A 56,484-nucleotide genomic window follows, 5' to 3' on the forward strand; every position below is an offset into this window, starting at 1 on the left:
CGTCGGTGAACAGTCGGTCGTATAGCCAGTTGGGCAGGACGCGTAACAGTTTGGCGACGACGCCCATCTGCCAAGGGATCACGGCATAGCTCGTGCCGCGCGCGATGGTGGCGGCGAAACGTTCGGCCGCCCGCTCGACCGGCAGCAGGAACGGCATCCGGTAAGGGTTGATCGCGGTCATCGGCGTTTCGATGTAGCCCGGTGCAATGGTCACCACCTTGATGCCGCAGGGCCGCATCTCCAGACGCAGGCTTTCCAGATAGGTGATCGCTGCCGCCTTCGAGGCCGAATAAGCCTCCGCCCCCGGCAAACCGCGAATACCGGCGACCGAGGCGATACCCACCAAGCGCCGATCACCGCCAACTGCCTTCATGGCCGGAATGAAGGGCGCAAAGGTCGCCGCCATGCCGAAGACGTTGGTGTCCATGACGCGGCGGAAGATCGCCAGATCTTCCTCGTATTCGGTCAGCGTACCGGCTGAAACCCCGGCATTGGCGATGACGATATGCGGCGCACCGAAGCGCTGCATGAAATCCGTCGCTGCGTCGTGCAGGGCCGGCGCATCGGTCACATCGAGCGGGTAGCAAGCATGACCGCCACCGAGGCGGGCGTTCAGCCCATCGAGAAAGTCGGCTCGACGTGCCACCAGCCCCAGGGTAGCGCCCTGTGCGGCGTAGTAAACGGCAAGCGCCTCGCCGATACCCGACGAGGCGCCCGTGATGAAGACTCTAAGCGTCAATTATTTCTTGCCGGCACCCTTGCCCGACTTTTCGCTGCGCACCTTGGTAATCAAGCTGTCGGCGATAGCCAGGGTTTCATTGAAATCCTTGCCGCCGACCAGGAACTTGCCATTGACCGCCAGCGCAGGAACGCCGGTGATCTTGTAGGCCTGCGCCATCTGGTCGCCGCGCTTGACCTTGCTCATGACACCGAAGGAACTGAAGGTTTCGCCAAACTTCTTGGCATCGACACCCTTCTTGGCCACCCATTCGGTCAGGGCCTTTTCTTCGAACAGATTCTGACGCTCGACGTGGATGGCCTTGAAGACATCGCTTTCGAGGCGATGCAGGTCACCGGTGATTTCCAGCGTGTAGTACAGCTTGGCGATATTCGCCCAGGCGGCGCGGCCAAAGGTGATCGGCACCTTCTTAACCACCACGTCGCCCTGTTGCTTGGCCGCCCAGGCGGTCAGCAGTGGATTGAAATCGGCACAGTGCGGGCAGCCATAGCTAAAGAACTCCAACACTTCGATCTTGCCGGCATCCTCGCTCGGCTGGGCCGGGGAAATCACCGTATAGGGCGCATTCTGGGCCAGCGCCGGCATGGCGATGGTGGCTCCCAGAGCCAGGACGGCAGCGGCAAAACCACGACGGGAAAACTTCATTCGCTACTCCTATTTGGACAGTTGAGCTTCAATGCCGGATTTGGCAAGCTCGGCACGTACTTTGTTCAATTCATCGATCTTCGTGTAGGGGCCAACCCGAACGCGATAGAAGGTCTTGTCCTGAATCATCACCTGCTGGACAACGGCCTCAATACCCATAAACGCAAGCTTGGCCTTTTGGTTGTCAGCATCCTGCGCCGTGCTGAACGAACCGGCCTGCAGGAAGAGCGGGGTCTTCGATTCCTTGGCCTCTTCCTTCTTGTCCTCTTTTTTCGGCTCTTCTTTCTTTGCCTCGTCCTTCTTGGCATCCGGCTTGGGCGTCTTGTCCGGCACCGCATCCGCCTTGCCTGGCAGGATGTCGTAGAACTGGAAGCGCTTTTCCGGAATCGGATCGCCCGGCTTGCCCGGCAAGGCCAAAGGCTGGCCAGGCTGTCCGTTGGCACCTTCGGCCCTGGCCGGCGGCTGCGCTCTTTCGACAAAGGGCAAGGGTGACTTGTTCATATACCAGACCACCCCGGCCGCAACCCCGACACCGAGCACCAGGCCGATGAACATGCCGATCAGCGTACCGCCCCCGGACTTCTTTTTCGCCGGGGTGCTCTTGCGGGATTTCATATCGCGACTCATCAATTTTCCTTACATCGAATCCGGGCAGCTGACACCAAGGATCGTCATGCCATTGCGGATCGTCTGGCGCACTGCAGCAGCCAGCGCCACCCGGGCATCGCGCAGGGGGGCATCATCAACCAGCATGCGCTCGGCGTTGTACCAGCCGTGGAACTCGCCGGCCAGATCCTTCAGGTAGAAGGCGATCAGGTGGGGCGCCAATTCGCGGGCAGCACCATCGATGACGTCACGGAATTCAGCCAGCTTGCTGGCAATGGCCAGTTCGCGCGGATTGTCGAGCAGTGCCAGATTGGCCTCGGCCAAAGTAGCCAGATCGCCGCCCCACTGGTTGATCACCGAGCAGACGCGGGCATGGGCGTACTGGATGTAATAGACCGGATTCTCGTTGGTCTGGCTCTTGGCCAGATCGAGGTCGAAATCGAGGTGCTGGTCGGACTTGCGCAACGCATAGAAGAAACGGCAGGCATCGTTGCCGACTTCACCGCGCAGTTCGCGCAGGGTGACAAACTCGCCGGAGCGCGTCGACATCGAAGCCTTCTGGCCATTGCGGTAAAGCACGGCGAACTGGACCAGCGCCACTTGCAGCTTGCTCGCATCCAGCCCCAGGGCGGTAATCGCCCCATTGACGCGGGAAATATAGCCGTGGTGATCGGCGCCCCAGATGTTGATGACCTTGTCGAAACCGCGCTCGAACTTGTTCAGGTGGTAGGCAATGTCGGAGGCGAAATAGGTGTAGAGGCCGTTCTCGCGCTGGACGACACGGTCCTTCTCGTCGCCGAAAGTCGTCGACTTGAACCAGCGGGCGCCGTTCTGCACGTACAGGTGGCCGTTTTTTTCCAGCAGATCGACGCAACGGGCGACCAGGCCAGTATCGAACAATGCCTGCTCGGAGAACCAGACGTCGAAATGGACGCCAAACTCTTCCAGATCGTCGCGGCCGTCCGCCAGTTGCTCGGACAAGGCATGCTGATGCACATAAGTCCAGTCCGGGCCGAGCAATACCTTGGCATTGGCGATCAAGGCATCGAGGTGCAGGTCGCGCTGGCGTTTGGCTTCATCGTCGGCACGCTCCGCTTCAGGCAAGCCGGGCGTCCCGGCCAGCACATCGGCAGCCGGGCGAACGAATTTGGCGCCGTGCGCCGCCGTCATCTGCTTGGCCATGTCGCGCACATAGTCGCCCTGATAGGCATTGGGCAGGAAGGGCACAGCGATGCCGTGCTGCTCCAGGTAGCGCAACCAGGTCGACAGACCGAGGATGTCCATCTGACGACCAGCGTCATTGACGTAATACTCGCGAGTCACGTCCCAGCCGGCGAAAGTCAGCAGACTGGACAGCGAAGCGCCGTAAGCGGCGCCGCGACCGTGGCCGACATGCAGCGGACCGGTCGGATTGGCCGACACGAACTCGACTTGCACTTTTTGCCAGCCGCCCTGATTCGAGCGGCCAAAATTATCGCCTTCGGCCAGCACGGCCTTGACGACATCGGTCTTGAAGCCGGCATCGAGCGTGAAATTGATGAAGCCAGCCCCGGCCACTTCGGCCTTGGTCACCAGCCTGGAGGGCGGCAACTCAGCCAGCAGCTGATTGGCGATTTCGCGCGGGTTCTTCTTCAGCGCCTTGGCCAATTGCATGGCCAGGTTGGTCGCGAAGTCGCCATGGGTTGGATCGCGCGGACGCTCGAGGTGAATGGGGGTATCGGTTGCAGCAGGTGCAACGCTGGCCAGCGCCTGTTGCAACAGGGCTGTCAGCTGGGTTTTGACGTCTTGGGCCATTGATTTGCGGCAGAAAAATCCAAAACGGCGATTATACGCTGTCGATGCCCGCGGTCTGCTTCGTAATTGGCAAGACCGGAGCAAAGCACAGCCCCCTCGCCAATGGCGACGCAAGGCGGCAATCAGCGACCGGCCGGCGCAACAATGACCGACCAGGCGGCCAGCTTCTCCGCATAGCCGCGGGCCGCGTGTGCCGGACTGGTCGAGGGCAGGCGAAGCAAACGCAAAGCCTTGTCACCCAAGACAGGAAGCACATGACGACGAAAGCTCGTCTCGGCCGTTCCGCCGTTGAAAAAGACACTTTCTATGCAGGGATGAGCCGCAAAAAATGTCGGAAAATCATTGGCGCAAATCGAACTATTGACGATGTCGGAATCCAGGCTGCCATAGCGCTCGCACGCGGAGATCACATCCCACAGGGCAATTCCGGCAGCCTGCAGCTTTTCCAGACGCTGGGCATAAGGCAAGGCCGGCCCGGCCCCGATCAGATCACCGATGATTCGCCAGAAGGCATTCCGCTCATTGGCGTAATACTGCCCGGCCCGCAACGAGGCTTCGCCCGGCATGCTGCCAAGTATCAAAATTTTGGCGTCGCCATCGGCGACCGGCGGAAAGCCCTGAATCAACGACATTTGTGACTTGAGGCGCGATCAGCCGCCCATCACTCGGTTCTTGCCGGCCCGCTTGGCCAGATACATGGCCTGATCGGCCCGCCGGATCGCATCGGCACCGGTTTCTTCGGGCGCCAGCTGGGCCACCCCGGCGCTGAAAGTGATCAGTATCTTTTCCTTGCCCGAGAGGTAAAAGGAACGGGTGAGTTCGCGCTGCAAACGGGTCATCGCCTCAATACCCTGTTCAAGGGTCGTATCCGGCATCAGGACGACGAATTCCTCGCCGCCGTAACGCGCCAGCGTATCGCTCGGCCGCATGTTGCTCCGGGTCACATCTGCCAGATGGACCAGGGCGCCATCGCCGGCATCGTGACCGAGTCGGTCGTTAAGTTTCTTGAAATTGTCGATATCGAGCAGGCTGATCGACAGGGGCAAATCCTTGCGCCGCACACTGGAAACTTCCCGGAGCAGGGCTTCTTCCAGCCCCTTGCGGTTCAAGGCGCTGGTCAAGGGGTCATGGCGAGCCAGGGCGCTGGCGCTATCCAACTCCTGATGCAACTGCATCAGTTCCGCCTCGGTGATCAGCACCTTGTCCTGCAGGGCTTTCAACTGTTCGCGGGAGAGGGCCGTTTCCTCGGCCATCGCATGCGTCGCATTGATCACATCATTGAGCAAGGGCCTCAGATCCTCAAGGCTTGAAACCAGCTCAATCTGTCGGGCACTTTCCTCGATGCGCCCCTCGAACTCGCTGCTCGACCGGTTCATGCTCGCCAGTCGCTCAATGAACTCGGCCAGCATCTGGCGCATTTCAGCCTGCGCCTCGACGGAACGCGACTTGGCTCGCCCTTGTCGGTCCATGACATCGCGCAGACGGCGCTCCATCTCATCCAGATGACGCAAGGTCAGCGGTGGAGCAATCGCCGACAGAAGGCCATCGACCTGCCCTTTGAGCCAGCTGTCATCGACGCTGAGCTCGCCGATATTGGCGATGATCAAATTCAGGAGCTTGAGCAAGGCCGCCTTGATCTCGACCTGCTCTTCGGCCGCCGCACACACCTGGTAAGCCAGATTGGCCAGAAGCGCCTGAACGGAAGGCACTTCGACCGTCGGCTGCTTGAGCAACAAGACCAATTCACCAGCCATTTCGACAACACGCGAATTGTCCTCCCCCAGCGCCGGCAACACGCCTTCGACAAGACGGGCGAGTTTGCCGGCAAACTCGCCGGGCAAGCTTGCCGCTGGCGAGGCAGCCGGCCCGTCGGATGGCGAGGCAAGACCGGCCTGAGCAAAAGTGTTCAAGGCGTCGGTGACACACTGCCAGCTACGCCGGCCAATTGCCGAATCGAGCAGATCCAGCGACTGCTGTTGCCGCTCATTGCGGGGCACCAACTGAGTCGCCAGATGGCGCAAGGGCACTTCCGGAAAAGGCAGGATATTCGGGATGCCGACAATCTCGTTGTAGCACGCCTGATAGTTGGCAGGCGTCGGCTGCAAGTGACGAACAGCAAGTCGCTTCAGCGCTTCCCGCGCAATATCTGAGGGCTGTTTTGGGTCTTTCATGGACGCAATCAATGACTTCGGGTAACGAGACATGGCACCGGCTGAGTCGGTCATTCAGTTTATCGCATTGCAACACCCGACTTGCAAGATAGTTTGCTGCGAATTTCGCCCCCGGCCCGCCGACGACCCACAGCCCCAAATCGCCGGGCCGCAACCCGCGTTGGCGTGTTAACATGCTCGTTTAGCTTTGCTGCCCGGCCCGGCCGGCGTTTACCGTCCAATGCGCATCCTCCGCCTGCTCAAGATCGCCTCTGTCGCCAGCCGTTTCGGCCTGGACGAGATGGTGCTCGAACACGAGCCAAGTGGCCGCCTCGTGCGCATCGCCAACGCCCTGCAATTCTGGCGCGACCTGTCTACACCACGTGCCGTCCGCCTGCGCCTCGCCCTCGAATCGCTGGGCCCGATCTTCGTCAAGTTCGGCCAGGTGCTGTCTACCCGACGCGACCTGATGCCGCCCGACATTGCCGACGAATTGGCCCGCCTGCAGGATCGCGTTCCGCCCTTCGACTCGGCACTGGCCCTGGCCGAGATCGAAAAGGCCTATGGCCGCCCGGCCAGCGAAGTCTTTGCCGAATTCGACGCGACCCCGATCGCCTCCGCTTCGATCGCCCAGGTCCATTTCGCCAAGCTGCGCGAAGAGGATGGCGGCCATGAAGTCGCCGTCAAGATCCTGCGCCCCAACATGCTGTCGGTCATCGAGCACGATCTGGCGCTGATGGACAACTTGGCCATGCTGCTCGAAAAGCTGTGGTCCGATGGCAAGCGCCTGAAACCGCGCGAAGTGGTGGCCGAATTTGCCAAATACCTGCGCGACGAGCTCGACCTGATGCGCGAAGCGGCCAACGCCTCGCAACTGCGCCGCAATTTCACCGACTCGACATTGCTGATCGTTCCCGAAGTGCATTGGGATTTCTGCACCTCGACCGTGATGGTCATGGAACGGATGAAGGGTGTGCCGATTTCGCAGATCGACCGTCTGCGCAATGAAGGCATCGACCTCAAGAAGCTCTCAGAAGCCGGCGTCGAAATCTTCTTCACGCAGGTCTTCCGCGACGGTTTCTTCCACGCCGACATGCACCCGGGCAACATCTTCGTCGCCGCCGATGGCCGCTATATCGCGCTCGATTTCGGCATCGTCGGCACGCTGACCGACTCCGACAAGAACTACCTGGCCCAGAATTTCCTGGCCTTCTTCCGCCGCGACTACAAGCGCGTTGCCGAGGCCCACATCGAATCCGGCTGGGCGCCGAAGGATACGCGGGTCGACGAGTTCGAAGCCGCCATCCGCTCCGTCTGCGAACCGATCTTCGACCGGCCGCTGAAAGACATCTCCTTCGGCAAGATCCTGCTCCGCCTGTTCCAGACCTCGCGTCGCTTCAACGTCGAGATTCAGCCGCAACTGGTCATGCTGCAGAAAACCCTGCTCAACATCGAGGGCCTCGGCCGCCAGCTCGACCCCGAACTCGATCTGTGGAAGACCGCCAAACCCTTCCTCGAACGCTGGATGAGCGAGCAGATCGGCTGGCGCGGACTGATCAAGACCTTCAAACAGGAAGCGCCCTATCTGGCGCGCACCATTCCACAACTGCCGCGCCTCGTCCATCAGGCGCTGTCCAACCCGACCAAGGCTGACCTGCAACCTCAACTCGCCCAACTGATCGCCGCCCAGCATCAGCAGAATCGCTGGCTGGCCATTATCGCCCTGCTGCTCGCCCTGCTCGTCGGCGCGCTGTTCGCCTGACCCGATGGCCGTCGTCACCCTAGAAACCTTCACCGCCGAGCACGTCGCCGACTGGTTCGCCACCCGCGACATCAACAAGGCCAAGCCCTACGTTGACCTGGTCCGCGATCTTGAAATCAACGGCAGCCAACTCAGCGCCATCGTCCCCGGCTCGGCCAAGACGCCTTATACGGTGCAGGCCTACCTGAGCCAGGCACAAAGCGGCGAGATGATGGTCGTCAGCCGCTGCACCTGCCCGGTTGGCCGCCACTGCAAGCACGTCGCCGCCATGCTGCTCAAGGCCATCGAGGAGCGCAACCCGAAGGAAAGAGTCAGCAACAGCGTCCTTTCCTGGGTCGAAGACCTGCGCCGCACCTCGATTGCCGTCGCCAAGAAAAAGGCCCGCCCGGCCAGTGCCCGGCAGCAGCTGTTCTACATCCTGAAATGGACGGCCGACAAGCGCCATTTCGGCATCGAGATTCGCAAGGGCAAATTCCCGGAAAGCGCTGAAGAGTGGTGGAAAGTCGACCGCGCCCTGGTCACCCCGCCGCAGTTCGTCTCCGAGGAAGACCTCAGCATCCTGCGCCTGATCTGGGCCGATCGCGGCCATGAAACCGGGCTGCGCGCCTTCGGCCTCGGGCCGGCACACGGCGCCGAAATCCTGCAGCGCATGGCGGCCAGCCACCGGCTTTACCCGGAAGACGATCTCGGCCTGCCGCTCAACGCCAGCGCCACTCGTCCGGCCAGCATCGGCTGGCAGGTCGATGGCATGGGCTTCCAGCGCCCCTACCTGAAGCCGGAACCCTCGGCCGAGATGATCATCGCCGTCGATCCGCCCTGGTACGTCGATCTGGCCGAAGGCGAGACCGGCCCGCTCGAAGTGACCGGCAACCCCGGCGTGGTCAATCGCCTGTTCTCGCTGCCGCCACTGTCCGCCAAGGAAGCTGCGCTAGTTGCCGAGGCCTTGTCCGAACTTGCCCCCGACCTGCCGCTGCCCGGCGACGATGCCGGCGCCCGCCTGCGCCTGGTCGATGCTCCGCTGCAACCGATCCTCCAGTTCGAAACACTGCACACCCACGGCCATCGCGCCTGGCGCAACTATCCGCAGAATTTCGGCGGCGACTCCTTCGATGTCGCCAAGGTCGTCTTCCGCTACGCCGACACCGATGTCCGGCCCGAAGAAAAAAGCGAATTCATCACCCTGCCCGAAGGCGAGACCATCCGCCTGAAACGCCGGCCGGAAGAGGAAGCCAGGGCGCTGCAGACGCTGGAAGGCTTTGGCCTGCAGAAGATCCCCAGCCACACGCTGCACACTTTCGGCAGCCCGCCGGAAGGCATCTATGGCCTGTCTGAAGAATCGCTGTGGGTGCCCTTCATGCAGGACGCCCAGCGCCTGAAGGAAGCCGGCTGGCAGATCGAATTCCCCGAGGATTTTCGCCACCACGTCATCGAAGTCGATGGCTGGGAGGCCGAGCTGTTCGAGGCCGACAATGGCTGGTTCAACCTCGACATGGGCATCATCGTCGAAGGCGAACGCCTGCCGCTGGCCCCGCTGCTCGCCAACCTTTTCCGCACCGACCCGCGCTGGCTGGAAGCGACCGAACTCGAACGCGTTCCCGACAACGAAGGCATCGATCTCTACACCGCCCGCGGCAAGCGCCTGCGCGTTCCGGCCGGCCGTATCAAGCCGCTCGCCGCCACGCTGATCGACCTGTTCGATGGCTTCAGCGGCGGCAACGTGCTCCGCCTGTCGCGCTTCGACGCGCCACGCCTGGCCGAACTGTCCGACGTCAGCCGCTGGCAGTTCCGCGGCCAGAGCGACATCATGGCCATGGCCGAGCGCCTGCTCGACGCCCAAGGCATTGGCGACGTCGCGCCGCCGGCCGGTTTCCACCTCGAGTTGCGCCCTTACCAGAAGGAAGGCCTGGCCTGGTTGCAGTTCCTTCGCCAGCACGAGCTCTCCGGCATCCTGGCCGACGACATGGGCCTCGGCAAGACTGCCCAGACGCTGGCCCACCTGCTGCTGGAAAAGGAAGCAGGTCGCCTGGAAAAACCGGCCCTGATCATCCTCCCAACCTCGCTGATCTTCAACTGGAAGAACGAGGCGGCGCGCTTCGCCCCCGACCTCAAGGTACTGTCGCTGCACGGCCCGGAACGCAAGAGCCAGTTTGGTGAAATCACCAAGCACGACGTCATCCTGACCACCTATCCGCTGCTTTGGCGCGATGCTGACGAACTGATGCAGCACAGCTACCACCTGCTCATTCTCGACGAGGCGCAGACCGTCAAGAACGCCCAGAGCCAGAGCGCTGAAGCTGTGCGCAAGATCGACGCCCGCCATCGCCTGTGCCTGACCGGTACGCCACTGGAAAACCACCTCGGCGAGCTGTGGAGCCAGTTCGACTTCCTGCTTCCCGGCTTCCTCGGCACCAGCAAGCAGTTCAACCGCCACTGGCGTGCTCCGATCGAAAAGCAGGGCGACATGGCCCGGCGCAGCCTGCTGGCCCGCCGCATCCGCCCCTTCATCCTGCGCCGCAAGAAGGAAGACGTGGCACAGGAACTGCCGCCGAAGACCATCATCATCCGCAGCGTTGAACTCGAAGGTTCACAGCGCGACCTCTACGAAACGGTGCGCGCCGCGATGGATGCCAAGGTGCGCGATGAAATCGCCAGCAAGGGTTTCGCCCGCAGCCAGATCGTCATCCTCGATGCCCTGCTCAAGCTGCGCCAGGTCTGCTGCGACCCCCGCCTGGTCAAGGCCAACGCCGCCCGCAAGGTGACGGAGCGCGCCAAGCTCGACCTGCTGATGGCCATGCTGCCGGAACTGGTCGACGAAGGCCGGCGCGTCCTCGTCTTCTCGCAATTCACCAGCATGCTGGCACTGATCGAGCATGAACTGGACAAGGCCGGCATCACCTATGTCACGCTGACCGGCGACACCGTCGACCGCGAAGTACCGATTCGCCGCTTCCAGGACTGCGAAGTCCCGATTTTCCTGATCAGCCTGAAAGCCGGCGGTGTCGGTCTCAACCTGACCGCGGCCGACACCGTGATCCACTACGATCCGTGGTGGAACCCGGCGGTCGAAAACCAGGCTACCGACCGCGCCCACCGCCTCGGCCAGGACAAACCGGTGTTCGTCTATAAGCTGATCGTCAGCGGCAGTATCGAGGAAAAGATCCTCGCCCTGCAGGAACGCAAGGCCGAGCTGGCCGCCGGCATCCTGTCCGACGACCACCGGGTGGACGTCAAGTTCGGCACCGACGACCTGGCGGCACTGTTCGAACCCTTGCCGGACTGAGCCCGCTACCTGCTAGCGGGCTCTCGTCCCGAAGAAAGTACCCTTGGCCTACAATAGGCAACCGTATTTTCCAATCGAGGATAGTCCATGCGCCGCATCATCGTTCTGCTTTGCCTCGGACTCTCCATCGCCTCAGCCCAGGCCGAGGAATGGATGGTCAGGAAAAAGCTGGCCGTCGGCTTCGACGATGCCAAGGAAGCGGTGGTCATGGCCATCGAAAACCGGGGCCTGGTGATCAATTACACCTCGCACATCGCCGAGATGCTGGCGCGGACGGGAAGCGACATCGGGGCCACGCGCCAGATTTTCGACAAGGCGGAAATCATCGAATTCTGCTCGGCAAAACTCTCGCGCAAGATGATGGAGCTGGACCCGCACAACATCGTGCTCTGCCCGTTTTCCATCTCGATCTACACACTGCCTGGCGAAAAAAACACGACGTGGGTGGCCTATCGCCTACCCAGGGGTGATGCGGCAAAAATGGTCGAACCCCTGCTCAGGGAAATCAGCGCCGAAGCCGGACAGTGACGGCTGCATGAACCCTTGCCGGCGCGAGTAATCGCCTTAGCGCCCGGCGGCAGTATCCAGCCAGCGGAGCAGGGCTGAGTACAAAACGTCGGGATTGACCGGCTTGCTGACAAAATCGTTCATGCCTGCAGCCATGCAGCGTTCCCGGTCCTCGGCGAAGGCATTGGCCGTCATGGCGAGAATAGGCAGGGCCTGCCCATTGTCGAGCTGGCGGATGCGCCGGGTCGCTTCCAGGCCGTCCATATTCGGCATCTGCATATCCATCAGGACCAGCGCATAGTTGTTACGGCTGACCTTGTCGAGCGCCTCACGACCATCTTCTGCCACATCGATGGCCAGTCCGACATCCTCAAGCAGCATCTGGGCGACTTCCCGGTTAATCGGATCATCCTCGGCAAGCAGCAGCAGGCGACCGGCATGACGCTTCCGTAGTGCGCCTTCCGCATCGACCGCCGCCATCTGCCCTCGGCTTTTTTCGAAAGACTGGACCGGCTGGCATTTCAGGCGCGCCGTAATCCAGAAAACACTCCCCTTGCCCGGCGTACTTTCCGCGCCCGCAGCGCCGCCCATCAACACCGCGAGATGGCGGGTAATCGCCAGCCCCAGGCCAGTTCCCCCGTACTTTCGGGTAGTCGACGGGTCGGCCTGTTGAAAAGGGGTAAACAAGCGGCCAAGGGCCTCCGGGGAAATCCCGATGCCCGTGTCTTCCACCTCAAGACGAATCAGAACGCTATTCCTGTCCTCTTCGATCACTTTGCTGCGCAAGGTGATCGATCCTTGCTCAGTAAACTTGATCGCATTGTTGGCATAGTTGATCAGCGCCTGGCGCAAGCGCGTCGCATCGCCCTGCACATGGAGCGGCCAACCGACCGACTCCACCCGAACCGCCAGATTTTTCTCCCGCGCCCGTCCTCTGAGCATCTCCGCGACTTCGTCCAGTAACTGCGGTAGCGCCAGCGGAACCTCTTCAAGTTCCAGCTTGCCGGCTTCGATCTTGGATAGATCAAGGATGTCGTCAATGATCGATAGCAGGTGCCGGCCAGAGCTTTCGATACGCTCCAGCGGCTCGTTCAGCGCAGGATCAATGAGCCCGCGGCGCATCAGGTAAGCCGAACCGAGAATGGCGTTCATTGGCGTCCTGATCTCATGGCTCATATTGGCCAGGAAAGCACTCTTGGCCTTCGTTGCCTGTTCGGCCTGCTCTTTCGCTTCGCGCAGCTCCTGTTCGGTGCGTTTGCGTCCGCTGATGTCACTGATGAAAGTAATGTAGCGCGCCGGCTCGCGCTCAGTTTCCGCCCGATAGAAAACATTGATACTGACCGGCACCAGATGGCCGTCACGATGCCGATTCTGGGCATCGAAACACATGCTTCCCGCCTGCCGGATACGCTCTGTCACCTTGGCAAAGTCATCAATCGTAAAAATCGGATCGATATCCGAGACGCACAAGCGCAACATTTCTTCGACGGAGTAACCGAGCATTTCGGCGGCGACCTGATTCACATAGACAAAACGCCCGGCGGTATCCACCCAGTGAATGCCGATACCCACCCGATCGAGCGCGAACAAGGTCTGTTCAAGCTGGGCATTGGACTGCGCCAAATCACGAGTGCGTGCCGCAACCAGTGTTTCCAGATGCTGGCGGTGCTTGTCCAGTTCAGCCTCGCTGGTCCTCAACGCATCTTCGACTCGCCGCCGCTCGGTGATTTCCCGGGCAATACCGAGGATACCGATCAAATGACCTTCTCTATCGCGCATCGGCGTCTTGATGGTCTCGAACAGGCCGCGATAACCGTTATCACCGAAAGTCAGCCACTCCTCGTTGATCGTCGGCTCACCGGCCGCTGCTGCGGCGCGATCTTTCCCGCGGAAGAATTCCGCCAGATCCTTGTCGACGAAGTCGTAGTCGGTTCGGCCAACAATGTCGTATTCGGTCGCGTTATAGAGCCGGGAAAACATCGGATTACAGGAGAGATAAACCCCATTCAGATCCTTGACCCAGACCAGATCGGGAATCGCGTCATAAAGACTATCCAGGAAAGCACGCTCGCGCTCGCTCTGGGTCAGCGCCACCGCCAGTTCGGCCCGCGCATCGTCGCGGTCAGCCGCCAGCGCCTTGTTCAGGCGGTCATTGTTGCGACAGAGAATCACCGCCTTGGCCAGATTGGCCAGCACCGGCTGGAAAATCTGGGTCAGTGGCAAATTATTGCTCACCTCCCCCGGCGCCAGAAGCAGAATGGTCCTCTGCTCATCGATCGGCAAGCGTAAGGCGTGGGTATAGACCTGATCCAGCGAAAAAACTTTCAGCATCAATGGATCGGACAAAAGCTCAACCTTGCCGGCCAGCACACCTTCGGGAAGATTGATGCCGGAGCCGCAACGGTCCACCAGCATGAAATCGCCAACCGCCTTTTCCAGCGTGGCCGTGACGCCGAATTCGGAGTGCTGCGGTGAAGCCAGGACCACCCCGGCCGGGAACGAGGTATGAAACAGCAGCCGCTGTAACACCTTCTTGAGCAGGCTGTCGAGATCGAGTTCACCGCCGATCGTCAGAGACAGATCGTAAAGAATGCTGAGAATCTGCTCGCGGTTCATGCGCGCTTCCACGGCGTGCAGACCAGGGTCGCGTTGTGGAACATCGGATAGCCCCAGCGGACCGTGCTACCAATTTCACCCAGCGACAAGGCCCCAGCCATCTCGCCGACCTCGGTCGCCGCCCGCAATTCGAGCAATTCCTTTTCTGCCTCCTGGCCGAGGTGCATGCGCCGTCCGGCACAATAGAAAGTCAGCAGTTGCGCCCCGCTCAGGTCGCCATGAATGGTCCGCAGATTCTCAGCCAGGTGCGCAATGCAGCCATGCGCCCCGGCCCCCGGTGCCTCAAGCAAAATGAGCATCGAGTTTTCCGGAATTTCCCCAACGCAGAACAGCGAGCCATCATCGGCCAGCGCAACGGGAATGCGCACCACCACATCACCGTTGGCGCGCAGGATGCCGACCGGAAAGTGCACGGCGTACTCGTAGAAATTTTCCCGGGTCAGATCGATGCCGTATTGCGCCTTGATGATTTCCTGATAGACATCGAAAGCGGGCCGCCAATCGATCATGGCAATCCGGTTGCCTTCGGTCGACGTGGCACTCATGGTGTGTTCAGGCTGCTGAAAGCCATGCTCCAGCACCGGCGCCATATGGCCCGGCAGCAGCAGGGCGAGTACGCCATCGCCGACCAGCCGTGACTCATCGAACAGGCAGGGCATGGGCTGGAAGGTTTCACTGCCGGCATTGACTCCGGCGTACTCGACGCGATTCGACAGTTCGAGATACAGGCCATCGAGGATGCTGGCGATATTCGGCAGCATGCCGTCAAAAATCATGAAAAGTGTCGGTTTTGGCGTATTGACCGGACAATGCTCTAAGCCGCCGCGAGCAGCAGAAACCAGGCGCGCCAGCGCTGAATCGCCAGCAGCGTTGATCGCTGGCAAGAGAAAATGCGGCGGCATCCGGTCGAAATACAGCAACCAGGCGCCGCTGCCAGAAAATTGATGGTGCTCGATCAAGGCCGGAAAGACCGCACCGACCAGGGCAATTCCCCGTCGCCGACACGCTGCCTGCAACAGCGGCAAGCGATCCTTTTCCGCTTCCGGCAACAAGGCCAGAATGCCTGCCCCCACCGAAGGAAGCGCCGAATCATCGAGCGCCTGCTCAATGGCATCTGTTGTCAATTCAATCCGGCGCACTGCTATCGCCCCCCAACCCTTTATGGGAATTTTTACAATTTTACCAATTATCTGCCAGTGCCTGGGCAAACTCAAGCCAGGAGCGGTAGCCCCCCGATACGCTCCAGCAAGCCGCTCAAGGCATAGTGAACAGATCGCTCCCTAACAGTGGCCCGATCCCCGGCAAAATGACAGGTGCAAGCCTCGCACCCACCATCACGCCAGGCCCAGGCAAAGCACACCGTGCCGACCGGTTTTTCCGGCGAGCCGCCGGATGGTCCGGCAATGCCGGTAATCGCCACCGACCAGTCTGCCCGGCTGTGAGCCAGAACGCCTTGGGCCATGGCCCGCGCCGTAGCCTCGGAAACGGCCCCGTGGCGATCAAGCGTCGCCTCCGGCACGCCAAGCATATCCACCTTAGCAGCATTGGAATAAGTGACGAAACCCCGGTCGAACCAGGCAGAACTGCCGGCAATGGCCGTCACCGATTGGGCCAGCCATCCGCCAGTGCACGACTCGGCCGCAGCGAGCCACTCACCGCGCTCGAGAAGCAGGGCGCCGAGACGTTCGGCAAGTTTTTCCAGTTCGGACATAATGGTTCATCCTAGCACGTTACCAATCGCCCGATGCCCACCGCCAAACCCCGCTTTTCCCGCCCATCCACGCCATCGATTACCGGTGTCGTTCTTGCCGGCGGGCTGGGCCGGCGCATGGGCGGCGTCGACAAGGGCTTACAGTTACTTGATGGCCGGCCGCTGGTCCGCCACGTCACCGAAAGGCTGGCCCCGCAGGTCGACCGGCTGATGATCAATGCCAACCGCAGCCAGGAACAGTACGCGGCACTGGCTTACCCGCTGATTGCCGACGTGATCAGCGGATTTGCGGGCCCCTTGGCCGGCTTGCACGCCGCGCTGACGGCGGCCGAGACGCCCCTGGTGGCAACCGTCCCCTGCGACTCTCCGTATTTGCCGCTCGATCTGATCGAGCGCCTGTACGCCGGGCTGCAATCCCAGGGTGCCGATATTGCCATCGCCTCGGCTGGCGGGCGTATCCATCCGGTCTTCTGTTTATGCCGGACAGCACTGCGTGACAAGCTCGAAGGCTATCTGCAATCCGGTGGTCGCAAGGTGGCTTTGTGGTGTGCCGAGATGAGGGGGATTGAGGTCGATTTTTCCGATCAGCCCGAGGCTTTCAGCAATTTCAACACGCTGGCAGATCTGCAAAAAAGCTAAGCCATCCGGCGACATTCGTCACCTGTGGAAAACCGATATTGCAGCGCAGCATTTATTGACTATACTTGGCGTGTAGAAATAACAATTACCCATAGAAGGGGAACAGCCATGAACGTCAAAATCCACTATCGCATTACCCAGGACCGCGCCGGTATCCCGCAGGACTTCAACGGCGCCCGCCATTTCGTGGTTCGTGAAGGTGAAGCCATCGAAGACACGGCAAGAAGCCAGTTGGCCACCGATTACCAGGTACCGAACAGCGCCGTTGAAATCTGCCGGATCGAAAGCTGATCGCTGGCCGATTGGCAAAATGCAGCAAGGCTCGATCGCACAATCGGGCCACTCCATGAGAAACCCAAATGGAATTGCTGCGACGCAACACAAAATTCACCTAGCCACTGGCAACATTCTGTTACAGAAGGCTACGAAAGGACGACAGACGAGAGAGGCGCCGGGACATACACTGCAATTGTGCATTGAACCCCTCCTCTCGAAATTCCCCCTTTCGAGAATTTTCTACCCCGCCACTGGCGGGGTATTTTTTTGGCTGACTTCCGGCGGGCCGTTATAATCGGGTTTTTATTATTCGCACTGGGGTCTTCGGCATGGCTGAACAAAACTCTTCCAAGAGCATCATGTGGAAAACGATCGGCGTCGCAGTAATTCTGATCGCCATCATCTATCCACTCACCAACAGAACTTACAACTCGGCCGCCGACGCAGCCAAGGGCACCGACGAATCCGACGTTCGCATCCAGCCGATTGCCAAGTTCGAACTGGCCAAGGCTGAAGCACCAGCTGCCAGCGGCCCGAAGGATGGCGCCACCATTTACAACACGGTCTGCGGCGCCTGCCACAACTCCGGCGCGGCCGGCGCTCCGAAGATTGACGACAAGGCAGCCTGGGCACCGCGTCTTGCCACCGGCAAGGATGCGCTGATCAAGAGCGTCACCAACGGCAAGGGCGCGATGCCGCCAAAGGGTGGTGCCACCATCTCCGACGACGAAATCAAGGGTGTCGTCGAATACGTGATGGGCAAGGTCAAGTAAGGCACTTTCGCCTGACTGCAAAGGAGGCTACGGCCTCCTTTTTTATTGAGCTCCGGCATTGCCTGATTGCGTTGCCCTGCACCGAGGACGCTGGCACTTGCCGCCCGGATCTCATTCAACGGGTAATCCGCTATAACGCGCATTGGCGCAGGGCGCATCTCCCGGACTACCCGCGCTCACCCCCTCAGGGTTAGCGTTTGTTGCCGGCCAGCATGGCTTTCATGGCATCAAGGCGGGCATTGCCGGTCGCCTTGTCAGGCGGCGCTGCATCCTTGCCGCCTGAGAAGCGGATGTCGTCCTTGCCCATCTCTTCGATGAAGCGCGATGGTTCGCAGGGAACGAATTCCCGCATCTGTTTGCGTCGCTCGCAGTACGAAATATTCAATGTGTGCTGGGCGCGGGTGATGCCGACGTACATCAGCCGGCGCTCTTCCTCGATCTTGGCCGGATCAATGGACTCCCGATGCGGCAGGATGCCCTCCTCGACCCCGACCAGGAAGACGTGCTTGTACTCCAGCCCCTTGGCGGCATGCAGCGTCGACAACTGGACGGCGTCGTAGTCTTCGTCGTTCTGCTTGTCGAGCATGTTGATCAGGGCAATGCTCTGGGTCAGCTCGATCAAGGTCTTGCCCTGCTCTTCGCCCTTCTTGTTCAGCCAGTTGGCGAACTCGCAAACATTGCCCCAACGCGTTTGGGCCGTCCGTTCCTCTTCATGGTCGTAGAGAAAGGTTTCATAGTCGATGGCCTTGAGCAGATCGGGCAGCACCTGTTGCGCCGGCTCAGTACCGGCCCGGTGCTGCAGGCGGTTGATGAAGTTGCAAAACTCGAGCAGCGGCTCCAACTGGCGCGACTGGACGCGGTGCGCAAAGCCCTCTTCAAAAGCCGCCTGGAACAGCGAAACATGACGCTCCCCGGCGTAGGTGCCGAGCACCTGCAAGGTTGCCGCGCCAATGCCGCGTTTGGGGGTCGTCGCTGCCCGGATGAAGGCCGGATCGTCGTCCTCGTTGGTCAGCAGGCGCAGATAGGCGGTGATGTCCTTGATTTCCGGCTTATCGAAAAACGATTTGCCACCGGAGAGCAGGTAGGGAATCCGATGGTCACGCAGATACTCCTCGAAACCGCGCGCTTGGTGGTTCGAGCGGTAAAGGATCGCGTAGTCCTTGAACTTGCTACGATGCTGGAAGCGGTGGGCCTGCAGTTTCATGACCACACTCTCTGCCTCGGCATCGTTGTCGCGACAGGCGGTCACCGCGATCTGCTCACCGTGACCGAGATCCGACCACAGCTTCTTGTCGAACAGCTTTTCGTTATTGGCAATAACGTTGTTGGCCGCCTTCAGGATACGGACCGTCGAACGGTAGTTCTGCTCCAGCTTGATGACCTTGAGTGACGGAAATTCAGCCGGCAGCTTTTTCAGGTTATCAATGTCGGCACCGCGCCAACCGTAAATCGCCTGATCGTCGTCACCCACCGCCGTAAACTGGGCACGCACACCGGTCAGCAGCTTGAGCAACTGGTACTGGCAGGCGTTGGTATCCTGATATTCATCGACCAGCAGGTAACGCAGGCGGTTTTGCCACTTGTCGGCAATCTCCGGGTGCTTCTGAAAGAGAACGACCGGCAGGCCGATCAGGTCATCGAAATCGACCGCCTGATAAGCTTTCAGCGTTGCTTCGTAGGTCAGGTAAGCATGGGCGGCGAGCGTCTGGTGATCGTCCTTGGCCAGCTTCAGGGCTGCCTCGGGCGTAATCAGGCCATTCTTCCAGTTGGAAATGATCGACTGCAGATGGCGCAGCGTGCCTTTGTCGACGGTTTTAGCCGCTTCGCCGATGATGCCGGCACAATCGGCCGAATCGAAAATGGAAAAGCGCGGCTTGTAACCCAGAGCCTTGGCCTCTTCACGCAGGATGCGCACCCCCAGCGAGTGGAAGGTGGAAATCTGCAGATCGCCAGCCTGAGGCTTCGACAAGAGCTTGCCGATCCGCTCCTGCATTTCCTTGGCCGCCTTGTTGGTAAAGGTAATAGCGGCAATGTTGCGCGGCTGGAAGCCACAATCTTGGACCAGATAGGCGATTTTCTGCGTAATCACCCGCGTCTTGCCCGAGCCCGCGCCCGCCAGCACCAGCAAGGGGCCGTCAAGATAATGGATCGCTTCGCGTTGCTGGGGATTGAGACCGGACATGGACCTTGGAAACACAGCGCCCCGGCCAAGCGGGGCGCATTGATTAGGTCAGTGATTCTACCCTAGCACCAGGGTAAGAGAAATTTGCCAGCGGGAGCACAAGCCGACTCAGGCCTTGTCATCGATGCCGTGCATCACTGCCCTCAAGGACGAAGGCTTGATCAGATCATCAACCGCCGCGCCAAGAATTGCCAGTTGCGCTGCGACTTCATGGGCGCCCTGCATGATCTGCTCACTGCCATTAAAGGCAGCAATCGCCTCAGGCTCTATTTCAGCAATCTCTTGTTGCAGACTGCGCTGCCGGTCGCTTTCAGCACCCTCAAGCGCCTCGACGCGACGGATGCGCTCATCCGGCAGATGACGCGCCCGCTCGATGGACTCCTGCGAGGGACGTTGCGTAGTTGAGCTAAGGCGATTCAGTTGCATTTGACGGGCTCCTGAACCCGTCTACGGCATCCGGAGCGCCCGGCTTTAGGTCACAGGGCGCCGAAAACCTTTTTCAGCAGATCACTGCCCGCACCAACCGGGTTGGCGCGCAGCTTCTTTTCCTCTTCGGCAATCATCAGGAACAGCCCATCCATGGCCTTTTGCGTCACGTAGCTGTCGATATCGGCATCCTTCTTGTCGACCAGCCCGGCGCTGGCCGCCTTGCCGGCAAACTTGTTGTACTGATCGGCCAGTTGCAGCTTGTTGGTTTCAGTCTTGACGATGGGCATGAACTTGGCGGTCAGCTGATCGGTGGAAGTCCGCTTGAAATATTGCGTCACGCTGTCGTCGCCACCGGTCAGAATGCCCTTGGCGTCCTGAACGCTCATCTTTTTGATTGAATCGACCAGAATGGGCTTGGCTTCGGCCACCGCATTTTCGGCGGCATGATTCATCGTCTCAACCAACTGATCGGCCTGTTTGCCCATGCCGAACATGCGCAGGGCCGATTCGGCCTTTTGCAGATAACCCGGCAATGGAATCTTCACCTTGTCGTTACCGAGAAAACCACTATTTTTGCCGAGGCTAGAAACCGCGTAGTCAGCCCCCTTGGCCAGCGCTTCCTTGACGCCGGCACTGGCATCCCCCGAAGAAATGGCGTCGAGCGCTCCGGCCTGGGCCAGCGCTGCGCTTAACGAGAAAATCAGTGCAAAAACCGGCTTGAGCAAGCGACGCATGGCGTTCCCCTGAAAGGCTTAAACAATATCCAGATGACCGATACCGGTGGTCAGGTCACGATCCTTGGATTCCTTGCCGTGCAGCTTGATCTGCAGGCGCAGGTCGTTCAGTGAATCGGCGTTGCGCAGGGCGTCCTCGTAGGTAATCTTGCCGGCCTCGTAAAGGTCGAACAGCGCCTGGTCGAAGGTCTGCATGCCGAGTTCACGGGATTTCTTCATGATTTCCTTGATCTCGTGTACCTCACCCTTGAAGATCAGGTCGGAGATCAGCGGCGAGTTGAGCATCACTTCAATGGCTGCCATGCGGCCCTTGCCATCCTTTTTCGGAATCAGGCGCTGCGAAACCATGGCACGCAGGTTCAGCGAAAGGTCCATCAGCAGTTGCTGGCGACGCTCCTCCGGGAAGAAGTTGATGATCCGGTCAATGGCCTGGTTGGCGCTGTTGGCGTGCAGGGTTGCCAACGCCAGGTGGCCGGTTTCGGCGAAGGCGATGGCGTAGTCCATAGTGTTGCGATCACGGATTTCGCCCATCAGGATGACGTCAGGCGCCTGACGTAGCGTGTTCTTCAGGGCCGGGCCCCAGTCGTCGGTGTCAACGCCGACCTCGCGCTGCGTGACGATGCAGTTCTTGTGATCGTGCACATATTCAATCGGGTCTTCGATCGTGATGATGTGGCCGTAGGAGTTTTCGTTACGGTAATCGACCAACGCCGCCAGCGAGGTCGTCTTGCCGGTGCCGGTACCGCCGACGAAGATGATCAGGCCGCGCTTGGTCATCGCCAGATCCTTCAAGACCGGCGGCAACTGCAATTCGTCCAATGTCGGGATGCTCATGTTGATCGTCCGGCAAACAACGCCGACCCGACCCTGCTGGACCAGCGCGTTGACCCGGAAGCGTCCGATGCCGGCCGGCGAAATCGCAAAGTTACATTCCTTGGTCGCTTCGAACTCGGAGGCCTGGCGATCGTTCATGATCGAGCGCGCCAGTTCGGCCGTATGCTGCGGCGTCAGAATCTGATTCGAGACGGGCGTGATCTTGCCGTCGATCTTGATGGCCGGCGGGAAACCTGCCGTGATGAAAAGGTCCGAGCCTTTCTTCTGCGACATCAGGCGCAAAAGATCGTGCATGAATTTCATTGCTTGATCGCGTTCCATACCGTCCCCTCTGTTGTTCTATTCCCGGCCTGATCAGGCCGGGAATGCGTCCTTGTTGGCCGCCTTGTAGCGAGCCTCGTTGCTCGACACCACATTGCGCCGCACCATGTCGATCAGATTCTGATCCAGCGTCTGCATGCCAAAATTCTGACCGGTCTGGATGGCCGAATACATCTGGGCGACCTTGTTTTCACGAATCAGGTTACGAATGGCCGGCGTGCCGATCATGATTTCGTGCGCCGCGACCCGCCCGCTACCGTCTTTGGTCTTGAGCAAAGTCTGCGAAATGACGGCGCGCAAAGACTCGGACAACATCGAGCGAACCATTTCTTTTTCTGCGGCCGGGAAAACGTCAACCACGCGGTCGACCGTCTTGGCTGCGGACGACGTATGCAGGGTACCGAAAACCAGGTGACCGGTTTCAGCCGCAGTCAGCGCCAGGCGAATGGTCTCCAGATCGCGCATTTCACCGACCAGGATCACGTCCGGATCCTCACGCAGCGCCGAACGCAGGGCGTTGGAGAAAGACAGGGTATGTGGCCCGACTTCGCGCTGGTTGATCAGACACTTCTTCGACTCATGGACGAATTCGATCGGATCTTCGACCGTCAGGATGTGGCCATACTCGTTTTCATTAACGTGATTGACCATCGCCGCCAACGTCGTCGATTTGCCGGAACCGGTCGGCCCGGTAACCAGCACGATACCGCGCGGATACTCCGAAATTTCCTTGAAAATTTTCGGGCAGTTCAACTCTTCAAGCGTCAGCACCTTGGACGGAATGGTCCGGAAAACCGCGGCGGCGCCGCGTTGCTGGTTGAAGGCGTTGACCCGGAAACGCGCCAGGTTGGGGATTTCGAACGAGAAGTCGCACTCCAGCGTTTCTTCGTAAATCTTGCGCTGACCGTCGTTCATGATGTCGTACACCATGCCGTGCACATCCTTGTGCTCCATGGCCGGCAAGTTGATTCGACGGACGTCGCCGTGCACGCGGATCATGGGCGGCAACCCGGACGACAAGTGAAGGTCTGAAGCCTTGTTCTTGACACTGAAGGCCAGCAGTTCGGTGATGTCCATGCGGATCGTCCTCGGAGCGCGTGTATACTTGGTTTGTGGTTAATTCCAAAAGGATTATGAGCGCAATCGCCGACAACCTGCAAGCTGTCCAGAGTCGTATCGCCCTTGCCGCAGCGGCAGCCGGACGTTCGCCGGATACGGTGCGCCTGCTGGCCGTCAGCAAGACATGGCCGCTTGCGTGCATTCTCGAGGCGGCCGAAGCGGGTCAGCGCGCCTTCGGCGAGAATTATGTGCAGGAGGGCATCGACAAGATTGCCGCCATCACTGGCCGCAATCTGGAATGGCACTTTATCGGGCCACTGCAGAGCAACAAATCGCGCCCGGTTGCCGAACACTTTGACTGGGTCCATTCAATCGAGCGCCTGAAAATCGCTGAACGCCTTTCTGCCCAGCGTCCTGCCTTCTTGCCGCCCTTACAGGTCTGCATCCAGGTCAATGTCTCCGGCGAAGCCAGCAAGAGCGGTTGCGCGCCGGATGAAGCCCCGGCCTTGTGCAAAGCGATCGCCGCGCTCCCCGGCCTCCGCCTGCGTGGCCTGATGGCCATCCCCGAGCCGACGGACGACCTCGCTGCCCAGCGCCAGCCGTTTCGCCAGCTCCGGGAAATTTACGAACATATCCGGGCCGCCGGTCTGCCACTCGATACACTCTCCATGGGCATGTCCCACGATCTTGAAGCTGCCATCGCCGAAGGCGCGACCATAGTCCGCATCGGCACGGCCATTTTTGGTGAAAGAAACTACGCATGAAAATCCTTTTCCTTGGCGGCGGCAACATGGCCAACGCGCTGATCGGCGGCATGGTGAAGCAGGGCTTTACTGCAGCGGATATCCACGTGATCGACCCGGGTGAAGAAGCGCGGACAAAACTGGCCAGTGCTTACGGGATCACCTGCCACGCCAGCGCAGATGCCGCACCAGCCTCACCTGATGTACTCGTTCTCGCCGTCAAGCCGCAGCAGATGAAGGAAGCGGTCGCACCGCTGGTTGGCAAACTGGGCAAGGCTGTAGTCATCAGCATCGCCGCCGGACTCGATATGACGGCGCTGTCGCGCTGGCTGGGCGGCCATCGCCAGATCGTCCGCTGCATGCCCAATACACCTGCCCTGATCGGTGCCGGCATCACCGGACTATGTGCTCTACCGGAAGTCAGTGCTGACCAACGCGCCGTCGCTGACCGCGTGCTGCGCGCCGTCGGCACCACCGTCTGGATTGAAGATGAAGCCAAGATCGATGGCGTTACCGCCATCTCCGGCAGCGGCCCGGCCTATGTCTTCCTGTTCATCGAAGCGCTGCAGCAGGCGGCCGCCGATCTCGGCTTCACGCCGGAACAGGGGCGACAACTGGCCATCGAAACCGTCCAGGGCGCCGCCGCGCTGGCCGCACAATCAACCGAGCCGGCTTCTACCCTGCGCGAGCGGGTGACCTCCAAGGGCGGCACAACCGCCGCCGCCCTGAACGTGATGGCCGAACGCGGCGTCAAAGAAGGCATCGTTGCCGGCTGTATGGCGGCCGCAGCGCGCGGGCAGGAACTCGGCAAGATACTTGGGGCTGACTGATGCAGGCCATCGCCTTTTTGCTCGACGCTGTTGTCAGCTTTTTCTGCAGCTTGTTTTTGCTGCGTTTCATGATGCAGGCAATGCGGGTTTCTTTCGCCGGACAGATCGGCGACTTCGTCGTCAAGCTGACCAACTGGGCAGTCAAACCGCTGCGCCGAGTCATCCCCGGGGCCGGCGGCTTCGACTGGGCCAGCCTGATTGCCGCCCTCGCCGCACAACTGCTGCTATCGGTCCTGCTGATCGGACTGGCGGGCCCATCTTTGAACGCCGACCCGGGCAGCATCACGCTGATGGCACTCTGGTTTGCCGCGCGCGCGGTACTCCGCCTGGCGGTCTATATCCTGATCGGTGCATTGATCCTGCAGGCCGTACTGTCGTGGATCAATCCCTATTCGCCATTGGCGGCCCCGGCCTATCAGCTGACCCGCCCCCTCCTCGACCCGATCCGCCGCATCCTGCCGACCATTTCCGGCATCGACCTGTCGCCGCTGGTCGCTATCCTGCTACTGCAGGTTGTGCTGATGCTCCTGTGAGCGATTGGTATCGCGTCGCCGGCGACGGCCGCATCACACTGACTCTCCACATCCAGCCCGGCGCCAAGAAAACGGAATTCGCCGGGCTGCATGGCGATGCGCTGAAAATCCGCCTCGCCGCACCGCCGGTCGACGGCAAGGCCAACGAGGCACTGATCAAGTTTGTTGCCGAAACACTGGGGCTGGCTAAATCTTCGGTCAGCCTGAAGAGCGGGCAGACTTCACGGCGCAAGGTGCTGGAAGTCCTTGGCGCCAATGCCACGACTATCGCCGGGCTGGCCGCCTGAAAAGACAAGCAGCCTAAGAAACGACTGCTTGCCCGCCATAAGCGCAATTTATTTCTTTACCGCAGCCTTGGCTGGGCTGTCACCCACCGTCAATTCGCTGCGCAGTTTGGCGACGCTTTTCTCGCCAAAACCTTTGACGCCTTTCAGGTCATCCACCGATTTGAAGGGGCCGTTCTTGGTCCGGTAATCGACAATGGCTTTCGCTTTGCTTGGGCCAACGCCCTTGATGCCATCAAGTTCGTCGACGCTGGCGGTGTTGAGATTTACCGCAGCATAAGCCAGACTGATGCTGGACAAAAGAACAAGAATCAGGGCTAGTAAGCGTTTCATCGGGTGCTCCTCCATATTGAAAAATTATCGCGCTGCACAAGACAACGGCCTCACCGGAACACCCGGTGAGGCCGTTTAATTATATTCAATATGAATAGTTTATTCCAAAAGCATCAACCTCACGCCTGATAGACAAGCCGTCCGCCGACCAGCGTCGCCTTGACCTGGCCGGTCATCATGTAGCCCAGCCACGGTGAATTCTTGCCGCGGCTCTTCAGGGCTTCCGGCGTCAGCTGCCAGTTTGCCTCCGGGTCGAAGATGCAGATGTCAGCCATCGCACCGAACGCCAGTTGACCACTGGCCAAACCAAGCACTGCGGCCGGCGCAGAGGTGATACGGGCCAGCGCAGTCGGCAGGTCGACCTTGGCGGCCTCGGCCCACTTCAGGGTCAGCGGCAGCAACACTTCGAGGCCGGTAGCGCCCGGCTTGGCTTCGCCAAAGGGCAATAATTTATCGTCAGCACCGACCGGGGTGTGGTCAGAGCAAATGGCGGCCCAACCCGTCACTACGGCATCGGACAGTGCCTGCCGGTCATTCTGGGTACGCAGCGGCGGGCAGAAACGGGCGTGCGGATTGAAGTAGCCAATGTCGTTTTCTGTCAGCAACAGGTGATGCACACCGACGTCACAGGTGATCGGCAGGTCATCGTGCTGGGCGCGGTGCACCAATGCCATACCGGCGGCGGATGAAATACGGGTGAGGTGCACACGGCAGCCGGTAATCCGCACCAGTTGGATGATGGTGCCAATGGCGATGGTCTCGGCGGCGACGGGAATGCCGGCCAGGCCGAGGCGGCTCGCCACTTCGCCCTCGTGGGCGATGCCATTGCGCGACAGCCAGTAATCCTGCGGTTGCAGCCAGACGGCAAAATCGAAGGTCGCAGCGTATTCCATGGCACGCAGCAAGGCCTCAGTGTCAACCACTGGCTTGTTGTCCTGTGAGAAAGCGACGCAGCCTGCCTTCTTCAGGCCGGCCAGTTCGGCCAGACGCTCGCCCTTGAGGCCCAGCGTCAGGGCGCCGAGCGGCAGCACACGTGCCTTGCCGATTTCCTCGCCGCGATGCACAAGGCGATCTGCCAACTCGGGTTCGTCCAGCGGCGGATCCGCATCCGGCGGCACGACCACCGAGGTTACGCCCCCGGCGACGGCCGCAGCCAGTTCGGCCTCGATGCTGTTCAGGCGGGCGCCAAGGTCGATCAGGCCGGGGCAGACCACGCAACTGGCTGCGTCGATGCTCTGCTCGGCGACAAAGCCGGCCGGCGCCTCGCCAATACCGGCCACCTTGCCATCCGCGATATACAGCGAGGTATTGCTGCGGTCGATGCCGTTTTTCGGATCAATGACACGGCCATTCTTGATTTCGATGTTCATATCAGTTCCCCGCAACAATGCTCATGACGGCCATGCGCACGGCAATGCCGAAGGTGACCTGAGGCAGGATGACGGCCTGCGGTCCGTCGGCCACCGCCGAGTGGATTTCGACGCCACGGTTCATCGGCCCCGGATGCATCACGATGGCATCCGGCTTGGCCAGCGCCAATTTCTGCGGCGTCAGGCCGTAGTGGCGGAAGTATTCGCCAGCCGAAGGCAGCAGTGCGCCGGTCATCCGTTCGTTCTGCAGGCGCAGCATGATGACCACATCAACGTCTTTCAAACCTTCGTTCATGTCGTGGAAGACATGCACGCCGAGCTTGTCGAGATGCTTGGGCAGCAGGGTTTCCGGGCCAATGGCACGAACTTCCGGCACGCCGAGCGTGGTCAGCGCATGGATATCGGAGCGGGCGACACGCGAATGCAGAATGTCGCCGACGATGGCCACACGCAGTTGCGTGAAATCCTTCTTGTAGTGGCGGATCGTGTACATATCGAGCAGACCCTGCGTCGGGTGGGCATGTCGTCCGTCACCGGCATTGACAACGTGGATGTCGTCGCGGCCGACACGATGCAGGTGCTCGGCAATCAGGTAGGGCGCACCACTCGAAGCATGGCGCACAACGAACAGGTTGGCGTGCATGGCGCACAGGTTGTCGATGGTGTCGAGCAGGGTCTCGCCCTTGCTGGCTGAAGATTTATTGATGTCGAGGTTGATGACGTCGGCCGACAGGCGCTTGGCGGCAATCTCGAAGGTGGTGCGCGTGCGCGTCGAGTTCTCGAAGAACAGGTTGAAGACGCTCTTGCCACGCAGCAAGGGCACCTTCTTGACCTCACGGGCCGAGACTTCCATGAAGGATTCGGCTGTGTCGAGAATCTGGTTCAGGATGGTCTTGGGCAGACCTTCAACGGACAACAGATGGCTGAGTTCGCCGTTCTTGTTCAACTGCGGGTTATGCATTTTCCAGCCTCCAGGCGAGTTGACCGGCATCGTTGCGGGCGAGGACCAGACTCTGCCCTTCGCTCAGATCCACGTCCCAGACGCAGTAAGTGGCGCCAATCGGCAGTTCGCGTCCGCCACGATCGGCGAGCAGTGCCAGTTCAACCGCCGCCGGACGACCGTAGTCGAACAGTTCATTGATCGCCGCCCGGGTTGTGCGGCCCGTATAGAGCACGTCATCCACCAGAATGATGTGGCGCCCCTCGACATCGAACGGAATGACTGTCGGTCGGCACTGGGGATGCAGGCCTTTTTCGGCAAAGTCGTCGCGGTAGAAGGAGACATCAATCATTCCAATGCCTTCCGACAGGCCGAGCAGCGCTTTAAGTCGCTCGGCGACCCAGGCGCCGCCGCTGAAAATACCGACCAGCGCGGGGTTCTTGTGCAAATGAGGACGAATCAGGTCAGCCAGTTGGCGACACTGAGCCTCGGCATCAGGCAGAGGGTTGGGCAGGGATGACATGGTGCGGGCTTTCGAACCAGGTTTGAAGGATAAGTTGAGCCGCTACGGCATCGAGCAGCGGCTTGGCGGTCTTGCTGTTACGGCCGGTCTCACGCAAGCGCGCTTCGGCATCGAGCGACGTCAGGCGTTCGTCGGCATAGGAAACCGGCAAATTGAAGCGTCTTGCCAGACGTTCTCCGAATTTTGTCGCCAAGCGCGTCATTTCATGCGGCGTTCCGTCGGCATGGGTTGGCAGCCCGACCACCAGTTGCTCCGGTTGCCATTCGGCCACCAGCTTGCCGATGGCGGCGAAACGGTCTTCATTGGACTCGGCGTGGATAGTAGTCAGCGGGTGGGCGGAACAGAGCATGGTTTCACCGGTGGCAACGCCGATGCGCTTTTCGCCAAAATCGAAAGCGAGAATGGTCCCCACGGGCTCAGGCGTGTCCGGCAACGTCGGAAAGCTGGGTAAAGCTGATGCCGAGTTTCTGCATGGCGGCAGGCAGGCGCTCTTCGGGCGGCAGATCGAACAGGATGCTGGCCTTGGCCGGCACGGTCAGCCAGGAGTTCTGGGCCAGTTCTTCTTCAAGCTGTCCGGCATCCCAGCCGGCATAACCCAGGGTGACCAGGATTTCCGCCGGCAAGCCGGCACTACCGACTGAATTCAGCACATCGCGCGAACTGGTCAGGCCGACATCGGTATTGACCGCCAGCGTGGACTGCCATTGGCCAATTGGACGATGGAGTACAAAGCCACGGTCCAGCTGAACAGGACCACCGAAATAAACCGGCAGGTTGGCGAGATTCGTCGCCTCCAGCTTGATATCAATTTTTTCAAGCAACCCGGCCAGATTCATGTCGATCGGCCGATTGACAATGATGCCCAGCGCACCGTTCTCATTGTGTTCGCAGATATAGACCAGCGCGTTGGAAAAGTACGGATCTTCCAGCGTTGGCATGGCAATGAGAAAGTTGTCGGTCAGATTGACGTTGTCCATGACTGGAATTTTAATCGCCGGGGAGGTACAAACCAACCATGAACAAAGAAAAAGCCCTTGTCTGGTTCCGTCGCGACCTGCGTGACCATGACCACGCCGCCCTGAGCGCGGCCCTCGCCGAGGCGCAGCAGGTTTATTGCGCCTTTGTTTTCGATAGCAACATCCTCGACGCGCTGCCCACACGCCACGACCGCCGGGTGCATTTCATCCGTGAATCACTGATTGAGCTGGATATGGCTTTGCGCGCCAAAGGCGGCGGGCTGATCGTTCGCCATGGCCGGGCAGTCGACGAAATCCCCGCACTGGCCAGCCAGCTTGGCGTATCGGCCATTTTCACCAACCGGGACTACGAACCCTCGGCCAAGCGCCGCGATGCCCTGGTGGCCGAACAACTCCAGGCTGACGGCATTGCCTTCCACGGCTTCAAGGATCAAGCCATTTTTGACGGCGATGAAGTACTAACGCAGGCGGGGAAAGCCTTTTCTGTCTTCACGCCCTACAAGAATGCCTGGCTGAAACGCCTGACCGCAGCCGACTGCGCCACCTGGCCCTGCACTGGGCAACTGGCCGGCCAGGAGCTGGCAGGCGTTCCAAGGCTAGATGAGATCGGCTTCACTCCCACTGATCTTGTCCAACTCGGCATCCAGCCGGGCATGTCCGGCGCCGAGGCACTTTGGGATGATTTTGCCGGCGGCCGTATCGTGCGCTATGGCAGCTTGCGTGACTTTCCTGCCGTGAAAGGCGTCTCCTATCTGTCCGTCCATCTGCGCTTCGGGACGATCTCGATTCGCCAACTGGTGCGCAAGGCGCTGGAACAAAAGGCCGACACCTGGCTCAGTGAACTGATCTGGCGCGACTTCTACTTCATGATTCTCGACCACTTCCCCCATGTCGTCGGACATGCCTTCAAGCCGGAATACGATGCGATTCAGTGGGCCAATCGCCCCGAGGCATTTGCGGCCTGGTGCGAGGGTCGCACCGGTTATCCGCTAGTCGATGCTGCCATGCGCCAGCTCAATCACAGCGGCTGGATGCACAACCGCCTGCGCATGGTGGTCGCCTCCTTCCTGACCAAGGATCTCGGCCTGGACTGGCGACTCGGTGAGCAATATTTCGCCGAGCAACTCAACGACTTCGATCTGTCGGCCAACAACGGTGGCTGGCAGTGGGCCTCATCAAGCGGCTGCGATGCCCAGCCCTATTTCCGGATTTTCAATCCGATCACGCAGTCTGAAAAATTCGATGCAGAAGGCAAGTTCATCCGCCGCTACGTACCGGAGCTGGCCAAAGTGCCGGACAAGTACATTCATGCACCATGGAAGATGGGACGCATCGAGCAGGAAGCCCTAGGGGTGGTGATCGGCCGTGACTACCCGGCGCCGATCATCGATCACGCAACGGCCAGGGATGAGACCCTGGCCCGTTACGCAGTCGTCAAGAAACAGGCCTAGTGGGCCCGTCTTTCCTTGGTATAGCCTTCGACGAGGCTGAGCAATTCCACTTCGTCGTAGGGCTTGCCGAGGTAGTGGTTAGCCCCGATTTCCAGCGCGTAGTTGCGATGCTTGTCGGCCGTCCGTGAGGTGATCATGATGATCGGCACAGAACGCAGACGCTCCTCAGCACGAATATTGCGCACCAGATCGAAGCCGTCCATGCGCGGCATTTCGATGTCGGACAGAATAACATCCGGCATCACGTCGATCAGTTGCTCCAGGGCATCGACGCCATCCTTGGCCAGGATGACCTGATAACCTTCGCGCATCAGCAGGCGGCTGGTAATCTTGCGCACCGTCAGCGAGTCGTCAACCACCATCACCGTCGGCTGGGTTTCCATCGCCGTGGCGACTGGCTCCGGCGCCGCCGGTACAGCCGCCACTGCAGCTGGCGCACCGAGCACCGGCACGCGGCTGGCCAATGCCACCGGATTCAGGATCAGCACGACTCGACCGTCGCCAAGCACCGTGGCACCAGCGATACCGACCACCCGCGCCAGTTGCACACCAATATTTTTGACGACAACTTCCTGATTACCCTTGAGCTCATCGACCAGAATCGCCACCCGTTGCGAACCCGAGCGCAGCAACAGCACCCAGTATTGGCGATGCAATTCCGGCACTGCCTCGGTGTCACCGAGCAGATGCGGCAGGTATTGGAAGGGGTAACGATTGCCCTGCCAGGTCACTTCGCCTTGCTCGCGGTACGCAGCCAGTGCCTTTTCCTTCATTTCCATGACCTGTTCGATCATCGTTGAAGGTACTGCGTAGAGGTGGCTGCCAGCCCGGATCAACAAGGTCTGTGTCACCGCCAGCGTCAGCGGCAGGTAGAGGCGGAAGGTCGTTCCACGCCCAGCCTCCGACAGGATTTCAATGCGCCCGCCGAGTTCTGCGACTTCCGTCTTCACGACGTCCATACCGACACCACGACCAGCCAACTGGGTCAGCTCAGTCGCCGTCGAGAAACCTGGCTGGAAGATGAAGTCGTACAGCGTTGCCTCATCGGCTGCCTGCCCTGGCTGGAGCAGGCCCATGGCCTCGGCACGGGCGCGGATGCGAGTAGTATCCAGCCCCTTGCCGTCGTCGGACATGGCAAGAATGATTTCATTGCCTTCCTGGGCGATCTTGACGACGATTTCGCCCGCCTCCTGCTTGCCGGCAGCAAGACGCTGATCGCGCTCTTCGATACCGTGCGTCACAGCATTGCGCAGCATGTGCTCAATCGGCGCCAGCATCTTGTCGAGCACCGAGCGGTCGATATCGACCTGGCCACCGATAATATCCAGATTGGCCCGCTTGCCGGTTTCCTTGGCGGTCTGCCGGACGATACGATACAGGCGCTCTGTCTGGCTGGCGAACGGCAACATGCGCACGCCCATGAGTTCTTGCTGCAGGCTGCGATTCAGGCGCGACTGCGCCAGAATCGCAGCATTGGCGTCATCGAGATTCTTCAGGAGGTTTTGCTGAACGGTTGCCACGTCATTGACCGATTCGGCCATGAAGCGCGTCAATTCCTGGAAGCGCGTGAAGCGATCAAGCTCCAGCGGATCGAAATCAGCATCGCCTTCCGGAGTATGTGCAACGTGCGCCTGAATCTGCGACTCAGCCTGAATTTCAATTTCGCGCAACTGACGACGCAGACGAATGACGTTTTCTGTCAATTCAAGCAGCGAGCCTTTCAGGCTGCGCATTTCACCTTCGATCCGGGTCCGGGCAATGGACAATTCGCCCGCTTCATTGACCAAGCGATCAATCAGGTCAGCTCGTACACGCAGCGTGGCGCGTTGGCCGGCGGCATCGGTTTCCGCTTCCGCTTCGACATGAAGAGGCTGCACGACCGCAGGTGCCGTCGTTTCGCCAGTGACCGCGGGAACTTCCTCAACGACGGCTTCCTGCGGCCCGGCACGCAAGCGTTCAACCGCTTGCACCAGGGCGTCGCACCCGGTTTCAATTTCGTCAATGAACACCGGCGTTGCCTGACCTGCCCGCATGGCCTCTTCGACCCGGGCTTCGAGCATGTGCGTTACTTCACCGAGGTTCATCGCCCCTGCCATCCGGGCACTACCCTTGAAGGTATGCATCAGACGGGCAATGGCCTTGGGCGCCGCGGCGCCAGCCGGATCACCGCGCCAGGCGCGAAGTTGCGCCGTCAGGTCACGCGTCAGATCAACGGCTTCTTCAAGGAAGATGGGCAGTAGCTGTTCGTCGAATTCATCAGTCAGTTGGGGCAAGACCGGTGCGGGTGCAATTGCAGCAGGCTCCGGCTCGATTTCTGCCACGGCACTCTGCGTACCCGGCAGTTGAATGATCTCGGCGCTTGTCGGCGGAACCGACTCCTCAACAGGCGCGGGATGATAGATGTCATCCAGTGCAGAAATCAGTTGTTGCTGCTCGTCCGGCGCCCGCTGCTGCGCCAGTGCGTCGAACATCCCCTCGAGGGTAATAATGCTCTGCCGCACGGTTTCCAGCCCTTCGATACTCTCCGGGTGAGCCGAACCATCGCGGCGCAACAAGGCGTGCTCAAGCGCAAGGGCCAGGCGATGCAGTGGCATCAGGCCAACGGTGGCAGCAATACCACCGAGGGTATGGGCAGCACGCGTCATTTCGAAAGTCGTGGGCCCGGACGGATTGGCATCGAGCACTGCGTAGCTGTCGACCAACGTCTGCAGATAGCCGCGTGCTTCATCGCGGAAGATATCGTACAAAGTTGGCGATGCCGTGACCATCGCCGGAATGCTCGGCAACACGACCTCTGGTTCAGGCTCTTCAGTCGGCGGGAGCGACTCATCTTCCGGAACAGCCACGAGCTCTATGACTTCAGGCAACGCCTCGGCAACGGGCAATTCTGCGGCAACGAACTGCTCCACTTCGGGCGCGCCACCATCCATCTCCGGCGCCAACTGGAGCAAATCGGGTTCCGGAACCGCTGCGAAGTCTATGACCTCAGGCAATTCCTCGGCAACAGTCGACTCAGGCACAACAATCTGCTCTACACCGAACACACCGATCGCAGCCTCAGCCTCAGCCTCAGCCTCAGCCTCAGCCTCAGCCTCAGCCTCAGCCTCCGGTTCCGGTTCCGGTTCCGGTTCCGGTTCCGGTTCCGGTTCCGGCAGTTGGATTTGCTCTGTAACAAGCGGTTCAACTTCTACCGGCGCCACAGCGACGGGAGCTGGTTCAAGGCCACGCAGGCGGCCGGCCAGGGCGACCAGCGCAGACGGATCTGGTGCCATGCCCTCGCCGGATTCAAGATACCGCACCCAGGTCGAGAACAACGCATGTTCGTCCTCGATCATCTGCATCAGTTCCGGCGTTGCCCACTGATCCTGGCGCAACCAGATATTCAAGGTCTGTTCGATTTCCCACGCGGCTTCGCCCAGGTCATTCAAACCGACCATGCGCCCACTGCCCTTGAGGGTGTGCGTGGAACGACGAATTGTCGTCAGCGCTTCAACATTATGCGGATCAGCGACGAGCAAGGTCTTCTGCTCACTCATCGTGGCCAGGACTTCGTTGGCTTCCTCAAGGAAAATCGACAGCAGTTCGGCGTCGATTGCCTCGTGGGTCGATTCGGCAAGCTGAAGCGTTTCGGCCGAAGGGGCAGTCACCTCTGGCTGCTGAGGCTTCAGGGCTGCCAGCGCGGCGTCAACACTTTCGCCGGCCAGATCACCGGTTTTCAACGCTTCCAGGGCCGCCTTGGCAGTTTCTCCCAACTCATGATTCGCCACGAGATCGGCATCCTGCTTGAGCGCCTGCAGATTCTGCTTGAGCTCCTGCTGCAGACGCTCGTCTTCCGGTGTCTCTTTCAGCGCTGCAACCAGGGCATGAGTATCGCGTGCCTGCTGGGCCAGTTGCGTTTCGACACTAGGCGCCAACTCGCTCTCTGCGGAGAGATCGTCAGCCTCTTCATCAATCGCCTTGGAACCCTGTATCCGATTGACGAAAGCCTCGAAATCGGTTTCTCCACTGGGCAAGGCATCGACAAAGAAGCCAAGGATGGACAACTGCTGGGCGATTTTCTCGAAATCTTCCGGCGAATGGGTGGAACCCGGCTCGGCAAAGCGATGGATTTGCTCTCCGCAATCCTTGACGCTGGCCGTTGCGCCCATGTGGCCGAGCATCGCCAGCGCACCGGCGATCTGTTTCAGTGGCCCATCAAGTGGTGCCAGATCGTGCTCGGCCGAGGGATCTCTGAAGAAGGCATCGAGCGATTGCTCGACTTGCGCCAGATTGTTCTGAATTTCCCGGGCGACCTGACTGATCAGTAGCTTTTCCTGAGCCCGACGGGTCATTTCGTCGAGCAAGGGCAGCGCTTCGTCGGTCGCAGGTCGGCCCGCAATGCACGCGTAAAGCCGGGCAACCATCAGATCGACCTGCTGGGCGAAATCGGTCCCCAGGCGCTTGAAACTTTCCTGAGCGTTCTGCAAGAGAAGGATGGCCGTTGCCACTTCCATCGCCACCGTATCGGAGTGGCGCGTCGGGTCTTCGGTCAGCCAGTTGGCTATAGCGCCCAATCCCTGCCCAAGCCGTTTCAGGTCGGTATGAGCAATTTCCTCGGTCAGGCTGGCAACGCTTCTCGCCTGCTCGGCAAAGGCGGCAAGGCTGGCCGGACTACCGGCGGCACAAACCTTGTTCCACGATTCTTCGACACTGCCCAGCACCTCGCGCAGGCGGCGCAGCACGGCATCCTGCGGCAAGGTTGCAGTCGCAGCGGCGGAGGGAAGCTGTGACGGCAAGCTGAAGGTCGACTGAACCTGCGTTACAACATTGCTCAAGCCGGCCGGCGCTTGAGCAACGTGATAGAGCGCTTCACGCATCAGGCGTTCGGCAAGACTGCTTGACCCTTCGAGCAAACGACGAATCTGCAGGTCGATGCGAGCACTGACCTGACGAACCGAACCATCAGCACTGACGGCCGGATCTTTCAAAGCCTCGATAAAAGCCTGGGCAGTCCACCAGAATGATCGCGCCGCCGGAGTTTCCTGAGTGGCCTCGATACCCGCCAGGGCAGCCAGCATCATCTGGCGCCCCGCCTCGGCTTCAGCCGGCTTGGTCAGCCAGCAGAGCAGGCCTTTCTGGTAACGTCCCCGCTCGGCCTTCAGCAACTGGCGCAGTTCATCCTGTGCCAAGTGTTTGCCGGCAGTGACCCGCTTGGGTGGGCGCAACGAGAGATCAGGGAAAAACAGATCACTGGCCCGCGCCATCGGCAACCCACGGACCTTGGCCAATGCGAGATAGACCGGTAGCAGGCGAAGCGGCTGGTTGGGCTCGCCGGCCATCAGCTCATCAAGATAGAGGCGTATTCCCGCCAAGGCCTGATGAACGGCCGCAACAGCCGCATCATCAGATGCCTGCCGACCATCCTCCATTGCCGAGAGCAAGGATTCCAGCGACTCGGTGACCTGCGTTATGCCATCCAGCCCAACAATCGCCAATGCGCCATGCACCTGGTGAACATGGGTGCGGCAAAACTTGAGCTGCGTGTCGTCGGCACCCGAGACATGCAGGCTAAAAGCCTCCTCTGCCCGTTCCAGTGCCAGATCAATCTCACCCTTGACCCAGGTCAGGGGGCCCAAATCAAATTCAGTTGCCGCGTTCATAGTCTCTCGCGATCGATGTCCGTCAATCCACCTTGAAGCCAGCGACGGAACCCTTCAGTTCGGAAGCCAGTGCGGTCAGTTCGTCAACAGCCTCGGCAGTACGCTGCGTACCGGCCGTCGTCTGTTCGGTGACATGAAGAATGTCCTGCATCAGACGAGCCACCTGACTGGCGGAATCGGCCTGATTCTGCGTCGAACTGGAAATATCCTGAATCAGGTCGGCCAGATCACGCGACACCTGACCAATTTCCGACAGCGCCTGACCGGCTGCATCAGACAGCTTGGCCCCTTCGACCACGCCTCGGGTCGACTGTTCCATAGCCGAAACGGCATCCTGGGTATCGGTCTGAATCGTCTTCACAATCGCCGCAATCTGCTTGGTTGCTTCGGCGGAACGTTCAGCCAGTCGCTGCACCTCCTCGGCAACCACCGTAAAGCCGCGGCCCGCATCACCGGCGGAAGCTGCCTGAATAGCGGCGTTCAGAGCCAGCACGTTGGTCTGTTCGGTAATGTCGGAAATCAGCTCCACGATTTCACCGATCTCCTGCGAACTTTCGCCGAGTCGTTTGATCCGCTTTGAGGTTTCCTGAATCTGGTTACGAATTTCATTCATGCCCTTGATGGAATCCTGCACCGCTTGCGTACCCTTTTCAGCAGCGGTCAGCGATTGCCGGGCAACCTGGGCGGACTGCGTTGCACTGCCCGAAACCTCAGTCATCGAACGCGCCATTTCCAGCGCGGACTGACCGGCCTCCTGAATTTCTGTCGATTGCCGTTCAGCAGCATCAAGCAGCTGTGCCGAGTTCAAGCGGGCGATTTCTGTCGCTGCCGTCACACGATTCGCCGCGTCATTGATCCGGCCGACCAGCACGCGAAGTTCTTCAATGGTGTAGTTAATCGAGTCGGCAATGGCGCCCGTGATGTTCTCGCTCACTGTCGCAGTTACAGTCAAGTCACCATCCGCGAGGTCACCCAGTTCGTTCATCAGACGCAGAATGGCGTCCTGATTGTCACGGTTGGTCTGGTCAGCCGCATGTCGTTGCTCTTCGGCCGCTTCGGCACGACGCTCGGTGTCGGCGAGGTAGGTCTTGGCGAGCAAAGCCAGCGTAGCAATGGCGCCAATCGTCAGCACGATCAACAGCACAATGTACAAGCCACGTTCAGACAATGCACTTTGGTAACCCAGCGCCAGTTCATCCGTCGCTTTCAGCAGATCCTCGCTTTCGCGGAAAATGCGCGACCCGGCCTGCTTGGAAAGAACGAGTGGCTGCATATTGCCGAGAATGCTGGCAATAGCCCCCTGATACTCCTTGAAAGCACCGTCCAGTTCGTCCAGCTTGGCACGGGTATCCGCATCGGCCCCGCCCTTGGTCAAGCCACTGAGAATGTCACGGAAGGCATTGGTGTCCTTGCCGAGCAGGAAGGCCACTTCAGGATTGATTTCATTACCGACCAGCAGTGCGGACGCATTCTTGGCAATCCGCTGCGTCAACATGACCAACTGGTTGGCCGCAGCAATTTCACGCGAAGCCGCACCTGACTGCAATTTCAGTGTCGCAATCTGCTCGGTCAGTTCAAGCATCGTTGAATTGTTGTTATCGATCAGCGCAACGCTCTTGCCCAGTGCAACCAGGTTTTTCTCCTGGCCAATCACGGTTTCCGAATCTTTGTCAGTCGAAACCCAGCGCTCGGCGAGTGTATCCAACTGCGGGCGAACATTACTCGGCGAAGCAGGAACGCTGACAGTACCGATTTCACCACCATTGCTCAGTTGCTCGAGCAGTTTGGCAAAGGTATCCCGCGACTCCTTCAATTGCCCGAAAGCAACGGCGTTACCCTGAAGCGCCAGCGACGAAGCCTTGGCCAGCCGCTGGGAAAGCATGCGCATTTCACCCGATGCCGCGATATAGGCGGTATTGTGAGTCGATTCCCGATTGTCATGAAAGACCAGAGCTGCAATCAGCAACAGCAGGGCGACGAAAATGGCGCCCAGCGTTTTCATCTGTTGAATGACCGGCTGCCCTGCCAGGAAGGCGGGCAACGGCAATCTCGCCGGGGTTGAAGCATCCGCTGAGACGGTCATCGGAGCCCCGCCCTTCCCGGCATCGCCAATTTTCGGAAACTTGAAGCTGAAAGCCATGGAAATCCTCCGCTAGGGTTAGGGGCTAATGCCCTCTTCAAACCCCGATGTTCATGAAATCCTGATCGGCGAGCAATTCGCGAACCGACAGTTTGTGCCAGATTTTTCCGTGCGTATCGGCAAAACGCTGCGCCCCCCAGGCTGGCATGGACGCATCTGCCGCCTCAGGAGTGAAATCTTCGGGATTCTTCAAACCAAGCATTCGCGACACCAGCAGCGCCGCATTGATACCGTAACGCGCGCCAATCAACAGCAAGCGGGCATTGGCATTCTGAACGATCGGCGGACCACCGCGGAACAACGAAAAATCACTGACCGCGTGCAGATTGCCACGGATATTGGATATCCCGACAAACCATGGACGGGTCAGCGGCACCGGCGCCATCTGGGATGCCTGAACGATCTCACCGCCATCTGAAAGATCGACCAGCCAAGCCTCACCACCCGCTTCCACCCCAAGCCAGGATGCCGAACCCTTACCCAGCGCCGCTTGGCTCAAACGGGATGCCAGGTACTCCTGAAAATCGCGAAGACTGGTTTTCCGGGCCATTTGGCTATGGCAGCGCGGCGATACGTTGCAACAGTTCTTCCGGATTCAGGGGCTTGACCAGATAGTCGATTGCCCCCTGACGCAAACCCCAGATCTTGTCGGTCTCTTGCCCCTTGGAGGTGCAGACGATGATGGGGATTCCCTTCGTTTCGTCATCACGGGTCAATGTGCGCGTCGCCTGATAACCATTCAGGCCGGGCATCACGACGTCCATCAGGATCAGATCCGGCTTGGTGGCCTTGGCCTTGGCAATACCTTCTTCGCCAGTTTCAGCGGTGGAAACCTGGTAACCGGCCTTGGTCAGCACATCAACCGTAAAAAAACGTTCGGTTGGGGAATCATCAACAACGAGAATATTCTTGACGGGCATCTTTTCTTCCTGGACTACGAATTGGATTCTGTTTCAGCCGGCAATGCGAAGGCGGCAACCGTCTGCAGCAGGCTATCTTTGGTAAATGGTTTGGTCAGGTACTGATCGGAACCGACCATACGCCCCCGCGCCCGGTCGAACAGGCCATCCTTGGAGGAGAGCATGATCACTGGCGTGGCCTTGAAACGTGGGTTTTTCTTGATCAGGGAACAGGTCTGATAGCCATCCAGACGAGGCATCATGATGTCGCAGAAGATCACGCTGGGCTGGTGATCGGCAATCTTGGCCAGCGCGTCAAACCCGTCTTCAGCCAGAACGACCTGACACCCGGCCTGGACGAGAAAAATCTCGGCGCTACGCCGTATGGTGTTGCTGTCGTCGATGACCATAACCCTGACGCCGCGCAATCTGGATAAATCAGCCAATTTCCCTGCCCCCTCGGCCTCTGTTGAGGCGCTATCGCTATCAGTACATCATACTACGGAACTATTACGGCAAATCAATAGCGGTAACAGTGTCTCGGCATTCCGATGATGGCTTCGGCAACTACAAGATTCGGATAAAATCGATCCCATCTTACCCAATTCCCTTCGCGACCGCCAAGGGCGCGAATATCGATGACTGCCAGCACCGCCACTCCCCCCAGCCCGCCGCTGGTTCTTGTTTTCGCAGCCAGCGACCCGTCCTCCGGCGCTGGCATCCAGGCCGATCTACTGACCCTGGCCAGTCTCGGCTGCCACCCACTGACCGCACTGACCGCCGTTACGGTCCAGGACACGGTCGGCGTGCAAAGCGTGCATCCGCTCAGCGCCGAACTGGTCGAGCAGCAGGCCAGAACCATCCTCGAAGACATGCCGGTCGTCGCCTTCAAGATTGGCGTGCTGGGCAGCGTCGAGAACGTGCTGGCTGTGGCCGAAATTGTTTCCGACTACCCGGAAATCCCGCTGATTCTTGACCCGGTGCTGGCATCCGGACGTGGCGACGATTTGTCGGGCGAAGAGATCATCTCGGCCATCCGCGAAATGCTGCTGCCCCAGACCACGCTACTTACACCGAATGCACCCGAAGCCCGACGCCTAGCCGAAAGCGACGAAGATGACAGCGAACCGTCGATCGACATCTGCGCCCAGCGCCTGATTGAAATGGGCGCGCAGTATGTGCTGATTACCGGAACCCATGAAAACACGGCGCAGGTCATCAATACACTGTATGGCCCGGATGGTGCCATCCGCCGCGATGAGTGGGAACGCCTGCCGGGCAGCTATCACGGGTCCGGATGCACACTGGCCTCGGCCATCGCCGGCTGTATTGCTGGCGGAGCGAGCGTCGAGGATGCCGTGCGCGATGCGCAGGACTACACGTGGCAGACACTGAAAAATGGCTTTCGTGCCGGCATGGGCCAGTTCATCCCGGACCGTTTTTTCTGGGCGCGCAGCACGGATGATGCCGTCGAAGAGAGCACTCCTGAAACACAGCCCGATGCCCATGAATAAACTCCGCGGCCTCTACGCTGTCACACCCGACTGCGCCGACGGTACCCGGCTGCTCGCCAATGTCGAAGCAGCGCTGGCCGGCGGCTGCCGCATCGTGCAATACCGTGACAAACTCAGCCTGATGTCGGAGCAGGTCGCCCGCGCCCAAGCGCTGCGCGACCTGACTCGCCGCTTTGGTGCAATATTGCTGATCAACGACGATCTGGCACTGGCCGCGCTGGCCCACGCCGATGGCGTGCACCTCGGCAAGGATGATGGCAATCTGGCGGCAGCCCGCGCCATTCTCGGCCCGGACAAAATCCTCGGCGCCTCTTGCTACGCCGACTTTGCAGCCGCCGAGACGGCCAGCCAGGCGGGTGCCGACTACATCGCCTTTGGTGCCGTTTATCCATCCCCAACCAAGCCACAGGCGGCAACGGCCACGACCGACCTGTTTATGCAGGCTAAAACCACCCTGATGGCAGCAAGCTGCGCCATCGGCGGCATCACGCTGGATAACGCCCCGCCCCTGATCGCCGCTGGCGCCGACCTGCTCGCCGTCATCACCGACCTGTTCAGCGCGCCCGACATCACGGCGCGCGCTGCCGCCTATCAACGTCTTTTCGAGGAAGCCCAGTCATGACCACTCGCAACCAGCAACTGTTCGAACGCGCCCAGCGCCACATTCCCGGCGGCGTCAATTCGCCGGTCCGCGCCTTCCGCTCGGTCGGCGGCACGCCCTGTTTCTTCCAGAAGGGCGTCGGCCCCAAAGTTCAGGATGCTGACGGCAAGTGGTACACCGACTACGTTGGCTCGTGGGGGCCGATGATCCTCGGCCACGCCCATCCGGACGTCATCGCCGCCGTTCAGGCGGCCGTGGTCGATGGTCTGTCCTTCGGCGCGCCGACCGAGAAGGAAGTCGACATCGCCGACCTGCTGTGCGAACTGGTGCCGTCGATGGACATGGTGCGTCTGGTTTCCTCGGGCACCGAAGCGACGATGAGCGCCATCCGTCTGGCCCGCGGCTACACCGGTCGTGACGTGCTGATCAAGTTTGAAGGCTGCTACCACGGCCATTCCGACGGTCTGCTCGTAAAAGCCGGTTCCGGCCTGCTGACCTTCGGCAATCCTTCGTCAAGCGGCGTCCCGGCCGGCGTGGCCGAAAACACCATGGTGCTGACCTACAACGACCCGCAGGAACTGGCCGACGCCTTCGCCAAACATGGCGACAAGATCGCTGCTGTCATCGTTGAACCGGTCGTTGGCAACATGAACCTGATCGCCCCGACGCCGGAATTCCTCAAAGCCATGCGCGATCTGTGCACGAAAAACGGCTCGGTGCTGATTTTCGACGAAGTCATGACCGGTTTCCGCGTCGCACTGAAAAGCGCGCAGGGCCTGTTCGGCATCACGCCGGACCTGTCCACCTTCGGCAAGGTGGTCGGCGGTGGCATGCCGCTCGGCGCCTTCGGTGGCAAGCGCGAAATCATGGAGCAGATCGCCCCGCTCGGTCCGGTCTATCAGGCCGGCACGCTGTCCGGCAACCCGATCGCCACGGCCGCTGGGCTGGCCACTTTGAAGCTCATTCAGGCGCCCGGCTTTTACGAAAACCTGACCGCCAAGACCAAGGCGCTGTGCGATGGTCTGGTTGCCGCGGCGAAAAAACATGGCGTCGCCTTCAGTGCCCAGAACATCGGCGGCATGTTCGGCCTTTACTTCGCCGAGAAATGCCCCGGCACCTACAACGAAGTCCTGGCCTGCGACAAGGAAGCTTTCAACCGCTTCTTCCACGCCATGCTCGATGCGGGTCACTACTTCGCACCGTCGGCCTTCGAAGCCGGTTTCGTCTCGGCCGCTCACTCCGATGCCGACATCGCGGCAACCATCGCCGCAGCTGACGCCTACTTCGCCACACTGAAGTGAGCTCGGGTTCCGCCTGGCTGATCCTGTTCGTCGCCGGCCTCTGCGAGATCGGCTGGGCGGTCGGGCTCAAATATACCGAGGGTTTCAGTCGCCTGTGGCCCTCGGCCGCGACACTGCTGGCAATGGCCGCCAGCGTCATCCTGCTCGGCTGGTCACTCAAAGTACTGCCACTGGGCACGGCCTATGCCGTATGGACCGGCATCGGTGCAGTCGGCACGGCGATCCTCGGCATGTTCCTGTTCGGCGAATCGAAAGAAGTGGCACGGCTAGTCAGCATCGGGCTCATCGTAGCGGGCATTGCCGGCTTGAAGCTCCTATCGCCTGACTCGCACTGAGTTCCACGGTCACGCGCCCAATGGCTACAGGGCCTTAGTCACTTTGGGTGGGGGAAAATGGAAAACTGAAAGGGGCGGCCGGTGATGGCCCTACATCAGGAACAGCGTCGCCAGTCCGAGGAAAATGAAAAAGCCGCCCGAATCGGTCAGTGCTGTGATCATCACCGAGCCACCAACGGCCGGGTCGGCGCCGAATTTCTGGCGGAGCAGCGGAATGCCGACACCCGCCGAGGCGGCCAGCAGCAGATTCAGGGTCATCGCCGAAGTCATCACGAAGCCGAGTTGAGGGCTGCCATAGAGCCACCAGGCGGCAATACCGAGCAAGCTGCCCCAGATCACACCGTTGATGGAAGCCACACCCAGCTCCTTGCGCAGCAAACGGCGCATGGCATCAGGCTGAACCTGCCCCATGGCGATGGCCCGGACGATCATGGTGATCGTCTGGTTGCCGGAGTTGCCGCCGATACCGGCAACAATCGGCATCAGCGCCGCCAACGCGACCAGCTTCTCGATGGAATCCTCGAAAGCACCGATCACCCGCGAGGCAACGAAGGCGGTGACCAGATTGACCGCCAGCCAGGCCCAACGGTTTTTCACCGAATCCCAGACCGAGGCGAAGATGTCTTCCTCTTCCTTCAGACCGGCCTGCGCCAGTTGCTCGCTGTCTGCTTCTTCACGAATGAAGTCCACCACCGCGTTGACGGTGACGCGACCAACCAGCTTGCCTTCCGGATCGAGCACCGGCGCCGAAACCAGATCGTAACGCTCGAAGGCCTTGGCGGCCTCTTCGGCCAGGTCATCCGGTTCAAATTCGACAAAATCGGTCTGCATCAAGCTGCCGACTTCAACCTCGACTTCGTTGACCAGCAGAATATTCAAGGGCAGCACACCCTTCAGGTGTTCGTCCCGATCAACGACGAACAACTGGTCCGTGTGGTCCGGCAACTCGTCGAAACGACGGAGGTAGCGCAGCACGACTTCCAGCGACACGTCTTCGCGCACGGTGACCATGTCGAAATCCATGATCGAGCCGACCGACTCTTCGGGATAGGACATCGCCGCGCGCAACTGCTCGCGCTCTTCGATCGGCAAACCCCGGAAAACGTCGTCGATAACGCCTTGCGGCAAGTCGGGCGCGAGGTCGGCCAGTTCATCGGCATCGAGCGTTTCGGCGGCAGCGACCAGCTCGGTGCGCTCCATCGAGTCGATCAGCGTTTCCCGAACCGCATCCGAGACTTCGAGCAGGATTTCGCCTTCGAGCTCCGGATTGACCAAGCCCCAGACGATCAAACGTTCGTCGGTAGGCAGCGCTTCGAGCACGTAGGCGATATCCGCCGGGTGCATCGGCTCAAGTTTGGCCTGCAGCTCGTTCAGATGCTGCTTGTGGACAATGTCCTCAACCAGATCGTGGCGCGGGCCTTCCTGCCGGTGCACCAAACCCTCGACCAGCTTGTGCCGGGCGAGCAGGGTCTGTACCTCGGCGAGGCGCTCCTGCAAGTCTTCGGTATCGGTCAGCTGGGCTTCTTCGCTCATGGTGCGGTGCCGCAAAATGGTGGGCCATTTTAGCACCGGGCGAATAACCGGACCCTTACAAAATCACTGCGGAAAACCCGTATTCCGGCGATATTTCACGGAACATCCGCCCCCGGCATTCGGCCAAGAATGATCGCCGTCTTGCGCCCGAGGCCAGGCGCATTGCGATTGCGTTCGTAATAGCGCGGATTCGGCACCATGCCGGCCAGACGTGCCGCCTGCTCCGGTCCGAGCTGGGCTGCACTGGCGTTGTAGTAATGGCGAGCCGCCGCTTCGGCGCCAAATACGCCATTACCCCATTCGATCACATTCAGGTAAACCTCGAAAATCCGCTTTTTGCTCCACAGATTTTCCAGCATCAAGGTAATGATGGCCTCTTCGACCTTGCGAAAATACGACTTGGTCGGTGTCAAAAACAGGTTTTTCGCCAGTTGCTGGCTGATGGTCGAACCGCCGGCGACGAAACGCCCCTTCTTCTGGTTCTTTTCCAGCGCTTTCTGCATACCGTCCCAGTCGAAGCCTTCATGATCGACGAACTTGGCATCTTCGGCCGCGATGATGGCGCGCTTCAGGTGGATGGAAATTCGCTCGTAAGGCACCCATTGCTGCTTCAGCTGTGCCCCTGGGTTCTTCTGGCGCAGCTCGGCCAGGCGGATTTCCATGAAACGGGTTTCGCCAGGATTGACCCAGCCCCACAGCAGTACCCAGCCGAGCAACCACAGCTGCCAGACCAGGAAGATGCCAACCAGTCCAAGCAACACCCACTTCAGCCAGCGGCCGAGGGTTTTCATGCGGTCAGTTTGGCTCGCAGATCGGCCAGCACCACGCCGGTGCTCGGGCGCACACCGCGCCAAACGAAGAAGGCTTCGGCCGCCTGTTCAACCAGCATGCCGAGGCCATCGGCACAGCGTGCCGCGCCCTGCTCGCGGGCCAGCAACAGAAACGGTGTTTCGCCTTTGCCGTACATCATGTCGTAAGCCAGACCACCCGGCGCAAAAATGCCCGGCAGCAAGGGCAGACTGTCGCCGGAAAGGCTGGCAGAAGTAGCGTTGATGACCAGATCAAAGCTTTTACCGGCAGTTTCCGCAAACCCTCCTGCGTCCAACGGAGCCATGTCGGCAAATGCCTGCGCCAGTGCGGTCGCCTTGTCGGCGCTGCGGTTGGCGATAAACAGCGAGGCCGGCTTTTCAGCCAGCAAGGGCGCGATGACCCCGCGTGAAGCGCCACCCGCACCGAGCAGTAGAATGCGCTTGCCGAGCAGCGGAAAACCAAGGTTATTCGTTATGTCACGGAGCAGCCCGGCGCCATCAGTGTTGTCACCAAAGATTTCGGCGCCATCGAAGGCCAGCGTATTGACCGCTCCAGCCCGCGCCGCACGCTCGGACAAACGCGTTGCCAGACGAAAAGCCTCTTCCTTGAACGGCACGGTGACATTCGCCCCCTTGCCGCCAGCCGCAACGAATTCAGAAACTGCCAGCGGGAAGCCATCGACTGCAGCCAGGCGGGCTTCGTAAATCAGGTCTTGTCCGGTTGCTTTGGCAAAGGCCGAATGAATGGCCGGAGACCTGGAATGAGCAATCGGATTGCCGAAGACACAGTAAAGATCGCTCATTTGTTGGCCGTATTCAGGGCATCACCCTGCGTGAAGTACCAGGTCCGGGCGAAAGACAGCACCGTCGCACCGCCCAGCGCCTGCTGCGGAATGGCTCCGAAAGGCGCCGACATCCTGAGGATGCGCAGCGCTGCCTGATCCAGCACCTTGTGGCCGGAAGAGCGCGAAATCTCGGCGTTGTACAGGCTGCCATCCTCGGCCCGCAGTTCAACAAAAATCACCACCGCGCCATAGAGCTTGCCGCGCGCTTCGGCCGGGTAATTCAGCGTGCCGATCCGCTCGATCTTTTGTTTCCAGCCATCAAGATAGGCTGCCAAACCATATTCTTCGGTCCGCGCGCCGACGAACTTCTTGCGCGGCCGCTTGCTGTATTCGTCGGCCGTCTTGGCGATTTCGCCTTCCAGCCGCGCCATCGCCCGGGCCGACTCGGCGAGGTCGAGACCGCTGACACTGGGTACCGGAGACGGCTGCTCGCTGGCTGTTTTCTCGGCAGCGACATTGCGCAGGCTCTTGGCCTGGGTCATCAGCTTCTGCTGGGCGGTTTCCAGCTCCTGAACACGGCGCTGCATCTGCTGGACCGAATCGCCATCGCTCTTCTGATGGGTTGGCGGCAGCGGTGTTTTGGCTCGACGGTTTTCGTCAGTATTGCCACCGCCGTCGAGATTGGCTTGCGCCAGCGCCTGAGCGTCGGACGGCTTGCGCGCCGATTTCGCATTGACCAGGATGATATCCATGGCTTTTTCGCGAAAGGCCTTGGACGTATCCGGAAACTGGAAGTGCAGGGTGAGCAGCAAAGCGTGAAAGGCCAGCGAAAGGCCGAGCGCGATCCACAGACGGCGATCTTGCTTTATCGCCGGCAATACGCGCAGGCTGGCCGCCTTCCTCACACGCCCTCTCCGTCTTCGGCTTCCTCCGCGCTTTCGGCAACATCGCTCTCGCCAAGCAAGCTGACAAAACGGCAAGTCACTTCCGGGGCCAGCAAATCAATGCTCTCGACTGCCAGACGAATGCGCTGCCCCGGCAAGAGGTCAGGCGGAATCGACGGCACGCGCAGCAACAAGGGCAGATGGTCGAGCTTGACGCTTTGCTCACGGCGCACGGTGGCGTCGATTTCGGTCATTTCATGCTGCTGCAGCCAGCGCAAGCACCAGTAACGCTCCATCTGACGCTGGAAATCGGCGTAAGCGGCGTAGGTGATCTCAAAGTCGCGCATCGCGCCGAACAATTCGGCCGACTTCTGGGCAAAAGCAGGGGTTTCACCCTTCAAGCAGGCGATCAGCTGCCATTGATTGACCATATCGCAGTAGCGACGCAGCGGAGAAGTCATCCAGGCATACTGCGGCACGCCAAGGCCTTCGTGCGGCAGCGGCGAGGTCGTCATGCGGACCTTGCCCTGCGTCTGCGCCCGGTACAGGCAGGCGATGTTCTTCTCGGCGAGCAGGCCACCCCAGGTCGAGTTGGCGACAATCATCAACTCGGCGACCAGCTTGTCGAGCGGGCTACCACGCTTGCGTTCGGAAATCCCGACTGTACAGGCATCCGGATCGGCCAGATCGCCGACGATCTCGAAGTTGTAATCGTTGATGCCCTGCATGGCCGAGGGCTTGCCGCGCCGGCCTTCGCAGGCGTTGGCGAAGTGCCAGAGGTGGACCAGTTCGTCCTTGAACGGCTGGTCGGGCAGCGGACCATTAATCGTTTCGGCGTTGAACCACGGCTCGATTTCGTGGTGGCGCAGGTTGGCGGCGATGTGCACCATCTCCAGCCGCGACTCGTGGCTGAGGATTTCCAGCGATTCATTGACGGTCAGATAGAGCGACACGGCCGGGCAATCGACACCGCCGGCCAGCGTGTAGTTTTGCACCACGGCGTCGGGCAACATGGTGATCTTGTTGCCGGGCATGTAGACCGTCGACAAGCGAGCGCGAGCAACGCCGTCGAGCGGCGAGCCGTGTTCGATGGCCAAACCGGGCGCGGCGATGTGGATGCCGATGCGCGAACCGATACCGGGCAGTTTGACGACGGACAACGCGTCGTCGATTTCGGTGGTGTTGGCGTCGTCGATCGAGAAGGCCCGGACATCGGCGCGCGGCAGATCGCGCGGCAACTTCGGTGCATCAAGGGCCGGGAAATTGACGCCCTTGGGAAACTGTTCGTGCAGGAAACGGCGGTAATGCAGGAAGTAGGGCGACTTGATCGCGCCGCACTTGAAGAGCATTTGCGCTGCGGTCAGGCCGGTTTCGGCGCAGGCGGTTTCGAAGGCTTTGGTTTCCGGCTTGTTGCGATCCGGCGCATAGAGCAAGGCATCGGTCATGGCGCCGATTTCCGGCGGCAGGCGAAACTCTCTCAGCTCGACAATCCAGCCTTCCATCGTGAGCGCTTGCTGACGCTTTTTTTCAAGACTGGCCAGAGCAGCTGCGAGAATGTCGGCAGGCGCCTTGCGGAAGCGGCCCTTGCCTTTGCGGTGGAAATAGACGGGCGCGGCGTGCAAGGCAAGCAGCACCGCCGTCGCTTCGATCGGCGCAGGTTCGTGTCCGTAGTAATCACGGGCAAAATCAAGAAACGAAAACTCGCCATCGCTTGCGCACTCCCACAGGAATTCAGCTTCGATTTCTTCGGCCAGCGGCGTGGCCTGGTCAAGCAAGGCAGCCGCGGAGGGCTTTTCAAAGCGCAACAATACCGTTGCGGCCTTGATCTTGCTGCGCTTGCCGGTAGGCATTTCGACCTGCAACGAGCTGTCGTTGTCGGCCATGATGCTGCCGGCCTTAAAGCCGCCATCTTCTTCAAACAATACGTTCATCGACGGATTATAGCCCAGCGTATTCAATGATTTGCGGCACAAAGTCGGGAAACTTCGTGAAGCTGTGGTCGCCGCCCGGCAGGACGGTTTGCCGGCAGCCGGCGTAGAAGGCCTGCGCTTGGCGGTAATCCAGCACTTCGTCTCCCTCCTCGACCAGCAGCCAGTAACGCCCCGGCGTCGGCTTGGCAATCTGCTCGAGCAGCTGGGCGGCGTGTGCTTTGGTGAAGGTAAATTGTTCCCCAGTATGGAAATTGGCGTGATCGCCGACAAACTTTCCCAAATCGAGGCTGGCGCTCACCGCCGGGTTGATCAGCACGGCGTTCACGCCGTGCTTTTCGGCCAGATGGTTGGCGTAATGCCCGCCCAGCGAACTGCCGATCAAGGTGACTGGCCCGCTGGCCTGTTCAATCAGTCGGCTGACACTGGCCACCGCTTCTTCGGGCACCGGCGACAACTGTGGGCAGACGAACTGCGCCGCCAGCCCGCGCCGGGCCATTTCTTCGGCCAGCAGTTGCGATTTCCACGACGCCGGCGAGGAGCAGAAGCCGTGCAGGTAGATGATCAGTGGGCGGTCCATTGCACCCAGCCGAAGTGGGCGGTCATCAGGACGACAATGCCGAAGACGATGCGATACCAAGCGAAGGGCGTGAAATCGTGGCTGGAAATGAAACGCAGCAGCCAGCGCACGCACAAAAAGGCCGAAATGAAGGCGGAAATGAAGCCGACCACCCACATGCCGATATCGTCGGCGCTGAGCAGGGCGCGCTCCTTGTAGAGCTGATAGACGGTGGCTGCGCCCAGCGTCGGGATGGCGAGGAAGAAGGAAAATTCGGTCGCCGCCTTGCGCGACAGTCCGAACAGCAAGCCGCCGATGATCGTTGCGCCGGAACGCGAGGTGCCGGGAATCAGCGCCACGGCTTGGGCGAAGCCCATTTTCAGGGCGTCGAGCAGGGTCATCTCCTCGACCGTCTGGACGCGGATGGTGTGCTCGCGCTTTTCGGCCCAGAGGATGACGAAGGCGCCGAGAATGAAGGTGGTCGCCACGGCAATCGGGTTGAACAGGTTGGCCTTGATCGCCTTGCCGAAAGCCAGCCCGAGAATGGCCAGCGGCAGGAAGGCGACGAACAGGTTGAGGAGGAATTTCTGCGCCGCCTTGTCGCTGAAGGCACCGCGCGCCACGACGAGCAGACGTTGGCGATACTCCCAGACCACGGCCAGAATGGCACCGGACTGGATAACGATCTCGAACAACTTGCCGCGATCGTCGTTGAAATCCAGCAGATCACCGGCCAGAATCAAGTGGCCGGTCGACGAAATCGGCAGGAATTCAGTCAGCCCTTCGACGATGCCGAGAATGAGGGCCTTGAGGAGAAGAATCGGGTCCATGGCGTGCAGCCTGTGCTTTTAGCAAGTTGGGGAGGCCGCATTCTACTATCCTGGATGTGTCAGAACTTCGAGATCAGCCAGCCATTTGAGCGCATGCTCCCGGGATAGCCCGCACATTTCCGGCGAAGCCTGCAGGCCGCCGCAGCAGGCCGGGCGTTCGGGCTGGCCGAATATCCGGCAACGCAGTTCAGCATCGAGATGGCGACATGGCTCGCCAGCCGGCTTGTTCAGCGATGAGATGGAAGGCGCAATGCAGCAGGCGCCACAGCCGGGGCGACAGTCCATGACGGCCCGCTCAGCCCGGCTGCGGCCGTAGCCGTTGGTCGAAGACGAAAGGACGCATCACGGCAAACTCCACCTCGGCAAAGCGCGGGTGCAGCGGATTGATCACGATATTGCGCGCCTCCGGCACCACGGCCGACGGCACAACCAGGCCGAGCGCCCGGCCCGAGCGCAGAAAGGTGGCGCCGAAATCGACCGAAATGGCGCCGGGTGGCGTCGCCGCCCAGCCGGGCAGAGCATCCACCGCCGCCGTCTCGTAGAGCGCCTCGTCATCGGGCAAGCTCAGCGCCACCAGCATCAGGTCGGCCGGCAGGATGTGGCCGGTATGCGCCAGTTTTTCCATGGCGCAGATTTCGGCGCTCAGGCCGGCGTAAATGACCGGCGTTCCTTGCACGTGCCAGCGCCCGCCGTCGGCCAGGCCACCCGCGCCGCTGCGATCAAGGGCGTATCTGGCGCGAGCGATGCGCCAGGCGCGCATCAGGCTGCACCACCGTAGGCGATGGCGTTGAGCACCCGCGACACTTCGCGGCAGCCGATTTCGGTATCGAGCATCGACAAGGGCGTCACGTTGCCCAGCCCGATATTCATCGTTTGCAGCCACTCGCTGGCCAGCAGGGCGTCGCCGAATGTGTCCTCGGCCAGTCGCTCGATGGCACCCAACCGGGTCAGGCGCTCGGTCATCAGCGGGTCGAGCGTTTCATCCTTGGCCAGCTTGCGCTTGGCGGTCGAGGCCGACAGGCCGACCAGCTCATAAACGCGCTCACGCGGCACATGCAGCGCCTCCGCCGCGCCGACCAGATTGCTGGCCGGCGCCCCTTTGCGGATTTCGCTGATCTGCACCTGGGCCGAACTATCCAGGAATTGATCCCGGTAAGCCATCCACGCCCCCGCCGCCACACGCGGCTGCGGCGAAACGACATACGCCGCCTGCAACTGCTCGGCAGCAGCAAGCACTGGCGTGGCACTTGCCCGGCTGGCAACGCCTTTCGGCTTGGCTGACCTCGTTTCACGCACGGCTGATTTTGCCATCACTCACCTCAATTGGCTCATTTGAGCTCAAAGTATAGCCCAAACGAGCCAATTGACTGAAAAATATCAGCGGCGGCCGTTTTCGCTGGCCACCGAAAAACAGTGCCCCCCGAAACTTGGCGGCAAAGGCAGGTCCTACGATCAACCAGAAAAAGCAATCACCATCGAAACGCCTACTCGTGGCGCAGCGCCTCGATCGGATCGAGTTGCGCCGCCCGGCGCGCCGGCACGTAGCCGAAAAGCACACCGATCGCCGCCGAGAAACCGAAAGCAGTCAGGTTGATCGCCGGGTTGAACAGGAAAGGCATGTGCATCAGCGACGATAGCCCAAGGCAGGCAACGAACGCCAGCGCCACGCCGACCAGCCCGCCAAAGGCCGAGAGCACGACGGCTTCGATCAGGAATTGCAGCAGCACCTCGTTTTCCAGCGCGCCGATGGCCAGCCGGATGCCGATTTCCCGCGTTCGCTCGGTGACCGAAACGAGCATAATGTTCATGATGCCAATGCCGCCGACGAGCAGGCTGACCGCCGCCACCGCACCGAGCAGCGCGGTCATCGTGCCGATGGTGCCGGACAGCGTTTCAGCGATCTGCTTGGTGTCCATTACATTGAAATTGTCATCGACGTTGTCGGCCAGCTTGCGCCGCTCGCGCATCAGGCTGCGCAATTGCGCCATGGCCAGCGTCGAGTCGGTTGCATCGTTCAGCGAAACCATGATGCTGCCGACATCGAGACTGCCGGTCAGCCGACGCTGGGCGGTGCGCAGCGGCATCAGCACCGTGTCGTCCTGATCCTGCCCCATGCCGCCCTGCCCTTTGGCGGCCAGCAGGCCGATGATTTCGCAGTCGAAGGTTTTGACGCGAACGCTGCTGCCGAGCGGGTTCTGCGTGCCGAACAGCTCCTTTTTGACGGTGTTGCCGATAATGCACACCGCCTTGCCGGCCCGTTCCTCATCCTCGCTGAACTGCCGGCCGCCGGCCAGTTTCCAGTTGCCGGCGATGAAATAGGCGTTGCTCGTGCCGCTCACCGTCGATGACCAGTTCTGCGTCCCGGCGACCAGCGTCACCGCGCTGCCGACCACCGGCGCCACTGCCTTCAGGCCATTGACCTGCTGCTGGATGGCCTCGATGTCGGCGACCTTGAATTTTGGCGCCCCGGCACTGTCGCGCCCCGGGCCGAGACGCTGGCCGGGCATGACCATCAGCAGGTTGCTGCCGAGGCTGGCGATCTGGTCGGCCACCATGCGCGTCGCGCCGTTGCCGAGGGTGACCATGGTGATCACCGCCGCAACGCCGATGACGATGCCGAGCACGGTCAGGAAGGAGCGCAGCAGATTGCGGCGAATCTCGCGCAGGGCCAGCAGCAGGGCGTTCAGGAGCATGCGGCCTCCGCATGCGGGGCATCGCTGGCAACCAGGCCGTCGACGAAACGCACGATGCGCCGAGCGTACCGCGCCATCTCCGGCTCGTGGGTGACCATGATCACGGTGATGCCCTGCTCACGGTTCAGGCGGCCGAGCAGCTCCATGATTTCGTGGCTGCGCTGGCTGTCGAGGTTGCCGGTCGGCTCGTCGGCAAGCAGCACCAGCGGGTTGGTGACGATGGCCCGGGCGATGGCGACGCGCTGCTGCTGGCCGCCGGAAAGCTCGGCCGGGGTGTGATGCTCCCAACCGGCCAGCCCGACCTTGTCGAGCGCCGCCCGCGCTGCCGCGTGGCGGGCTGCCGCCGGTTCGCCGCGATAGAGCAGCGGCAGTTCGACGTTCTCCTGTGCCGAGGTTCGCGCCAGCAAATTGAAGCCCTGGAAAACGAAGCCGAGACATTGCCGACGCAGCAAGGCCCGCTGGTTGCGGTCGAGTTGCTCAACGTTGATGCCCTGAAAGCGGAATTCGCCCGAGGTCGGCGTATCGAGGCAGCCGACCAGGTTCATCGCCGTCGACTTGCCGGAACCGCTCGGCCCCATCACGGCCACGAATTCACCAGCCGCTATGCACAGATCGACACCGCGCAGCGCCTGAAATGCGGCCTGCCCCTGCCCGTAGGTCTTGGTAATGGCACGCAGTTCGATCAAGGGCGCGCTCACGCCGGCCTCGCCGACAGGTCAAATCCGGCCGTTTCATCGCATTGCCCCAAGGGGCTGCGCTTGGCTCGATCGTCGCGGAAAATCACTTCTTCGCCGCCTGATAGTCGGTAATCACCGCCGCACCGGCCGGCAAGTCACCATCCAGCACCTCGGTATGGCGGCCGTTGCTGACGCCGGTTTTCAGGGCCGCCGCCTGCGGCTGGCCATCGACCAGCACCCAGACCTGCGCTTCACCGCTGCCCTTGGCCGCGACCGGACGCTTCTTGGGCGCCTCCGGCGGCGGCCCGGGCAGCAGGCGCGAGACCAAGCTGCGCTCCTTCACCCCCGCCGCCAAACCCGGTGGCGTAAAGCGCAAGGCCGCATTGGGCACCAGCAACACCTTGTCGCGGCTGGCCGTCACGATGCTGGCCGTCGCCGTCATGCCAGGCCGCAGCGCGAGATCGTCGTTATTGACCCGCAGGATGGTCTTGTAGGTGACCACGTTATCCGTCGTCGTCGAGCCCAGCCCGACGCGCTGAATGCTCGCCGGAAACTGGCGCCCCGGCCAGGCCGAGACGGTGAAACTCGCCGTCTGGCCGACCTTGACGTTGCCGACATCGGCCTCGTCGACCTTGACCTGCAACTCCATCTTGGCCAGATCCTCGGCCAGCACGAAAAGTACTGGCGTCGTCATCTGCGCCGCCACGGTCTGGCCCGGTTCCACCTTGCGGGTCAGCACGACGCCATCGACCGGCGAACGGATGGTCGCCTTGCCGAGATTGGTTTCGTCCGTTTTCAGCGTCGCCCGCGCCTGCACCACATCGGCCCGGGCGCTGGCGAGACTGGCGATGGCCCGCTGTCGTGCCGCATCGGCCGTCTCCAGTTCGGTCTTGGCCGGCACTTTGCCGCCGGAAAGCTCGGCGACTTGGCGCATACGATTCAGCGAGGCGGTCGTTTCGGCCACCGTCGCCTGTGCCAGCGCTACCGAAGCCTCCGCCGCCGCCACGGCAGCCTGCGATTTGGCCACGGCGTCCTTCAACTTGGCGGTATCGAGTTGGGCCAGCAACTGGCCTTTCTTGACCACATCGTTTTCCTGCACCAGCACGCTGGACAGCGTGCCGGAAAGTTCGGAGCCTACATCGACCGACTTGGTCGGCTGCAGCGTGCCGCTGGCCGAGGCGGTGACCAGCAGATTGCCGACGGCCGCCTCCTCGGTCTGGTATTGCCCGGCCGGCTGACCGTTGCCGCCGGACAAGGCCACCAGCAGCACAACCATGATGGCAAGGCCACCACCGATCAGCCACCACCGCCGCCTACCGGCGCCCTGGCTGGCGTTCTTGCTGAGCAGCGCGACGAGCGCCGCCGACGAGGTATCGCTACTTTGCGTCATGTTCGATCACTTTCATTGTCCGCCTGCCAGCCGCCGCCGAGCGCCTTGTAGAGCTGGATCAGCGAGGTCAGCACGGCCGACCGGGCGGTGGCCAGCGAGTCTTCGGCCATCAATTGGGTGCGCTGGGTTTCCAGCACTTTCTGGAAATCAGCGAGGCCGGCTTCGACCATCTGCCGGCTCAACGTCGCCGCGTTGCGCGCCGAAACGGCCGCCGCTTCACGGGCGATCACCCGGTCACGGGCCTGCGCGTGGGCGGTCAGTGCGTTTTCGACTTCTTCCAGCGCGGTCAGGACGGCATTTTCGTAGGCCACCAGCGCTGCCTCCTGCACCGCCGTCTGCAAATCGACGGCGCTGCGCGGCTTGCCACCATCGAATAGCGTCGCGGCCAGCGTGCCGCTGACGGCACGAGCGAGGCTGCCGCTGCCGCCCAGCCCGCCGAGGCTGTATGCCTGCCAACCAAAGGAACCGCCGAGTGACAGGCTGGGAAAGCGCGCCGCCTGCCGCTGCCCGATACGTGCCGTTTCCGCTGCCAGCGTGCGTTCGGCGACGATCAGATCAGGCCGCTGACGCAACACGTCGGCCGGGATGCCAGTCGCCACCGTCGGCGGCACCGCCGGACTGGCTGGCGCGGCGAGCAGTTTTTCATGCAGGGCGCCGGGGGGCTGGCCGAGCAAGGTGCTCAGCCGGTTTTCCGCCGCCGCCAGCCCGACCTCCAGATCGGGCATGCTCGCCCGCGTCTGCTCGCGGCTGGTCCACGCCTGCTCGACATCGGCGGCACTGGCCAGACCGGCCTGCTGGCGCCATTCGGTGATCTGCGCCGTTTCGCTCTGGCTGGCCAGATTGGCCCAGGCAATCGCCAGCCGCGACTGGTAGGCGCGCCACTCAACGTAGTTCTGCGCCACCTCGGCGACCAGCGAAACCCGCAC

At 60.9% G+C, this 56,484-nt stretch carries 54 protein-coding genes (2 of these 54 cut by a window edge); 15 read left to right on the forward strand and 39 right to left on the reverse strand.

Going from position 1 to position 56,484, the window contains the following annotated elements; all coding sequences use genetic code 11:
• The 6 genes from KI617_RS18455 to KI617_RS18480 form a co-directional block, all read right to left on the reverse strand.
• Nucleotides 1-739: the 5' portion of an SDR family oxidoreductase gene (locus tag KI617_RS18455; protein ID WP_226448812.1), read on the reverse strand. The gene continues 32 nt to the left of window position 1, outside the view; the window shows 739 of its 771 coding nt (coding positions 1-739); the start codon lies at nt 737-739; its stop codon lies beyond the left edge, outside the window.
• The gene (locus tag KI617_RS18460) at nt 740-1,384 is read right to left on the reverse strand and encodes a thiol:disulfide interchange protein DsbA/DsbL (RefSeq protein ID WP_226448813.1); all 645 of its coding nucleotides are present in this window, start codon (nt 1,382-1,384) and stop codon (nt 740-742) included.
• Nucleotides 1,385-1,393: 9 nt separating this feature from the next.
• Nucleotides 1,394-2,011, reverse strand: a complete 618-nt coding sequence (locus tag KI617_RS18465; RefSeq protein ID WP_226448814.1) for an SPOR domain-containing protein — start codon at nt 2,009-2,011, stop codon at nt 1,394-1,396.
• 9 nt (nt 2,012-2,020) lie between these two features.
• Nucleotides 2,021-3,784, reverse strand: a complete 1,764-nt coding sequence (gene argS, locus KI617_RS18470) for an arginine--tRNA ligase (RefSeq protein ID WP_226448815.1) — start codon at nt 3,782-3,784, stop codon at nt 2,021-2,023.
• 122 nt (nt 3,785-3,906) lie between these two features.
• Nucleotides 3,907-4,416: a DNA-deoxyinosine glycosylase gene (locus KI617_RS18475; RefSeq protein ID WP_226448817.1), complete on the reverse strand. Its 510-nt coding sequence runs from the start codon at nt 4,414-4,416 to the stop codon at nt 3,907-3,909.
• 18 nt (nt 4,417-4,434) lie between these two features.
• Nucleotides 4,435-5,955, reverse strand: a complete 1,521-nt coding sequence (locus KI617_RS18480; RefSeq protein WP_226448818.1) for a GGDEF domain-containing protein — start codon at nt 5,953-5,955, stop codon at nt 4,435-4,437.
• 220 nt (nt 5,956-6,175) lie between these two features.
• On the opposite strand from KI617_RS18480, the gene ubiB reads away from it, so the two are divergent.
• From ubiB to KI617_RS18495, 3 genes are all read left to right on the forward strand, one after another.
• The gene (gene ubiB / locus KI617_RS18485; RefSeq protein WP_226448820.1) at nt 6,176-7,696 is read left to right on the forward strand and encodes a ubiquinone biosynthesis regulatory protein kinase UbiB; all 1,521 of its coding nucleotides are present in this window, start codon (nt 6,176-6,178) and stop codon (nt 7,694-7,696) included.
• 4 nt (nt 7,697-7,700) lie between these two features.
• Complete coding sequence (locus KI617_RS18490) at nt 7,701-10,976, forward strand: DEAD/DEAH box helicase (protein ID WP_226448822.1); 3,276 nt, start codon at nt 7,701-7,703, stop codon at nt 10,974-10,976.
• 87 nt (nt 10,977-11,063) lie between these two features.
• A complete protein-coding gene (locus KI617_RS18495) occupies nt 11,064-11,504 on the forward strand; it encodes a DUF302 domain-containing protein (protein ID WP_226448824.1) in 441 nt (146 codons plus the stop codon).
• Between the two features lie 36 nt (nt 11,505-11,540).
• Here the strand turns inward: KI617_RS18495 and KI617_RS18500 are convergent, their stop codons facing one another.
• From KI617_RS18500 to pncC, 3 genes are all read right to left on the reverse strand, one after another.
• Nucleotides 11,541-14,099 carry a response regulator gene (locus KI617_RS18500; protein WP_226448826.1) on the reverse strand — a complete coding sequence of 853 codons (2,559 nt, stop codon included), beginning with the start codon at nt 14,097-14,099 and terminating at the stop codon, nt 11,541-11,543.
• Nucleotides 14,096-15,223 (reverse strand): FIST signal transduction protein, encoded by a 1,128-nt coding sequence (locus KI617_RS18505; protein ID WP_226448828.1) that lies wholly within the window; start codon nt 15,221-15,223, stop codon nt 14,096-14,098. The genes KI617_RS18500 and KI617_RS18505 overlap by 4 nt, the downstream gene beginning before the upstream one ends.
• An 86-nt stretch (nt 15,224-15,309) precedes the next feature.
• Entirely contained in the window at nt 15,310-15,810 is a 501-nt protein-coding gene (gene pncC / locus KI617_RS18510) for a nicotinamide-nucleotide amidase (protein WP_226448830.1), read from the reverse strand.
• Nucleotides 15,811-15,843: 33 nt separating this feature from the next.
• Here pncC and mobA point away from each other — a divergent pair, with 33 nt between their 5' ends.
• From mobA to KI617_RS18525, 3 genes are all read left to right on the forward strand, one after another.
• Entirely contained in the window at nt 15,844-16,449 is a 606-nt protein-coding gene (mobA, locus tag KI617_RS18515; protein WP_226448832.1) for a molybdenum cofactor guanylyltransferase MobA, read from the forward strand.
• A 108-nt stretch (nt 16,450-16,557) separates the two neighbouring features.
• On the forward strand, nt 16,558-16,740 hold the full coding sequence (locus KI617_RS18520; protein WP_226448834.1) for a hypothetical protein: 183 nt from the start codon (nt 16,558-16,560) through the stop codon (nt 16,738-16,740).
• 314 nt (nt 16,741-17,054) lie between these two features.
• Nucleotides 17,055-17,498 (forward strand): c-type cytochrome, encoded by a 444-nt coding sequence (locus tag KI617_RS18525; RefSeq protein WP_226448836.1) that lies wholly within the window; start codon nt 17,055-17,057, stop codon nt 17,496-17,498.
• Between the two features lie 190 nt (nt 17,499-17,688).
• On the opposite strand, the gene KI617_RS18530 is transcribed toward KI617_RS18525, so the two are convergent.
• The 5 genes from KI617_RS18530 to KI617_RS18550 form a co-directional block, all read right to left on the reverse strand.
• Complete coding sequence (locus KI617_RS18530) at nt 17,689-19,680, reverse strand: UvrD-helicase domain-containing protein (RefSeq protein ID WP_226448838.1); 1,992 nt, start codon at nt 19,678-19,680, stop codon at nt 17,689-17,691.
• A 108-nt stretch (nt 19,681-19,788) separates the two neighbouring features.
• Nucleotides 19,789-20,106: a hypothetical protein gene (locus KI617_RS18535; protein WP_226448840.1), complete on the reverse strand. Its 318-nt coding sequence runs from the start codon at nt 20,104-20,106 to the stop codon at nt 19,789-19,791.
• A 50-nt stretch (nt 20,107-20,156) separates the two neighbouring features.
• Complete coding sequence (locus tag KI617_RS18540) at nt 20,157-20,843, reverse strand: DUF4197 domain-containing protein (protein ID WP_226448842.1); 687 nt, start codon at nt 20,841-20,843, stop codon at nt 20,157-20,159.
• Nucleotides 20,844-20,861: 18 nt separating this feature from the next.
• A complete protein-coding gene (locus tag KI617_RS18545; RefSeq protein WP_319004126.1) occupies nt 20,862-21,998 on the reverse strand; it encodes a PilT/PilU family type 4a pilus ATPase in 1,137 nt (378 codons plus the stop codon).
• A gap of 33 nt (nt 21,999-22,031) precedes the next feature.
• The gene (locus tag KI617_RS18550) at nt 22,032-23,075 is read right to left on the reverse strand and encodes a type IV pilus twitching motility protein PilT (RefSeq protein WP_226448844.1); all 1,044 of its coding nucleotides are present in this window, start codon (nt 23,073-23,075) and stop codon (nt 22,032-22,034) included.
• 56 nt (nt 23,076-23,131) lie between these two features.
• Here KI617_RS18550 and KI617_RS18555 point away from each other — a divergent pair, with 56 nt between their 5' ends.
• Genes KI617_RS18555 through KI617_RS18570 form a run of 4 tightly spaced genes read left to right on the forward strand, consistent with a single transcriptional unit; the run spans nt 23,132 to nt 25,450 of the window.
• On the forward strand, nt 23,132-23,821 hold the full coding sequence (locus KI617_RS18555) for a YggS family pyridoxal phosphate-dependent enzyme (protein WP_226448846.1): 690 nt from the start codon (nt 23,132-23,134) through the stop codon (nt 23,819-23,821).
• The gene (proC, locus tag KI617_RS18560; protein WP_226448848.1) at nt 23,818-24,630 is read left to right on the forward strand and encodes a pyrroline-5-carboxylate reductase; all 813 of its coding nucleotides are present in this window, start codon (nt 23,818-23,820) and stop codon (nt 24,628-24,630) included. Before KI617_RS18555 ends, proC begins: the two co-directional genes overlap by 4 nt.
• Nucleotides 24,630-25,163, forward strand: coding sequence for a YggT family protein (locus KI617_RS18565; protein WP_226448850.1), 534 nt, complete (start codon nt 24,630-24,632; stop codon nt 25,161-25,163). The genes proC and KI617_RS18565 overlap by 1 nt, the downstream gene beginning before the upstream one ends.
• Nucleotides 25,160-25,450 carry a DUF167 domain-containing protein gene (locus tag KI617_RS18570; protein WP_226448851.1) on the forward strand — a complete coding sequence of 97 codons (291 nt, stop codon included), beginning with the start codon at nt 25,160-25,162 and terminating at the stop codon, nt 25,448-25,450. The genes KI617_RS18565 and KI617_RS18570 overlap by 4 nt, the downstream gene beginning before the upstream one ends.
• A 48-nt stretch (nt 25,451-25,498) precedes the next feature.
• On the opposite strand, the gene KI617_RS18575 is transcribed toward KI617_RS18570, so the two are convergent.
• The 6 genes from KI617_RS18575 to KI617_RS18600 all read right to left on the reverse strand — a co-directional run bounded on the left by KI617_RS18575 (nt 25,499) and on the right by KI617_RS18600 (nt 29,590).
• On the reverse strand, nt 25,499-25,780 hold the full coding sequence (locus KI617_RS18575) for a ComEA family DNA-binding protein (RefSeq protein ID WP_226448853.1): 282 nt from the start codon (nt 25,778-25,780) through the stop codon (nt 25,499-25,501).
• Between the two features lie 119 nt (nt 25,781-25,899).
• A complete protein-coding gene (locus KI617_RS18580; protein ID WP_226448855.1) occupies nt 25,900-27,150 on the reverse strand; it encodes a dihydroorotase in 1,251 nt (416 codons plus the stop codon).
• Between the two features lies 1 nt (nt 27,151).
• The gene (locus KI617_RS18585; protein ID WP_226448856.1) at nt 27,152-28,111 is read right to left on the reverse strand and encodes an aspartate carbamoyltransferase catalytic subunit; all 960 of its coding nucleotides are present in this window, start codon (nt 28,109-28,111) and stop codon (nt 27,152-27,154) included.
• The gene (gene pyrR / locus KI617_RS18590) at nt 28,104-28,613 is read right to left on the reverse strand and encodes a bifunctional pyr operon transcriptional regulator/uracil phosphoribosyltransferase PyrR (protein WP_226448858.1); all 510 of its coding nucleotides are present in this window, start codon (nt 28,611-28,613) and stop codon (nt 28,104-28,106) included. Before pyrR ends, KI617_RS18585 begins: the two co-directional genes overlap by 8 nt.
• Nucleotides 28,585-29,025 (reverse strand): Holliday junction resolvase RuvX, encoded by a 441-nt coding sequence (gene ruvX / locus KI617_RS18595; protein ID WP_226448860.1) that lies wholly within the window; start codon nt 29,023-29,025, stop codon nt 28,585-28,587. Before ruvX ends, pyrR begins: the two co-directional genes overlap by 29 nt.
• Nucleotides 29,026-29,029: 4 nt before the next feature.
• Nucleotides 29,030-29,590, reverse strand: coding sequence for a YqgE/AlgH family protein (locus tag KI617_RS18600; RefSeq protein WP_226448862.1), 561 nt, complete (start codon nt 29,588-29,590; stop codon nt 29,030-29,032).
• A gap of 38 nt (nt 29,591-29,628) precedes the next feature.
• Between KI617_RS18600 and KI617_RS18605 the strand changes: the two genes are divergently transcribed.
• Nucleotides 29,629-31,041, forward strand: a complete 1,413-nt coding sequence (locus KI617_RS18605) for a cryptochrome/photolyase family protein (RefSeq protein ID WP_226448864.1) — start codon at nt 29,629-29,631, stop codon at nt 31,039-31,041.
• On the opposite strand, the gene KI617_RS18610 is transcribed toward KI617_RS18605, so the two are convergent.
• The 5 genes from KI617_RS18610 to KI617_RS18630 are packed head-to-tail and all read right to left on the reverse strand — an operon-like array spanning nt 31,038 to nt 40,129.
• Entirely contained in the window at nt 31,038-36,680 is a 5,643-nt protein-coding gene (locus tag KI617_RS18610; RefSeq protein ID WP_226448866.1) for a hybrid sensor histidine kinase/response regulator, read from the reverse strand. The two genes, KI617_RS18605 and KI617_RS18610, sit on opposite strands and share 4 nt — an antisense overlap.
• A 22-nt stretch (nt 36,681-36,702) precedes the next feature.
• Entirely contained in the window at nt 36,703-38,820 is a 2,118-nt protein-coding gene (locus KI617_RS18615; protein WP_226448868.1) for a methyl-accepting chemotaxis protein, read from the reverse strand.
• Between the two features lie 37 nt (nt 38,821-38,857).
• The gene (locus KI617_RS18620) at nt 38,858-39,370 is read right to left on the reverse strand and encodes a chemotaxis protein CheW (protein ID WP_226448870.1); all 513 of its coding nucleotides are present in this window, start codon (nt 39,368-39,370) and stop codon (nt 38,858-38,860) included.
• 4 nt (nt 39,371-39,374) lie between these two features.
• Nucleotides 39,375-39,740 (reverse strand): response regulator transcription factor, encoded by a 366-nt coding sequence (locus tag KI617_RS18625; RefSeq protein WP_226448872.1) that lies wholly within the window; start codon nt 39,738-39,740, stop codon nt 39,375-39,377.
• A gap of 14 nt (nt 39,741-39,754) precedes the next feature.
• Nucleotides 39,755-40,129: a response regulator gene (locus KI617_RS18630; protein ID WP_226451914.1), complete on the reverse strand. Its 375-nt coding sequence runs from the start codon at nt 40,127-40,129 to the stop codon at nt 39,755-39,757.
• A gap of 228 nt (nt 40,130-40,357) precedes the next feature.
• Here KI617_RS18630 and thiD point away from each other — a divergent pair, with 228 nt between their 5' ends.
• The 4 genes from thiD to sugE are packed head-to-tail and all read left to right on the forward strand — an operon-like array spanning nt 40,358 to nt 43,470.
• Nucleotides 40,358-41,233 carry a bifunctional hydroxymethylpyrimidine kinase/phosphomethylpyrimidine kinase gene (gene thiD, locus KI617_RS18635; protein WP_226448874.1) on the forward strand — a complete coding sequence of 292 codons (876 nt, stop codon included), beginning with the start codon at nt 40,358-40,360 and terminating at the stop codon, nt 41,231-41,233.
• Nucleotides 41,220-41,855, forward strand: a complete 636-nt coding sequence (gene thiE / locus KI617_RS18640) for a thiamine phosphate synthase (protein WP_226448876.1) — start codon at nt 41,220-41,222, stop codon at nt 41,853-41,855. The genes thiD and thiE overlap by 14 nt, the downstream gene beginning before the upstream one ends.
• Entirely contained in the window at nt 41,852-43,135 is a 1,284-nt protein-coding gene (gene hemL / locus KI617_RS18645; protein WP_226448878.1) for a glutamate-1-semialdehyde 2,1-aminomutase, read from the forward strand. The genes thiE and hemL overlap by 4 nt, the downstream gene beginning before the upstream one ends.
• Nucleotides 43,132-43,470, forward strand: coding sequence for a quaternary ammonium compound efflux SMR transporter SugE (gene sugE, locus KI617_RS18650; RefSeq protein WP_226448880.1), 339 nt, complete (start codon nt 43,132-43,134; stop codon nt 43,468-43,470). The genes hemL and sugE overlap by 4 nt, the downstream gene beginning before the upstream one ends.
• A gap of 90 nt (nt 43,471-43,560) precedes the next feature.
• On the opposite strand, the gene mgtE is transcribed toward sugE, so the two are convergent.
• The 14 genes from mgtE to KI617_RS18720 form a co-directional block, all read right to left on the reverse strand.
• On the reverse strand, nt 43,561-45,003 hold the full coding sequence (gene mgtE / locus KI617_RS18655; RefSeq protein WP_226448882.1) for a magnesium transporter: 1,443 nt from the start codon (nt 45,001-45,003) through the stop codon (nt 43,561-43,563).
• 95 nt (nt 45,004-45,098) lie between these two features.
• Nucleotides 45,099-45,794, reverse strand: coding sequence for a monofunctional biosynthetic peptidoglycan transglycosylase (gene mtgA / locus KI617_RS18660; protein WP_226448884.1), 696 nt, complete (start codon nt 45,792-45,794; stop codon nt 45,099-45,101).
• Nucleotides 45,791-46,615, reverse strand: coding sequence for a shikimate dehydrogenase (gene aroE / locus KI617_RS18665; protein ID WP_226448885.1), 825 nt, complete (start codon nt 46,613-46,615; stop codon nt 45,791-45,793). Before aroE ends, mtgA begins: the two co-directional genes overlap by 4 nt.
• Nucleotides 46,612-47,502: an energy transducer TonB gene (locus tag KI617_RS18670; protein WP_226448887.1), complete on the reverse strand. Its 891-nt coding sequence runs from the start codon at nt 47,500-47,502 to the stop codon at nt 46,612-46,614. The genes aroE and KI617_RS18670 overlap by 4 nt, the downstream gene beginning before the upstream one ends.
• Nucleotides 47,499-49,412: a ribonuclease catalytic domain-containing protein gene (locus KI617_RS18675; RefSeq protein ID WP_226448889.1), complete on the reverse strand. Its 1,914-nt coding sequence runs from the start codon at nt 49,410-49,412 to the stop codon at nt 47,499-47,501. Before KI617_RS18675 ends, KI617_RS18670 begins: the two co-directional genes overlap by 4 nt.
• Before the next feature lie 7 nt (nt 49,413-49,419).
• Nucleotides 49,420-49,989: a YqiA/YcfP family alpha/beta fold hydrolase gene (locus KI617_RS18680; protein ID WP_226448891.1), complete on the reverse strand. Its 570-nt coding sequence runs from the start codon at nt 49,987-49,989 to the stop codon at nt 49,420-49,422.
• Nucleotides 49,974-50,798 (reverse strand): undecaprenyl-diphosphate phosphatase, encoded by an 825-nt coding sequence (locus KI617_RS18685; protein WP_226448893.1) that lies wholly within the window; start codon nt 50,796-50,798, stop codon nt 49,974-49,976. Before KI617_RS18685 ends, KI617_RS18680 begins: the two co-directional genes overlap by 16 nt.
• A gap of 45 nt (nt 50,799-50,843) precedes the next feature.
• Nucleotides 50,844-51,083, reverse strand: a complete 240-nt coding sequence (locus tag KI617_RS18690) for a YkgJ family cysteine cluster protein (RefSeq protein WP_226448895.1) — start codon at nt 51,081-51,083, stop codon at nt 50,844-50,846.
• A gap of 10 nt (nt 51,084-51,093) precedes the next feature.
• Nucleotides 51,094-51,558 carry an RES family NAD+ phosphorylase gene (locus KI617_RS18695; protein ID WP_226448896.1) on the reverse strand — a complete coding sequence of 155 codons (465 nt, stop codon included), beginning with the start codon at nt 51,556-51,558 and terminating at the stop codon, nt 51,094-51,096.
• Nucleotides 51,558-52,109, reverse strand: coding sequence for an antitoxin Xre/MbcA/ParS toxin-binding domain-containing protein (locus KI617_RS18700; RefSeq protein WP_226448898.1), 552 nt, complete (start codon nt 52,107-52,109; stop codon nt 51,558-51,560). Before KI617_RS18700 ends, KI617_RS18695 begins: the two co-directional genes overlap by 1 nt.
• A gap of 173 nt (nt 52,110-52,282) precedes the next feature.
• Nucleotides 52,283-53,491 (reverse strand): ABC transporter permease, encoded by a 1,209-nt coding sequence (locus KI617_RS18705; protein ID WP_226448900.1) that lies wholly within the window; start codon nt 53,489-53,491, stop codon nt 52,283-52,285.
• Nucleotides 53,482-54,189, reverse strand: coding sequence for an ABC transporter ATP-binding protein (locus KI617_RS18710; protein WP_226448902.1), 708 nt, complete (start codon nt 54,187-54,189; stop codon nt 53,482-53,484). Before KI617_RS18710 ends, KI617_RS18705 begins: the two co-directional genes overlap by 10 nt.
• An 82-nt stretch (nt 54,190-54,271) precedes the next feature.
• The gene (locus KI617_RS18715; protein ID WP_226448904.1) at nt 54,272-55,558 is read right to left on the reverse strand and encodes an efflux RND transporter periplasmic adaptor subunit; all 1,287 of its coding nucleotides are present in this window, start codon (nt 55,556-55,558) and stop codon (nt 54,272-54,274) included.
• Nucleotides 55,555-56,484: the 3' portion of an efflux transporter outer membrane subunit gene (locus KI617_RS18720; protein WP_226448906.1), read on the reverse strand. 552 nt of this gene lie beyond the right edge of the window; 930 of the gene's 1,482 nt are visible here — the last part of the coding sequence; the start codon falls outside the window, past its right edge — the gene reads right to left on this strand; the stop codon is at nt 55,555-55,557. The genes KI617_RS18715 and KI617_RS18720 overlap by 4 nt, the downstream gene beginning before the upstream one ends.

This window comes from Ferribacterium limneticum, assembly GCF_020510625.1.
Classification (GTDB): domain Bacteria; phylum Pseudomonadota; class Gammaproteobacteria; order Burkholderiales; family Rhodocyclaceae; genus Azonexus; species Azonexus limneticus_A.

What these genes read in the sequence shown, in the direction of transcription:
- KI617_RS18460 (WP_226448813.1), bottom strand. Translation starts at nt 1,384, where the DNA reads ATGAAGTTTTCCCGTCGTGGTTTTGCCGCTGCCGTCCTGGCTCTGGGA.
- KI617_RS18465 (WP_226448814.1), bottom strand. Translation starts at nt 2,011, where the DNA reads ATGAGTCGCGATATGAAATCCCGCAAGAGCACCCCGGCGAAAAAGAAG.
- argS (WP_226448815.1), bottom strand. Translation starts at nt 3,784, where the DNA reads ATGGCCCAAGACGTCAAAACCCAGCTGACAGCCCTGTTGCAACAGGCG.
- KI617_RS18475 (WP_226448817.1), bottom strand. Translation starts at nt 4,416, where the DNA reads ATGTCGTTGATTCAGGGCTTTCCGCCGGTCGCCGATGGCGACGCCAAA.
- KI617_RS18480 (WP_226448818.1), bottom strand. Translation starts at nt 5,955, where the DNA reads ATGAAAGACCCAAAACAGCCCTCAGATATTGCGCGGGAAGCGCTGAAG.
- ubiB (WP_226448820.1), top strand. Translation starts at nt 6,176, where the DNA reads ATGCGCATCCTCCGCCTGCTCAAGATCGCCTCTGTCGCCAGCCGTTTC.
- KI617_RS18490 (WP_226448822.1), top strand. Translation starts at nt 7,701, where the DNA reads ATGGCCGTCGTCACCCTAGAAACCTTCACCGCCGAGCACGTCGCCGAC.
- KI617_RS18495 (WP_226448824.1), top strand. Translation starts at nt 11,064, where the DNA reads ATGCGCCGCATCATCGTTCTGCTTTGCCTCGGACTCTCCATCGCCTCA.
- KI617_RS18500 (WP_226448826.1), bottom strand. Translation starts at nt 14,099, where the DNA reads ATGAACCGCGAGCAGATTCTCAGCATTCTTTACGATCTGTCTCTGACG.
- pncC (WP_226448830.1), bottom strand. Translation starts at nt 15,810, where the DNA reads ATGTCCGAACTGGAAAAACTTGCCGAACGTCTCGGCGCCCTGCTTCTC.
- mobA (WP_226448832.1), top strand. Translation starts at nt 15,844, where the DNA reads ATGCCCACCGCCAAACCCCGCTTTTCCCGCCCATCCACGCCATCGATT.
- KI617_RS18520 (WP_226448834.1), top strand. Translation starts at nt 16,558, where the DNA reads ATGAACGTCAAAATCCACTATCGCATTACCCAGGACCGCGCCGGTATC.
- KI617_RS18525 (WP_226448836.1), top strand. Translation starts at nt 17,055, where the DNA reads ATGGCTGAACAAAACTCTTCCAAGAGCATCATGTGGAAAACGATCGGC.
- KI617_RS18530 (WP_226448838.1), bottom strand. Translation starts at nt 19,680, where the DNA reads ATGTCCGGTCTCAATCCCCAGCAACGCGAAGCGATCCATTATCTTGAC.
- KI617_RS18535 (WP_226448840.1), bottom strand. Translation starts at nt 20,106, where the DNA reads ATGCAACTGAATCGCCTTAGCTCAACTACGCAACGTCCCTCGCAGGAG.
- KI617_RS18540 (WP_226448842.1), bottom strand. Translation starts at nt 20,843, where the DNA reads ATGCGTCGCTTGCTCAAGCCGGTTTTTGCACTGATTTTCTCGTTAAGC.
- KI617_RS18545 (WP_319004126.1), bottom strand. Translation starts at nt 21,998, where the DNA reads ATGGAACGCGATCAAGCAATGAAATTCATGCACGATCTTTTGCGCCTG.
- KI617_RS18550 (WP_226448844.1), bottom strand. Translation starts at nt 23,075, where the DNA reads ATGGACATCACCGAACTGCTGGCCTTCAGTGTCAAGAACAAGGCTTCA.
- KI617_RS18555 (WP_226448846.1), top strand. Translation starts at nt 23,132, where the DNA reads ATGAGCGCAATCGCCGACAACCTGCAAGCTGTCCAGAGTCGTATCGCC.
- proC (WP_226448848.1), top strand. Translation starts at nt 23,818, where the DNA reads ATGAAAATCCTTTTCCTTGGCGGCGGCAACATGGCCAACGCGCTGATC.
- KI617_RS18565 (WP_226448850.1), top strand. Translation starts at nt 24,630, where the DNA reads ATGCAGGCCATCGCCTTTTTGCTCGACGCTGTTGTCAGCTTTTTCTGC.
- KI617_RS18575 (WP_226448853.1), bottom strand. Translation starts at nt 25,780, where the DNA reads ATGAAACGCTTACTAGCCCTGATTCTTGTTCTTTTGTCCAGCATCAGT.
- KI617_RS18580 (WP_226448855.1), bottom strand. Translation starts at nt 27,150, where the DNA reads ATGAACATCGAAATCAAGAATGGCCGTGTCATTGATCCGAAAAACGGC.
- KI617_RS18585 (WP_226448856.1), bottom strand. Translation starts at nt 28,111, where the DNA reads ATGCATAACCCGCAGTTGAACAAGAACGGCGAACTCAGCCATCTGTTG.
- pyrR (WP_226448858.1), bottom strand. Translation starts at nt 28,613, where the DNA reads ATGTCATCCCTGCCCAACCCTCTGCCTGATGCCGAGGCTCAGTGTCGC.
- KI617_RS18600 (WP_226448862.1), bottom strand. Translation starts at nt 29,590, where the DNA reads ATGGACAACGTCAATCTGACCGACAACTTTCTCATTGCCATGCCAACG.
- KI617_RS18605 (WP_226448864.1), top strand. Translation starts at nt 29,629, where the DNA reads ATGAACAAAGAAAAAGCCCTTGTCTGGTTCCGTCGCGACCTGCGTGAC.
- KI617_RS18610 (WP_226448866.1), bottom strand. Translation starts at nt 36,680, where the DNA reads ATGAACGCGGCAACTGAATTTGATTTGGGCCCCCTGACCTGGGTCAAG.
- KI617_RS18615 (WP_226448868.1), bottom strand. Translation starts at nt 38,820, where the DNA reads ATGGCTTTCAGCTTCAAGTTTCCGAAAATTGGCGATGCCGGGAAGGGC.
- KI617_RS18620 (WP_226448870.1), bottom strand. Translation starts at nt 39,370, where the DNA reads ATGGCCCGGAAAACCAGTCTTCGCGATTTTCAGGAGTACCTGGCATCC.
- KI617_RS18625 (WP_226448872.1), bottom strand. Translation starts at nt 39,740, where the DNA reads ATGCCCGTCAAGAATATTCTCGTTGTTGATGATTCCCCAACCGAACGT.
- KI617_RS18630 (WP_226451914.1), bottom strand. Translation starts at nt 40,129, where the DNA reads ATGGTCATCGACGACAGCAACACCATACGGCGTAGCGCCGAGATTTTT.
- thiD (WP_226448874.1), top strand. Translation starts at nt 40,358, where the DNA reads ATGACTGCCAGCACCGCCACTCCCCCCAGCCCGCCGCTGGTTCTTGTT.
- thiE (WP_226448876.1), top strand. Translation starts at nt 41,220, where the DNA reads ATGCCCATGAATAAACTCCGCGGCCTCTACGCTGTCACACCCGACTGC.
- hemL (WP_226448878.1), top strand. Translation starts at nt 41,852, where the DNA reads ATGACCACTCGCAACCAGCAACTGTTCGAACGCGCCCAGCGCCACATT.
- mgtE (WP_226448882.1), bottom strand. Translation starts at nt 45,003, where the DNA reads ATGAGCGAAGAAGCCCAGCTGACCGATACCGAAGACTTGCAGGAGCGC.
- mtgA (WP_226448884.1), bottom strand. Translation starts at nt 45,794, where the DNA reads ATGAAAACCCTCGGCCGCTGGCTGAAGTGGGTGTTGCTTGGACTGGTT.
- aroE (WP_226448885.1), bottom strand. Translation starts at nt 46,615, where the DNA reads ATGAGCGATCTTTACTGTGTCTTCGGCAATCCGATTGCTCATTCCAGG.
- KI617_RS18675 (WP_226448889.1), bottom strand. Translation starts at nt 49,412, where the DNA reads ATGAACGTATTGTTTGAAGAAGATGGCGGCTTTAAGGCCGGCAGCATC.
- KI617_RS18680 (WP_226448891.1), bottom strand. Translation starts at nt 49,989, where the DNA reads ATGGACCGCCCACTGATCATCTACCTGCACGGCTTCTGCTCCTCGCCG.
- KI617_RS18685 (WP_226448893.1), bottom strand. Translation starts at nt 50,798, where the DNA reads ATGGACCCGATTCTTCTCCTCAAGGCCCTCATTCTCGGCATCGTCGAA.
- KI617_RS18690 (WP_226448895.1), bottom strand. Translation starts at nt 51,083, where the DNA reads ATGGACTGTCGCCCCGGCTGTGGCGCCTGCTGCATTGCGCCTTCCATC.
- KI617_RS18695 (WP_226448896.1), bottom strand. Translation starts at nt 51,558, where the DNA reads ATGCGCGCCTGGCGCATCGCTCGCGCCAGATACGCCCTTGATCGCAGC.
- KI617_RS18700 (WP_226448898.1), bottom strand. Translation starts at nt 52,109, where the DNA reads ATGGCAAAATCAGCCGTGCGTGAAACGAGGTCAGCCAAGCCGAAAGGC.
- KI617_RS18705 (WP_226448900.1), bottom strand. Translation starts at nt 53,491, where the DNA reads ATGCTCCTGAACGCCCTGCTGCTGGCCCTGCGCGAGATTCGCCGCAAT.
- KI617_RS18715 (WP_226448904.1), bottom strand. Translation starts at nt 55,558, where the DNA reads ATGACGCAAAGTAGCGATACCTCGTCGGCGGCGCTCGTCGCGCTGCTC.